The following is a 55878-nucleotide window of genomic DNA, read 5'->3' as shown; positions in this document are numbered from 1 at the left end:
AGAGCAGCGCTTCGGATGACGCTGAAGTTCGCACCGTGTCTGTTCCCGGGATGCAAGAACTGAAGCGTGGAAGCAACTGATTTTTCTACGCTTTTTGTCGGGTTTAAGCGGAATTCGCCCGGTTAAGTGAAACTATTCGAAGTTGCTATTTGCTGAGGTGCATTAGTTTCAGATACGGGGCCCTTGTTGTGGTTTTGATTACGGGGACACTTACCTGCCGGCTGAGTCTTACCCAACAAGCCTAACCAGAATTAATGCTAAAGGGGGGCCCTGAATCTCTTTTCAGTGCCTCCATCCCTAATAACCGGTAACGGCACATTGGCGAAGGGGATGCAGGCTTGACGCCAATGTGGCGATCGAACATGGGTAAGCCTGCGGGGGAACAAATGGATTTAAGAAAACTACAGTGCGGCCACAATTTTGTTTGGCTCGCAGATCGCGATGATCCGCTGGACTAGCTCATCGACCGAAGTACACCGGTAAGGCGCAAAGCGGTCCGCGCTACTTTCCGACTTGTTGGGCCGGATGACCCACTTGGATGCACTATTGCGAGCGAGTTCCGGCAAAATCGACATCGGCACGAACCATGTCACGACAAAACCTGTCAGCTCCTCGTTGCAGAGCCCTGCGACCAGATACGCACGACGCATCTCGTTGAAGGTCGTCTTCCTGACTTCAAAGTGGGCTTGATTTCCTCGCTCCTTGGTGCCGGGCTTATATAGGGTGACGGTCCGGCACTTCAGTTGGATGGCGACTGATTGGCCGGTCGCCTTGTCCCAGAACAAGCAATCAATGCCGTCGTCATCGGCCAGAGGCTGAAACGGTGAAAGCCGGCCGCAGCTACCCTTCATAACGGCATTGACCAGCAAGTTCTCGCCAATTGCGCCGATTTGTGTGGAGGACAGCGGCATAACGTTCACCCCGGAAATTGAACCCGCTGATTATCTCGGTAGTGTCTGCAGCTGCCAAGCGGCACATCGCGATGGCATTGCGGCCGCCGCGCTTCTTCATCAACTTGCAGCCAATCGCCTGCGGGCCGCCACGGTAAGCGCAAAGGTACCGTCCTCGTACCGCTTCACGAGTCCACACTGGGCCAGCAGTACGCGCATGTACGAGGCGGTCGACCATCAGCCCAACGCCGCCGATGCCGTCACGACGTGCCGGACACAGCCGCCCCCGCTCGAACAAAATGATGCTCGATCCTCGTACGAAGCACGCCATCGAGCGCCGCAAGCCGGTCACGCAGTCGAACCGCCTGCCTTTCCGTCATTTCCGCGAGAACGATCTTCTGGTCGAGCACGTCGCCGCAGCGGGCGATGGCCCAACGGTCGACCGTCGCCGTTTCACCTTCGAGCACGGCGGCCGCCGTCGAGACGATGCCCGGATTCAATCCCGATACGAGATGAACCGTATGCGTCAGCGTGAAACCGGGAAGAAAATGCGACCAGTCTTCACAGACCGCGGCGCAGGAGGTAGAGGTAGCTTGATGCATGGTAGCTCCGGATGAGTGGTTATCGAACCGGTGCCAGCCATGCTGCTCCCGCTTCGTTGCCGTAAATCGGCCGCATCGCCTGAAGGCGTCCACCTTGCCCGGGAGGGCAGGTTGGCGTCGGATAGTCCGACTCTGGATGCTTGATTCCTCACGTTCGACATTCCGAACGTGGGTTCATTATACTGAAAATCGGATAGCGGGCAAGAAGTGCCGGAGGAGTCGTACGTTGGTCGGGTGGCGCCCCCGATCCGGCCTGCGCGCAGGCGATTCCGGACGCCCGGGCCAGCGATGCACACTCACTTGGATCGGGGCCCTATTTTTGCAACGTCACCGAGAACCTTCTCCAGCTTCCTGCCAGCGTGAAGCATTCCCGCGATGTCACGATCGGGCTCGATCTTGTCCAGCACCTTGAAATCGATTTCGAGAATCTCTGCAATCTTCGTTGCGAGCGCCTTCGAAATCGGCCGATGCCCTTTCTGCCCCTTCGGCGCAAGTATGTGACTTACGCGGGACATCGACCGCCAGCCAAGCCCCACAGCCAGCTTCTTTTTAGTCCCGGTCGGCATGTTATTCAGCTGCTTGATCAGATTTTGCCGCCAACGCTCCTCGGGATGCAGTTGAAAATCCTCGATGGGCTCACCCGTGCCAAATATGAAATTTTGCTGAACCCTCGCCGCCTCGTCCCTGGCTGCTTGCTCCTGCAACAACGCGCGCTTTCGCGCTTCAATTCTCGAGTCGATCCCCGCACGTCCACGTCGGCGATGGCGTTGAGCCGCACGAACTGCACTGCCGAGCTTGACGAGCGCCGCAATATCGCCGCGTTGCGCGGCTTTTACACATTCCAGCAAATGCTCTTCAAGAAACGCCTGATTATTCTCCAGCCAAACTGCTCGCTCGGCACCTTGGGCGCGCCGAAATTCGTCGAACTGGCGCTGTAAAGATGCCGACAACCCCGAATCGAAGCGCTCCTCGAGAAGACGCGCGAGTTCCCGTCCGACGCTCGTCCCCTGCGCCTTCGCCGAGGCGACCAGACGCCTCTTGAGACTCACCGGAATACGAGCAAACAGCGGCTCCGTGGGTTCTTTTAGTTTATCAACCATGCAATCACTTTAGCATGGCTATTCGAGCCTCAAGCCATGCCCTAAAGTCACTCACGTCACACTCCGTGACTCACCTTCTCTAGAAAAAGAGGCAGATATGAGCAAACTTGGCATCGCGGAAGGCATTAAATTGCGCGGAAACGTCAACCGCATTACCGAAATCCTGGAACGCGGTACGGTGCAGGATGCCGTCGCCTGTTTCGCCCGGTGCGGCGTGACGTTGCATGCAAGCGGTGGCGATGTCCCGCTGATGCGCAATCTTCCGGAACTGACCCGTACGGCCGTGCCGAAGCGGGTGGTCAAGGATTACTTCGGCGCAAGCGGCGGCGCCGTCATGAATCCCGCGTAAGCGCGTATGGCAACCACCAAGGCAGTAATAGTGGAAAAGAAAACGGGCCGTCCGGCCCGTTTTCCGATTGATGCGCTCGACGATGCGGTCTCGTATGTGCCGACGGACGACCTGCAGACCCTATGAAGCGCGGCACCGCGACGCCGTCAAAACACCGTATGCACCCCCACCCGCGCCACCGCCTGGCTCGCGGAACTCGACGCTCCGTTCGGATCCAGCACGCCGTTGACCTGCGCATTCGCGCCGCTGTTCGCCCGCTGATAATCCGCTGACACATAAACCATCGTCCGCTTCGAGAACAGGTACTGAAGCGCAACGCTGACCTGATGCGCGTGGTTGTCGTTCACCGCTTCGTTGCCCTTCATGTACATGTACTTCGCGCCCAGCACGACATCCGGCCTGACGTGCCACAGTCCGCCCGCCTCGGCCATCCACACGCCGGCGTCGTTGAACGCATTGCGCACGGTCGTCACCAGCGCATTCGCGGTAACGACACCGAAGTCGTAATGCATCCCGACGCCCCAGTTGCGCACGCTGGTGGACGGCACGCCGGGCGCGGGCCCGTATTTCTCGTTCGTATACGCCGCTCCCACGCCGAACGCCCCTGCTTCATAGTTCACCCCGGCACTGACGGCGTTGTCGGCGCCCACCGACCCGGCCACCCCGCCGAACGCATACATCACGCCACCCGAAAACCCCGCGATCGTCGGCGAGCTGTACTTGACGGAATTCGCGATCGGCTTGCTGCCTGCCGTGCGGTCCCAGTCGAACGCACCGGTCGGGTTGTCCGGAAGCGCGAGACGCTGGAACGGGCCATTGCGGAAACCGTACAACCCCGAGATATCCCGTGAAATCGCGTTGTTCCTTGAAAACAGCGCATCCACCATGAAGTCGTACTGGTTACCCAGCGTGATGCTGCCGAGCCGATTGCTTTCGAGGCCGACGTACGCGTTGCGCCCGAAAATCCCCGTCCCGACGATGCTGCCGTTCGCCATCGAGAACTGGTTCACGAGCGCGAACGTCGCGCGATATCCGCCACCCAGATCTTCCGTGCCGCGCAAGCCGAACAGATTCGGCGCGAATATGCCGTCGTCGAATTTGACGTTCTTTCCGCCGCTCTCGTTGCTGACATAGGAAATGCCCGCGTCGATCAGCCCGAACATCGTCACGCTGCTCTGCGCCCATGCGCCCTGCGCCACCGCGAGAATCGCCAGTGCTCCAAACCCGAGTTTCATTTCGTCTCCGTCTTTTTTATGAAAATGCGAGGCCGCCACGCGCTGCGTGGCAGGTGCTCGCTCGATGCTGCACAAGAAATCGCGCTCGCTCAGGTGTCTAACAACCGACACCGTTAAAATGATTAGTTTTACTGATTTAAAAATACGAAAGTCATCGCATCAACCGCCTCCGCGCGCATCCTCTTAAGTCACCCCCGAATCAGGCACCCCGACAGACGATCCACGCAGCGGCATCCACCTCGACGGCCACCGCCTCCAGCGCCGCCCCCGAGCAAGGCCCATCGATACACACGCCGTCATCGAACCGGAACAGCGCGCTATGATGCGCGCACATCAGCACCTGCGACCGGTAACAGGAAACGCTGCCCGGTACGAAATCGAGCGGCACCGAGAAGTGCGGGCAACGATTCACATACGCCCATACCTGCTCGCCGCGCCTGACGACGATCACCGGGCGCCCGATGCATGCGTCGTCGACGACCCGCGCGCCGCCGTCGGGCACTTCGGAGAAGCGGCAGAGTTGTCGCGCTTCCATGCCTCACACCCGCTGCTCGGGGTTGCCGAGGCTCCAGTCCCACGGCCGCACTTCCACGCGCGAGAACAGCCCTTCCTTCACATACGGATCGTTCCCGACGAACCGCATCACCGCGTGAATGTCGTCCGCCTCCACGACGAGCAGCGTGCCGTTCATCGCGTCGCCGTGCGGGTCGAGCGTCGGGCCGCCGAGCCGCACCACCACGCCGTGCTGATCGGCCGAGCGCAGGTACGTCCGGTGAATCGGCCGCATGCGATCGCGCACGTCGCGCATGCCCGGCTGGTCCGTCGCAAACACCGCAAAAAATCGCGCCATGACGGTCAGCTCCGGTCGAGAACGAAGTCGTACGTCACTTCGCGATACGGGCCGCTCAGGCCGAACTGACGGGCGAGCGCATCGTCCGCATCGCGCCGGCGATACGCAACCATCAGCGACGGCTTCACGCCGAACACCGCATCCGACGTCAGATATGGATCGTCTTCGTCGAACAGGTGCGTGACGAGCGTCCGGCATCCCGGCGCATCGATCATGAAGTGCAGATGCGCGGGCCGCCACGGATGTCGCCCCGTGGCGTCGAGCATCTTCCCGACCGGGCCGTCGGTCGGAATCGGATAGCTGACGGGCAGTATCGTCGCGATCGCGTAGCGGCCCTCGGCGTCGGTCCGGTAGCGGCCGCGCAGGTTGCCGTGCGGCTGCGCGGTGTCCTGCCCGGAATACATGCCGTTGTCCGCCGTCTGCCACACGTCGAGCACGGCGTTCGCCACCGGCTCGCCGTCGGTGGTCAGCACCCGGCCACGCACGATCGCCGGCACGCCCGGCGTGAGCGCCATGTTCTCGCCATACGCGCGCTCGGGCATCCCCTCGATGTAGAACGGACCGAACACGGTCGTCTCCGTCGCGCCGGTCGCGAAACGATGGTTGATCGCATCGACCAGCATCGAGACGCCGAGCGTGTCCGACAGCAGAATGAATTCCTGTCGCACCGCGCCGTCGCACATCTTCCCCGTGTCGGTCAGGAAGCGGATCGCGGCCATCCACTCCGCCTCGGTCAGCGCCGTTTCGCTGACGAACGCATGCAGATGCCGCACGAGGCTCTGCATCAACGCACGCAGTCGCGGGTTCGGCGTACCGTCGAAGCTGGCGACGACCTGCTCGGTCAGCGCGGCGTCGCCGTCTTGGGGGTCGTGGTGCATGTCTGTCTCCTTTGACGCATCGTGGCGTTCATTGCGGCGCGCGCCCTTCCCATGCGTGCTGCAGCAATGCGCGAATCGCCGCGCGTTCGACCGGCCGCGGATTCGCGTACGGGTTGCGGCACGCAAGATCGGCCGCTTCGTCGAGGCCCGCCTGCGGCATCCCGAGGTCGGCGAGCGCTGGCGCAATGCCGAGCCGCGCGTTCAGCGCGAACAGCAGCGGGCCGGCTTCGGCCGCGTCGCTGCCACCCAGCGCGCGCGCCACGCGGCGCAGCGCATCGGGCGCGGCAGCGTGGTTGTAGTGCGCGGTATGCGGCAGCATCGCCGCATGCGTCTGCGCGTGCGGCAGGTTGAATGTGCCGCCGAGCGTATGGCACAGCTTGTGGTGCAGCGCCATCCCCACCGCGCCGAGGCAGGTTCCCGCGAGCCATGCGCCGTACAACGCGCGGCTGCGCATCGCGCGGTGCGCCGGATCGCGCACGATCACCGGCAGCGCTTCGCCGAGCGCGCGGATCGATTCTTCCGCCATCAGGCTGATCACCGGGTTCGCGTCCTGCGCATAGAGCGCCTCGACCGCATGCGCGATCGCATTGATGCCCGAAGCCGCCGAAATGTCCGGCGGCAGCGACACCGTCAGCGACGGGTCGTAGAGCACCGTACGCGGCAGCACGCGCGCATCTCGCCCGGTGCGCTTCAGCCGGCCTTCCGTGAGCCCGAAGATCGGCGTCATCTCCGAGCCGGCATACGTCGTCGGCACGGCCAGGATCGGCAGCACCGATTCGAGCGCAATGGCCTTGCCCAACCCGATCGTCGATCCGCCGCCGATCGCGACGCAGCAATCGGCGTCGCGTTCGCCGGCCATCTCGCGAGCGGCGCGCGCGACCTCGACCGGCACGTGCATGACCGCCTGCGCGCAGATGCCGGCCGCACGCTCGCCCAGGATCGCCGCCACGCGCTCGGCGAGCGGCCGCTGCTCGGGCGTAGACAGGATCAGCGCGCGGCGCGCGCCGAGCGTCGACAGCTCGTCCGGCAGCCGGGCGAGCGCCCCCCATTCGAATACCACGCGCGACGGCGTGCCCTGATAGACGAAGCGATCCATGGCAATCCTCAACGCTTGAAGTGCGGCGGCACGTTGCCGTCGACGTTGACCCACACCGATCGCGCCTCGGTGTAGTCGTGCATCGCCTCGAAGCCCATTTCCCGGCCGTAGCCCGACTTGCCCACGCCGCCGAACGGGCTGCCCGGATTGACGCGCTTGTAGCAGTTGATCCAGCACATGCCCGCGTCGATCCGCGACGCCGTCTTGTGGGCGCGGGACAGATCCCGCGTCCAGAGGCCGCTGCCGAGCCCGTACTCGGTCGCGTTGGCAATCGCGAGCGCTTCTTCATCGCTGCCGAAGCGCAGCACGGTGACGAACGGGCCGAACACTTCCTCCTGCGCAATGCGGTCCGTCGCGCGCTTGGCCTCGATGATCGTCGGGCGCACGTAGTAGCCGTCGGCGAGCGCCGGGTCCTGCGGCGCGCTGCCGCCGGCGAGCACGCGGCCGCCCTGCTCGCGCGCGACGTCGACGTACGACAGCACGCGATCGAGGTGCTGCTTCGACGTCAGCGGCCCCATCTCGGTATCGGGATCGAGCGGGTTGCCGAGGCGGATCGACGATGCGAGCGCGACGAAGCGTTCGAGGAACGCGTCCGCGATGCGTTCGTGCAGCACGAGACGCGAGCCGGCGATGCACGCCTGCCCCTGGTTGTGGAAGATCGCCCATGCGGCGCCGTTGATCGCCGCGTCGAGGTCGGCATCGTCGAACACGATGTTGGCGCCCTTGCCGCCCAGTTCGAGCTGCACGCGCTTCAGGTTGCCCTGCGACGCTTCGACGATCCGCCGGCCCGTCGCCGTCGACCCGGTGAACGCGATCTTGCCGACGCCCGGATGCTCGGCGAGCCGCTGGCCGGCCGTGTGCCCGTAGCCCGGCACGATGTTGACGACACCCGCGGGAAACCCGACTTCGGCCATCAGCTCGACGATGCGCAGCGTCGACAGCGGCGTGATTTCCGAAGGCTTCAGCACCACGGTATTGCCGGCGGCGAGCGCGGGGCCCATCTTCCAGCTCGTGAACATCAGCGGAAAATTCCACGGCACGATCTGGCCGACGACACCGATCGGCGCGCGCTGCACGTAGTTCAGGAAGCCCGTTTCGACGGGAATCACCGACCCTTGCAGCTTGTCGGCCATGCCGCCGAAATAACGGAAGCACGCAGCCGTGCGCGGCACGTCGAGCGAGCGCGAATCGCGGATCGGGTGGCCGGTGTCCAGCGATTCGAGCTGCGCCAGTTCCTCCGCGTTGGCCTCAATCGCGTCGGCGAGGCGCAGCAGCAGGCGGCCGCGTTCGGCGGCCGGCAGCGCCGACCACGCGGGGAACGCGCGGGTCGCGGCTGCGACGGCCAGGTCGACGTCGGCCGCGGTGGCGGCCGCGATCTTCGTGATGACGGTGCCGTCGTGCGGATTCAGCACGTCGATCGTGCCGCGGTCGACGGCGTCGACGAAGCGTCCGTCGATGAAGAGTTGGGTTTGCATGAATCGTCCTCGGTGTATCGCTTGAAGCGAAAGCGGAAGCGAAAGCGGAAGCGAAAGCGGAAACGGAAGCGCCGGTCAGAACGCGATCGGATACGGCGCGAGCTCGCCGCTCTCGTAGCGCTGCGGCAGGTCGGGCGTCGCGTTCTCCCACACCAGCAGCATCGAGCGCTTCGTCGAATAGCCCTGATGCCGGATGTCGGCGGGCATCGCGCAGATGTCGCCGGCGCGCATCGTCACGCGTGCGCGCGGCGCGCCGGTGTTCTTGTCGCCGATGTCCCACACGATTTCGTCGGACAGTTGCAGGAACCATTCGACGCGGTCGTTTCCATGGAACACCGGCAGGATGAATTCCTCGGTGGTCGGGCAGAACAGGCTGCGCCCGCACACCGACGTGACCGACGGATTCCACGTCACGTCCGAGCGCGACAGGTACTTGAACAGGTTGAACGCGTGCAGTTCGCCTTCGAAGCCCGGCTCGACGTGCACTTCCGGTTCGTCCTGCGCGACGTCGAGAAACGCGCGGTTGACCGGCAGATCGTCGCGCAGCGGCGAATCGCCTTCGAGGCCCGGCATGCGGCGCGTCGCGATCCGCGTGCGCTCGATCGCCGAACCGTTGTCGCCGTGCTTGCGTCCGAACGCCGTCCCGGTTTCCTCCGGCGCCGCGAACGGATCGAAGCCCGCGTTCGTCCAGTCGTGCAGCATCGCCTTGAAGGTCGCCATGATCGTGGGCGTTTCGAAGGTCTCCGTGTAGTCGACCCCGGCGTCCTTCAGGATGCCGTTGAAGGTGCCCGCATACATGTCGACCTTGCCGTAGTGATTGCGCGTGCCGAACACGTGGTCGAAGTTCACCCAGCCGTAGAAGAAGCCCCACGCGACGTCGCGCATCATCGCGCGCAGGAACGCGTCCGCGGGAATCGCGTGCGTGCGCGTCTGGCCTTTCGCGGGCCAGCTGATCTTCACGAAATATTCGTCGCGCTGGAATGCGAACGCGCCGAGCTGGAAGCGGCGGTAGCCGGTAACGGCATCGGCTTCGCTGGCCTGCACCAGATCGGCGGCGAAGCCCGTGGAAAGGTCGAGGGTGTCGAGGGTGGCCATGACGTGTCTCCTGGAAATGTCGAATGAGGTCGGACGGATCAGTGCAGGCAGATGTCGGCCCACTTCTCGACGGACAGCTCGCCCAGGACGGTCTGCACGAGTGCGACGCCCGGCTGGCTCGCGGTGAAGCGGTACGCGCAGCCGGCCGGCAGCAGCGCCTGATGGCCCTGGCGCAGCACGACGTAGCCCATCTTCCGGCCGGCCGGCTCCGCGCCGGCGCGCACGGTGCCGCGCGCCGACTGCGGCGGCGTATCGAGCTTGATGAAATCGATCCGGACTTCGCCATCCATCTGGATCGCGAACTCGTCGTGCGCGCAGGCGAACCACGGCGACTGGCCGTCGGTCCTCAGCACTTCGATCACGTATTCGAGGTTCTTGCCGGCGACGACCTTTTCGTAAGGGGCCGACTTCGACGCGATCTCGAACACATTCGAGAACGCGTAGTGCTGGGCGCTGCCGCTGGTGATTTCGATCTCGCCCTTCCGGTAGCCGGCGAGCGAGCCAAAGACGGTATGGAATGCCGTGTCGGTCATTTCTGTCTCCTGAGTTGAACCGCTTGTTGGATTCCACTCTAGGGGCAAGGCCCCGCCGCAACAAGGCACGGGACGGCGACTACGGCATTTGCGTTTCGCGAATAATCCGCGCGGTTCAACGCACCCAGCCGCGCTCCAGAAGCGGCCGGTCCCACGGCGATTCGTCGCCGATCGTTTCCGCGAGGAACTCGACCAGCGCCTTCACCTTCAATGCCTGTCGCTGCGTTGCGGGATACACCGCGGCGAAGCTGAGCGGCGCGAGCTGGAAGTCGGTCAGGATCGGCACCAGCCGGCCGGCGACGAGCGCGTCGCTCGCCACGAGCGTGGGCAGACACACGACGCCGCCGCCCGACAGCGCGTACTCGCGCAGCAGGTGCACGGAGTTCGAGCGGATCATGCCGGGCAGCTCCATTTCGACGACCTCGTCGCCGCGCGTCATCGTCCAGCGATTGCGCGACGGATAGCCCGAATAGAGCGCGGTGGTGTGCTGCAGCAGGTCGCGCGGATGTTGTGGCGCACCATGCGCTTCAAGGTAGGCGGGCGACGCGCAAAAGAGGCGCCTGACCGTGAACAGCCGCCGTTCGATCAGCGACTCGGAGATCGGCGGGAAGATCTGGAACGCGATGTCGAACCCTTCTTCGACGGGGTCCACGACACGGTCGTTGACGATGACGTCGAGCTGAATGCCCGGGTAGCGCCGGTTGAATGCCATCAGCGGCGCGCCGAAGTGATCGAGCGCGAAACCGGGCAGCATCTGGATGCGCAGCCGCCCGGTCGGCGTCGCGCGAAGTTCGCGCATCTGGTCCGTCAACTCGTTGACGCGCCCCACCACCTCCGCGCACTCGCGATAGAACGCCTCGCCCGTTTCGGACAGGCGCACGTGGCGCGTGCTGCGATGAAACAGCGGCGCGTTGACGAACTTCTCGAGCTGCTGGATGCGGTTCGTCACGACCGAGCTGGTCACGCCGAGCTGCCGCGCCGCCTCGGCGAAGCTGCTCGCCTCCGCTACCCTGACGAATGCCTCGATGCTCAGAAACCGGTCCATGCCGCGCCCTTTTTCGACAGCGAAACCGGCAGTCTAACCGCGCGGATAACGGGCTGGGTCATGCGAAAGGCGTCACTGTGTCACGCAATGGATGTCAATCGGTGGCGGCGCCGGCCCACGCCTGCGCCCGCCGCCCCGCGCGGGCCTTACTGCGACTGCTCGCCGGCCGCCAGCGCCGGCTGCACGGCCGCGCGGCGCTGCAGCACGGCCGGCGCGGTTTCCTTCAGCAGCAGGCTGACCACGATGCCCAGCAGCACCGCGACCATCGGCAGCCACAGAATGTTCTGGATGCCAAAGTGTGCGGCGACGTAGCCGCCCATCGCCGGCGCGATGCCGCCGCCGAAGATCTCGCCGACGCCGACCACCACGCCGATCGACGTCGACACGAGCCCGACGGGCGCGGCCTCGGTCGCCACCGGGCCGGACAGCAGCGACACCAGCCCGAGCGTGAAGAACGACGCGACGAACAGCACGCCGAACAGCGCGAGCGGCTGCGGGCCGAGGCCGCGGAAGAGGTAGAGCATCACGGCCGTCCCCGCGAAGCCGACGATGCTCGCGAGGCGGCGGCCGACCAGGTCGGACAGGCCCGGCAGCCCGAACTGCCCGAGAAACCCGCCGAAGCCGATCGCCGACACGACGAGGCCCATCTTCTGCGTGCCGAGCGCGAGGTAGTCGGTCAGGTACAGCGGCAGCAGCGCGCCGAGCACGAACACACCCGTCATCGCGCAGCACAGGGCGGCCATCGCGACCAGGATGTTGCGGCTGCCGAGCACATGGCGGAGAGACGCCGGCGCATGCTCCGACGCGGTTTCCTTCGCGACCTTCGGCTCGCGGATCACGAAGAACATGATCGCGCCGAGGATCAGGCCGGGAACGGCGACGAGCGCGAAGACCCAGCGCCACGACACGAACCCGAGCAACTGCGTCGCGATGATCGGCGACAACGCGAGCCCGAACAGCGCGAAGCCGCTTTGCTGCAGGCCGAGGTTCAGCCCGCGCCGCCGCGGATGCGACGCGTCGGCCGTCGCCGCGAAGCTGGTCGGGCAGAACGAGCCTTCCGCGACGCCCATCAGGCCGCGAATCGCCATCAGCCCGAGCAGCCCGCCCGCGAGGCCCGAGAAACCCGACAGCAGCGAGAACGCGACGATGGCCGGAATCAGCACCTTCCTGCGGCCGATCCTGTCGGACATGCCGCCCATCAGCGCCGCGAAGATGCCCCACGACAGGCCGAGCACGCCGATGCAGTTGCCCACATCCTGCGCGTTCAGGTTGAGGTCCTTCATGATCGACGGGAACAGTGGCGCGATCAGCCAGCGGTCGAGGCCGACCAGCCCGAAGCCGAGCGCCAGCAGCGTGACCGCCTTCCACTCGTATGAGGTATCCCACTCGTTTGCTTTCATGTCCGTCTCCGTGGACACAGGTTCGCCTGCGCGCGCTGCGGCGCCTGCGCATGAGCTAGGTCCGATGTCTTTTGTGTGCGACGCGAGTCGCGGGGAAGTGCCGGCCGCGGTGCGGGTGCGACGTGTTGCGTTGCGATGCATTGCGTTCATGCGGCCGACGTCACCACGATAGGTGCAAGGGCGCGAATCGGGTATCGAACAACCGGCGAACGCGCCATTCGCGAAACGCAAATAATCGGGGGCGACGGGCGGGAAGCGCCTGCGGGGAAGCGCGACGCCGTGGCTACGGCACCGGCGGGACGCCGGCTCGCGCGTGACAGGGGGAATCCCTCATGGACATCGGGCAGCCGCGGATCGCTTCGCGGGCAAGGACGACGCAGCCGCTTCGATCCACGCAGCGGCCCGACGGTTTTTACGTAGCCCGCCCCCGGGCGGCTGAAGGAGCGCCCCGTCGAGATGATCCGGCGCTTGCCGTGGCACGGTTCGGTCGCGACGGCGACGCGGCGAGCCACCGGCTTTCGCTTCAGGGACGATTCCTATCGGATCTACCGCGTTTCACTGTGAGCAACGTAGCCGTCGCCCCAGTCTTTCATCGCGTCGAGCACGGGCGCGAGCGTGCGCCCCACCTCCGTCAACGAATATTCGACACGGGGCGGAACCTCGGCGAATACTTCCCGGGCAATGATGCCGTGCGCCTCGAGCTCCCGAAGCTGCAACGTCAGCGAGCGCTGCGTGACACCACCAATGGCGGTGCGCAGCTCGCCGAATCGCTTCGTACCCCTGAGCAGATAGTAAATGATCAACGGCTTCCACTTTCCGCCGATGACATCGACGGTCGCCTCCACCGTGCATCGGTACCCGTGTGTATTCGTCTTTTCCATGCGCCAATAGTATAAATATTTACCCTATATATCAAACTCGTACTTACTTGCGATCCGTATCCCTGCGACCCAGAATTTTCCCGTCCGGCAGTCCAGTCCACATGGCCTGCCACCTTGGTGAAAACAATTGGAGTGCAACAGATGCAGGCAGCCTTCTACGAGCGTCACGGTGCAGCCCGGGATGTATTGACCGTCGGTGAATGGCCGATGCCCGAACCGGGGCCCGACGAGGTACGCGTCCGTATCCACGTGTCGGGGCTGAATCCGACCGACGTGAAAGCGCGGACCGGGTTCTCGTCCGCGCTGCAATACCCGCGCATCGTTCCGCATCAGGACGGCGCGGGCGTCATCGACGCCGTCGGCATCCACGTGTCGCCGAAGCGCATCGGCGAGCGCGTCTGGGTTTACGAGGCGCAATACGGCCGAGCAACGGGCACGGCTGCGGAATACGTCGTGGTCCCGTCGCGCCAAGCGGTGCATCTGCCGGCTCACGCGTCGTTCGACGTGGGCGCCTCCCTCGGCATCCCGGCGTTGACCGCGCACCGCTGCCTGTTCGCCGACGGCAGCCTGACGGGACGACGTGTGCTGGTTCACGGTGGCGCGGGTGTCGTCGGCACCGCGGCCATCCTGCTGGCGAAATGGGCCGGCGCGTGGGTGGCGGCATCGGTCACGAACGCCGAACAGGCGATCGTCGCGCAGCAGAACGGCGCCGATCTGGTCGTCGACCGGCACGCGGCGGACGCGGCAACGCGCATTCTCGACGCAACCGGAGGAGCCGGCATCGACCGAATCGTCGACGTCGACCTGAAATCCAATCTCGAGATCGACCTGGCGTGCGTGTCGCAAGGCGGCGTGATCAGTTCCTATGCGATGACCCATGCAACGGACGAGCTGTCCGTTCCGTTGCTGAAGGCGATGATGCATGGCTGTGTCCTGCGCTTCGTCTACATCTACCACGTGCCCGACGACGTCAAGCAGCAGGCCGCCAGAGACGTCGTCGCGTGCGTGGCGGCAGGCGCGTACTCGCCGAGAATCGGCATGAAGGTTCCGCTGGAAAGCATCGTCGACGCGCACGAGGCGCTGGAGTCCGGCCGCGTCGTCGGCAAGGTGCTCGTGCACACCCGGTTCGATTCGGCCGGAAACGGCCGGCCTTGAAAGCCGGCGGCCTCGGCCCGGCCGCACCGCCGCCCGCATGCGGGCGACCGGGCCATGCGATAAAAAATTTCCCTCATTCCGTTAAACGAGAAAACGTTATTCCCTATCAAGCTGAATCGACAGCCCACTTTGGATCCTTTTTCCCTCCTGTCCCCCGTATCATTTCTCGCACTACGCAATGAGCAAGAGACGGACATGAGCGACACCACCACGCTGCACTACCTCGACTACGCCGCCACGACGCCCGCCGATCCGCGCGTGATCGACGCGATGACGGCCTGCCTCGGCTTCGACGGCATCTTCGGCAACCCCGCATCGAGCTCGCACGCCGCCGGCCGGCTGGCGAAAGACAAGGTCGAGCAGGCCCGCGCGCAAGTCGCCGCGCTGATCGGCGCGGATGCCGACGAAATCGTCTGGACGTCGGGCGCCACCGAATCGAACAACCTCGCGCTGAAGGGCTATGCGGAAAACGCGACCGGCAAGCGGCACCTGATCACGAGCCGCATCGAGCACAAGGCCATTCTCGACACGATGGCGAACCTGTCGAAGCATGGCGCGTCGGTCACGTTCGTCACACCCACGCGCGACGGCGAAATCACCGCCGACGCGGTCGCTGCCGCAATCGGCCCCGACACGGGCCTCGTGTCGCTGATGCTCGTGAACAACGAACTCGGCACGCTGACCGATATCGGCGCGATCTCGCGCATCGTGCATGCGGCGGGCGCGCTGCTCCACGTCGACGCCGCGCAGGCGCTCGGCAAGACGCCGATCGACGTGCGCGCGCTCGGCATCGACATGCTGTCGATGTCCGCGCACAAGGTGTACGGCCCGAAGGGCATCGGCGCGCTGTTCGTGCGCCGCGACATCGCGAACCGGATCGCGCCGCAGATCCACGGCGGCGGGCACGAACGCGGGTTGCGCTCGGGCACGCTCGCCACGCACCAGATCGTCGGCATGGGCGTGGCGTGCGAACTGGCCGCCGAAAAGCTCGACGGCGAAACCGCGCGGATCGCGGCGCTCGGCGCCCGCCTGACGGATGCGCTGGTCGCACTCGGCGACGTCACGCAGAACGCGGCCGCCGCGCGCCGCATCCCGCACACGCTGAGCCTCACCGTGAATGCGCCCGGCTTCTTCCCGTTCATGCTCGGCGAAGCGCTGGCCGTGTCGTCGACGTCCGCATGCAACTCGACCAGCGGCGCACCGTCGCACGTGCTGACCGCGATCGGCCTCGATGCGCAGACGGCAGGCCGCACCGTGCGCGTGAGCTTCGGCCGCTTCACGACGGAGCAGGACGTCGACTTCGCGATCGCCTGTTTCCGCAGCGCGATCGAACAGTGTCGCGCGACGGCGTCGAACGGCTTCTCCGCGTCGCGGCAGATCACGCCGGCCGACCTGAAGGCGATCCGCACTGCCGGCTTCCGCTCGATCATCTGCAACCGGCCGGACGGCGAAGGCGACGCACATCCGGCGTTCGACGAAATCGCCGCGGCGGCCCGCGAACTGGGCCTCGAAGCACGCTACCTGCCGGTCGAGCGCGACCGCATCGGCGACGCGGAGATCGACGCATTCGGTGAACTGGTCGACACGCTGCCGAAGCCGGTGCTCGCGTACTGCCGCAGCGGCAGCCGCTCCAGCATGCTGTGGAATCGCCTGTCCGCCCGACGCTCGGCGCTGGCCTCGGCGTGAACCCGTCGCGCGGGTGGTGTCGCCGCTCTGCTGCTCGCCGGTCGCGTTCGACACGCACCGGCTCGTAACGCTCAGCAACTTCACCGGCGTCGATGGCGGCGCTGCGCGCGCCAGGCCGTCTGGCGCCTGTCGTTCATCTTCCGGCGGCCGGTGCGAAGCATGTCGCACCGGCCGCCGCCCTGCCTGCTACGTCACTCGTCCTGCTGGTCCTGCTGCGCCTGCACCTGCCGCTGCCGGATGAACTGCCGCACGTCGTTCATCGTCACGCGGCCGGTGTGCTTCGCATCGATCTCGTCGAAGTGCTTCGACACGAAGCCGAGACCGTTGCTCTGCGCCTGCGCCTTCGTCACGGCCGCGCCGTTGCTCAGCACCGTATTGGCACCGAGCCGCGCATCGACACGCTGCTGCGCCTGCTGCTGCAGCGTCGCGCCGGTCGACGGCAACACCGGCGCCGCGCGCGTGGCAGGAAAGAACGGCCCGTCGACACCGTGCCCGCCGCGCGGCAGCTTCACCGGCGCCACCGCCTGCGGCGGCAACGCGTAGGCACTGCTCATCACGGCACCGAGCACGATCAACGGGGACATACGCCGCATCAATTTGATTAGGGACATGATCGCTCGCATTCAATGGATGAAGAGAGGGTTCCTTTGACAAGGAGTCCGTCGCTCGGGGCCGCTCACGGCGCCGCCGCCAGCGTCGTCCCGGCGGTCGCGCCGGGGACGCTGCCGGTCGGTACGCTCGGCGGGTTTTCATCCGGCCACGGCGGCGGCAGCGTATGCAGCGTCAGCGCCGTCGGAATCCGCGCGCCCTTGTAGAACGTCTTCAGGTCCCGCTTCATCTGCGGACGGGCGACGTCGTCCAGGTAGATCATGTGGCCGCCCTGGAAGAAGTTCACCTGCAGCTTCGGATTCAGGCCCTTCACCGTCTGCAGCCGCGCGAGTTGCTTCTCGGTGTTGAAGAACGGCGTCGCGAGATCGTGGAATCCGTTCTCCGCGAGCACACGAAGCTTCGGGTTGAGCTGCAGCGCACCGAGCAGATCTGGGATCGTGTCGGGCATCGGCTGGCCGTCGTGCGAGAAGTCCCAGACCTCGATGATGTTGTCGTTCAGCGGCAGGTAGGTCGCGTTCGGTGCGGTGTAGCCGAGGTAATCCGGCATCTGCGTCGCGAGCGCGTTCGTGAACGGCTGCGAAATCAGGATATCGGACGGATCGCCGTCGTCCTGCAGCCGCGGATCGGAGTTCGGCAACGACACGCGGCCGTCATACCGGCCGATCGTCGTGCCGGGCAGCAGGCTCGTGCCGAACGGATTCGCGTTGAAGTAGCCGCGCAGCGCCTGTTGCGTGAGGCTCGACGGGATCGACCACAGCTTCAGCGTCGCATCGCTCGGGAACACCGGCGTGCCGAGCGCATCCGGAATGCCGAGCTGGCTCAACACCCACGACTGCGAATACTTCTGCAGCTGGTTGTAGATCAGCGTCGTGAACAGTTCCGTCTGCAGTGCGTACAGATCCTGGTTCACCGGCGCCGGCGACACCTGGTTGAAGTACGCCGCGACCGCCGCATAGCCGGGCAGATAGCCGGCCACCGTATCGGTGTCGAGCAGCAGCCCTTCCGTCGACTGCGTGATCGCGACCGCCTCCACCGCATCCGCGAAGTAGTTCAGGATCGCCGACTGCAGCACGATGCCCGTCAGGTGCACGCCGGCCGATTCGAGCGCGAGCGCGAGCATGTCGGTACGCGGCGTGCCGTACGATTCGCCGTACAGGTAGATCGGCGACGTGCCGCGGCTGTTGACGTTCAGGTAGCGCTGGATGAAGTCGCGCATGATGTTCACGTCCGCATCGGAACCCCAGTACTTCTGGTTGGTGTTCGGCAACACGGCTTCCGACAGCCCGGTGCCGGGCGGGTCGATGAACACGAGGTCGGTGGTATCGATCAGGCTTTCGGCGTTGTCGACGAGCGGATAGTTCGGCCAGTTGCTGCCGAACAGCGGATCGGGCGTGGCGACGCGGGTCGGCGCGAACGAGCCGAGCCGCAGCCAGATCGACGACGAGCCGGGGCCGCCGTTGTAGACGAACGTGACGGGGCGCGGCTTGCCGTTCGTGCTCGGCGCGGTGTACGCGACATACGACATCGACGCTTCCGCATTGCCGTTCGCGTCCTGCGCGGTCAGGTGGCCGGTGGTCGTCGTGTAGTTGACGGTCGTGCCGCCGTTCTTCCACTGGTAATGCATGACGGCCGCTTTCTCGGACACCTGCGCGGGCGCGAGGCCGTCGGTCGCATTCATCGAATACGCGACCGGGTCGACGTACGGCTGGTTGGCCGGCGTCTGCGCGCCGGCCGCCTGTTGCGCGCCGGCCTGTGCGCTGGCGGTGGCTTGCGCGAGGCTCGACGCGCCGACGGACGACGAATCGTCGCCGCCGCACGCGGCGAGCGCCAAGGTCATGACGGTCAATGCACCTAGCCCGGCCAACCGGCCGTGACGGCCACGGCGGCTGCCGGTACAGCTCCTGTCTGGTTTCATCTCTGTCCTTTGGTTCGGATACCGCTTCACACAGGCCGCCAACGCCTGCGAAACGCGCAGACCGACCCGCCACTCGCGTTGCACGGTCGGCAGTCGGCGGTTGGGGATTGGACTTCTAAGAGACTGAACTTGATACAGACACAGCAAACTGCTGGCGAGATTGGTGCTCGGACGCCCCCTGCAGTTTGGACAACTTTTATATGACCCAAATTTATGACAACACAAAAATAGGCGGTGCTGCGCCGCGTTGTCAAAGATCATTCGGATATTAAAAATCCCGCGATAATGCTAACGGCGGACAGTGTCTGCCAATTGAAAGAAAGCGGGATTATTTGTGCGTTGCGGGCTTTATCGGCAATCATTCGCCGGAATCGGCGCTTTTGCCGTATGGAACGGAATCCTTTGCCGGCGTTGATGCAGCGCCTCGCAAGCCTTCAGATCGCCGGGATTATTCTTTCATTTTAATTATCAGCGACCGATTAATTCTGCATGACTGCAGAGATGGCCCGCCATTCAATGATTCGAGCGCTTCAATCGTTATTCGATCATTCGCGCGACGCCATCCATAAAATACCGATTTCTGCCATTCCGTAAAAATTCAGTGGCATTATTTACTCGCGACACGCGCGGCCGGCCGCGTTGCGACGACGCGCGGCATGCAAACCCGCCGCACCGCAGATCACGCGGTCGCGTACGCGCACGACCGAAGCATACGAAGTGCCGATCGGTTCGAACATCGAGGAGTGCGAACGGTTGGATGCTTCGCAGCAGATGATCGAAAACGACACGTACGTGACGTCGCCGCGCGCACGCCGCTTGCTACCCCGCATGTCGCAAGCATCCGCCGCGCCCGCGCGTTCCCCGCCCGACGAACGGAGACCGAAGCGCAAGCTTGCCGAAAGCGACCCGCTCGGCTAGACTGCTTTCCGTCTTTGGGGAGTAGCCAGCTTTCCGCCCCCGGAAAGCGAACGCGTCAACACACTCGGCCTGCGGCCGTGGCGCGTTCGGCCTGATCGGCTTGGCGAGACCATGGGCGCATCGCGTCGTTCCTGGTCGGACGTCGGCGGATGTGCCATGGTTCGTCAGCGTCCGACCACGGAGTCCCCATGTTCGTCCCCGCTCTCTCCTCACATGCCGCCGCTGCCTGCGGAGGTGCCGCATGACCTTGATGTTCGTCGAACTGGCGTTCATGCTGGTCGTCATCCTCGTCGCCGCCGAAGTCTTCACCAATGCGCTCGAACATCTCGGCGAACGTCTGAAGATTTCCGAAGGCGTCACCGGGTCGCTGTTCGCGGCCGTCGGCACCGCACTGCCCGAAACGATGGTGCCGCTGCTCGCGCTGGCGGGCGGCACCGCGAACCAGGCCGTGAACGAGGAGATCGGCGTCGGCGCGATTCTCGGCGCGCCGCTGATGCTCGCGACGCTCACCACGTTCCTGATGACGCTCGCGGTGATCCGCTCGCGCGGGCTGCGCGGCACGATCGCGCCCGAACGCACGGGCTTCGTGCGCGACATGAACACCTTCCTCGCCGCGTTCTCGCTCGCCACCGTCGCGATGTTCGTTCCGCATCACAACTGGGCCGTGCGCGGGCTGCTCGCGGTGATGCTGGTCGGCATCTACGTGATGTACGTGGCGATGACGTTCCGCGCGTCAAGCCAGCTCGTCGATGCCGGGCACGGCACCGAGGCGCCGCATGCGATGTTCCTGGCGCGTACGGGCCTGCCGACCAACCTGGCGACCATCGCGCTGCAATTGTTGCTCGGCGTCGCGCTGCTGGTCGGCGGTGCGAAGGGTTTCATTCACGGCGTGGAAGGCGTGTCGCACGCGCTCGGCGTGTCGGCACTGCTGCTGTCGCTGATCATCGTGCCGATCGCGACGGAATTGCCGGAAAAGATCAACAGCGTGCTGTGGATTCGCCGCGGGAAGGATACGCTCGCGTTCGGCAACATCACCGGCGCGATGGTGTTCCAGGGCACGCTGCTGCCGGCGATCGGCATCATGCTGACGCCGTGGGAGCCGCGCCCCGAAGTGCTGACCGGCGTGATCATCACGCTCGCGGCGGCCGTGTGGCTGCGCATCAATGCGCGCACGCGCGGGCTCGCGGTTTGGGCGTTGCTCGCGAACGGCGCGGGCTATGCGGCGTACCTGGTGCTGGCGCTGACGCGCTGAACGCGTCGGGCTGTGTCAGGCCGCGTTCGGCCGCGCGTCGCCCTGCAGCACCTGCTGCACCGCCGGCCGCGCCCGCACCCGCTCGTACCACGCGCGCAGATGCGCATACCGGGTGAGGTCGATATCCGCGTGGTACACGGAGCGCATCCATGCGGCCTTGCCCCAGCCTGTCAGCGCGAACAGGTACGCATCGGCGACCGTGAACGTGTCGCCCGTCAGGAACGCGTTGCCGTCAAGCTGGCGGTCGATCCACGCAAAGCGACTGTCGAGCTTCGTTCTCGCCGGGTCGACGTACTGCCCCGCCTGCACCGCATACAGCAGCGGAATGAAACCCTTGTGGATTTCCGCGGTGAGGAAGTTCAGCCACTCCATCAGCCGATAGCGGGCGAGCGTGCCGTACGCGGGCGCAAGTGCGGCGTGCGGACACAGATCCGCGAGATACTGCGCGATCGCCGGCCCTTCGCGCAGCAGCGTGCCGTCGTCGAGTTCGAGCAGCGGCACGTAGCCGAGTTCGGTCACGTCGTAGTAGTTGCGTCCGTCCTCGAGCACATGCTTGCGCGGGTCGACCTTGACGATCTCCGCGTCGAGGCCGCCTTCGCGCAGCACGATGCAGATGGCCTGCGAACAGCTGCCGGGAGCGTGATAGAGCTTCATGCGTGTCCTTCGTTTCGTTGTCCGTGTATCGATTCGCCGCGACGCGGGCGCTACTATCTCGCATCGGCGCAGCGCCGGGAAGACGGCAGTCGTTTGTGCCGTAGTCACAAAAAATTTACCGACCAGGGTTCAGCAGGATGAAAACGAGTGCGACAGGTTGTTCCGTTGAAGAAGCGATGCGCCTGCTCGGCGGCCGTTGGCGGCTGCTGCTGGTGTCGTACCTGCTCGACGGGCCGCGGCGCTTCAGCGACCTGCGGCGCGACATGCCCGGCATCTCGCAGCGGATGCTGACTCTCGACCTGCGCGCACTAGAGGACGCCGGGCTCGTGCGGCGCACCGTCTATCCGGAAGTGCCGGTGCGGGTCGAGTACGATCTGAGCGCGGACGGCGACCGGCTGCGGCCGGTGGTCGACGTGATGCGCGAATTCGGGCTGTGGCTGAAGGCGCGCGACGCCGATGCGCCGTGCGATGCCGCTTCGACGCCCGACGCCGCGACTGCGATCGAAACGGCAACCCGCTCCCCCCGATAACCCCGATAACCCCGATAACCCCGATAACCCATTACCCAGGAACCCCCGTTCATGGAACTCCATGCCACCATCGGCGCGGCAACGTCCGACCTCGACGACGACGACAGCTTCGCCAACATCTACTGCCACGATGCGGAGCAGGACTATTGCTTCGCGCTGTCGCGCTTTCCGGACGACGCGCTGATCGAGGTGATGGTGCGCGACCAGATCAACGCGCGCGTGAAGGATCTGTCGGTGCGCCTGACCGACACCGCGATCGTCGTCGAACTCGAACCCGCCGTCGCCGCACGGCTCGACGGCCACACGCGCTACGTGATCCATCTCGCGCCCGGCCAGTACGATCCGGTCGCACTGCGCGCCGCGCTGAAGGAAATCTTCGTCGGCAAGAGCGGTTACCAGGACGACAGCGCACCCAGCTAGGCATCGCCGGCCCGTTCATCCCCGCCGTCGCTCCCGCGCCTGCCCGTGACGCGCTCGTCGCCCTTTCCCACATAGTGAGCGCGTGACGTCCCATTAATAGGGATGCCTGTTCAAATGTTGACGCACCGCGCGCCACGGCTCTAACGTTCGCTCCAAAGCTATTCGATCCGGCCGCCCCGCTCGCGGGCGATGGCCGGGCACAGAACACAGGAGACGATCGTGGCCCCTTCCGCGTCACGCACCCATGCCAACCCGCCGGAACGACAGCCCGCCCACGCCGGCGCCGCATCCGACGCCGCCGCCCGCGCACCCGCGGCACAGACCGCGCAGCCGAGCCGCAAGCGCCTGCTGATCCTCGCGCTGCTGTTCGTCACCGTCGTGATCAACTATCTCGACCGCAGCAACCTGTCGATCGCCGCGCCCGCGCTGTTCAAGGAGCTGAATATCGATCCGGTGCGCGCGGGCCTCGTGTTCTCCGCGTTCGGCTGGACCTATGCGCTGATGCAGATTCCGGGCGGCTGGCTCGTCGACAAGGTGTCGCCGCGCATGCTGTATGCGGGCGCGCTCGCGCTGTGGTCGGCCGCGACGCTGCTGCTCGGTTTCGCGGGTTCGTTCGTCGGGCTGATCGTGCTGCGCCTCGCGGTCGGCGCGCTCGAAGCGCCGGCCTATCCGATCAACAATCGCGTGGTGACGACCTGGTTCCCGACCCGCGAACGCGCGAGCGCGATCGGCGGCTACACGTCGGGCCAGTTCGTCGGCCTCGCGTTCCTCACGCCGGTGCTCGCGTGGCTGCAGGTGCATCTCGGCTGGCACATGGTGTTCGTCGCGACCGGCCTTGCCGGCATCGCATGGGCCGCGATCTGGTATGCGGTGTATCGCGAGCCGCGCGCGTTCCGTGGCGTCAACGCGGCCGAGATCGCGCTGATCCGCGACGGCGGCGGGCTCGTCGATCTCGAGGACCGCGTCGCGGCGCGCAGCGAGCGCGCACCGTCGACGTGGCGCGACCTCGGCGTCGTGCTCGGCCGGCGCAAGCTGTGGGGCATCTACCTCGGCCAGTTCGCGCTGAACTCGACGCTGTGGTTCTTCCTCACGTGGTTCCCGACCTACCTCGTCAAGTATCGCGGCATGGACTTCATCAAGTCGGGCTTCCTCGCGTCGCTGCCGTTCCTCGCCGCGTTCGTCGGCGTGCTGTGCTCGGGCGTGCTGTCGGACTGGCTGATGCGCCGCGGCGCGTCGCAGGGCTTCGCGCGCAAGCTGCCGATCATCTCGGGGCTGCTGATCTCGACCTGCATCATCGGCGCGAACTACGTGACGTCGACGGGCTGGGTGATCGCGTTCATGACGATCGCGTTCTTCGGCAACGGCTTCGCGTCGATCACGTGGTCGCTCGTGTCGGGGCTCGCGCCCGCGCGGCTGCTCGGCCTCACGGGCGGCGTGTTCAACCTGATCGGCAACCTGTCGGCGATCGCCACGCCGATCGTGATCGGCCTGCTCGTGGACGGCGCGGACTTCTCGCGCGCGATCACCTACATCGCCGCAATGGCGCTTGCCGGCAGCCTGTCGTACGGGTTGCTGGTCGGCAAGGTCGAACGCATCGACGCATGAGCGTGCGCGCGGCACGGGCAACCCGCCCACGCCGCGCCACCGGCCCGCATCCGGCGGATCAGAACCGCTGAAACCCGTCGCGCGCGAGCGCGTACGGCGTGCCGGCCACGTAGTCGAGCGCGCACGCGTCGGTATCGATGCCGACGGTCAGCAGCGTTTCCCAGCGCTCGGTGTCGGGCATCGACAGGTCCGGATGGAAGCACACCACCGCCTGGTCGCCGGCCGCCCCGCACATCGCCGCCGCGCGCGCACGCACGTCGGCGCCCGTCATCCCGCTCACGACGTCGTTCAGGTGCGCGAAGCGTTCGCGCGTGGTCGAGCTGTCGGGCATGCACTCGCCGCCGCTCAACGCGCGATCTAGGAAGTGGTTCGTATGCAGCAGCCAGCCGTCCGGACGCGGCACCACGACGCCGACGCCCGACGGGCTCAGCTCGATGCTCGCCGCGCGCGGGTTCGCGTCGTGCCGCGTGAACGCGGTCAGCACCGTCGATGCGCTCACGCGCGCGGTGCGCGCGATGTCGATCGCTTCCTGCACCGTCGTCGCGTCTTCGAGCAGCCGTCGTGCGATCGCGTGCACGGGCACGCCCCCGCCGTCGTTGTCGCTCGCGTGATGCAGGATGTTGAAGTGCAGCCCGAGCCCCGCGTCGTTCACGCCGAGTTTCGCGAGCATCCCGCATTCGGTGAACAGCTTGACGGTGCGGCCGTGCGGCGTGGCGAACCGCATCAGCAGCCCCTGCGGCGCGAGGCTGTCGTGCCAGTCCCACGTCTGCAGCGTGCGTGGTGCGTGCGGGCCGGCCGGCGCGTAGACCGTCGTCGAGCACTCGCCTTCGGCCGACGCGGGCGCGGTGGCGAGAATCTCGGTGCGCGCGTTCAGGCACGCGAGCTGCCAGCGCGGCAGGTCGACGCCGTCGGCGATCGCGTCGACTTCGGCGGCCAGACGCGGGCACCACGCGCCGAGCGCGGCGACGCTCGCTTCGCCGATCTCCCGCGCCCGCTGCGGCGCGATGCCGAGCTTCGGGAAGAACGCGAGATACAGCGCGACCGTTTCGCGGATCGCCGGCGCGAAGCGCTCGCCGATCAGGCGGCCGCGCTCGCGCGGATCGGTGACGTCGGTCACGAAGGTGTGCAGCTTCAAGGTCGAATCTCCTGTGTGTGGGATGCGTTCCGGGCCCGCGCGGCCCGCAACGGGATGCGTCGTGCAACTGACCGACCGGCACACGCGCCGGCCGGAGCGGAAAAAGCGGTCAGAACGAATAGATGAACTGCATCCCGGCCAGGTCGTTGCTGCGCGAGTACGACCCGTCGTTCTTCACGAATACCGGATGGTTCGCCGCGTCGTGCCGGTATTCGAGCTTCACGGTGATCTGCTGCGTCGGATAGAACAGCAGGTCGGCCGTGATCGCATAGCGCTGCGCGCCCTTGCACTCGGTGCCGTTCGTCGACGAACCCTGGAAGCACGCCGGATCGATGCCGAAGCCGCTCGACCCGTTCACCGACGGATTGCCGCCCGCGAGCCCGTACTGGATGTTCGTGCCGCCGCCGCCGTTCGACGTGTTGTTCAGGTAGTCGAAGCGCAGCGTCGCACCCATGCGGCCGACCCACGACGTCGTCCACTTGGTATGGCCGAGCAGCGACATCCCGTACCAGCGCGCGGTGCCGCCGTTCCATGCGCCCTTCTGCAGTTCGCCGTAGTCCACCTGTGCGTTGACCTGCGTCTTGTCGTGCGTATAGGTGACGTCGGCTTCCACGTACTTGTAGAGGCCGGTCGGCGACGAACCGTTGCACTGGTAGCCGTAACCGCCCGCCTGCGCGCACGGCGAGAACAGCGACTGCCGGCCGAGCATCCCGGACACGCCGAAGTCGAACGCGGTCGACGTCGCGTTGTCGAAGCGCGCGGTGATCGTCGGCGTCCAGTTGGTTTTCGTCGTGTTGTTCGCCGCGTTCGCGATCGCGCCGGCGGTGCGCAGCACCTCGTTGCCGATCACGACCTGCCAGAAGCGCGTCATCGCCGCGTTGGAGCCCTTCAGCCCGACGCCGATCAGGTTGCCCGGCTCGCTGAAGTCGTACAGCAGTCCGTGCGTGAGCGTCAGCATCTGCGTCGACGGCTGCACCTCGTAGCCGGCGAGGCTCGGCATCATCCCGATCTCGAACGTGCGCGTCGTGCTGAGCGGCACGGTAACCACCGCCTGCGTGACGATGTTGTTGCCGACGCCGCCGTGCGAATTGCTGAACACGTTGCCGAAACCGCGGTTCGGCTGGATCACGACCTCCGCCGACGGCGCCATCGGGCCGACGCCGAAGGTCTTCTTGATGTCGAGGTAGACGTCGCCGATCGTGCTGTTGAAGTAGTCGTACGCGCCCGGGTCGTGATTCAGGAACTGGAAGCCGGACGTGCGCTGCGCGCGGTTGAACAGGTACACCGGATCGACGTAGCCGGTGATGCTCAGGCCCGCGAGCGGGCCGGTGGTCGCCGCTTCCTGCAGCGAGTCGACCTTCAGCGATGCGTTCGCGATCTGCTCGCGCATCTGCTGCAGGTCGTCGTTCGTGAAGGCCGGCGCTGCATCGGCGGCCGGTGCGGCAGCCGTTGCCGCGCCGGCGGGCTGCGCCGCCAGCATGCTCGCGCGCAGTTCGTTCACCTGCTGCTGCAGCGCGGTGACCTGCGCCTGCAGCGCCTGCATCCTGCTCGCGTCGGTTGCCCGCGGCGTGTGCGCGAATGCGCAAGCCGCTTCGAACGCAAGCACGCACAGCGCCGTCATGTGTGTGATTTTCATGGTGTGGGTGGTCGTCGGGACGCGCGCGCCCCCGCCCGCTGCGATCAGCGGCGGGGCGCACGAAAGGTACATGGGAGTGAAAAGACGCAGCGGCCGGCTTACTCGGTCTTCAGCTTCGTCCAGAGCCGGTTCTGCAGGCGCATCAGCTCGGGCGGCACCGGCTTGCTGAGGCTCAGCCTGCGGATCACGTCGGCGGGCGGGAACACGGCCGGATCGCTCGTCACTTCGGCGCGCACCAGATGCCGCGACGACGGCACGGCCGACGGATACGACGTGTCGTTCGTCAGGTTCGCGCTCTCCTTCTCCGACAGCACGAAGTTGACGAACTTCAGCGCGGCGTCGGGATGCGGCGCATCCTTCGGCACCGCCATCATGTCGAACCACATCGCGCTGCCTTCGGTCGGGATCACGTACTTGATGTGATACGGCTTCTTCGCGGCGGCGGCCGCGATCCGCGCGGAGTTCACGTCGCCTGACCAGCCCAGCGCGAGGCAGATGTCGCCGCCCGCGAGATCGTTGATGTAGCTGCTCGAATTGAACTGCGTGATGTACGGCCGCACCGTCTTCAGCAGCTCGTACGCGGCCTGGTAGTCGGCCGGGTTCGTCGTGTTCGGGTCCTTCTTCAGATAGACGAACGCCATCCCGAACGCATCGACCGGCGAATCGAGCACCGAGACGCCGCAGTGCTTCAGCTTCTGCGCGTATTTCGGATCGAACAGCAGCGCCCAGCTGTCGAGCGGCGCGTCGTTGCCGAGCGCGGCCTTCACCTTCTCGACGTTCATCCCGAGGCCATCCGTGCCCCACGTCCACGGAATGCCGAACTGGTTGCCCGGGTCGTCCTTCGCGAGCACCTTCATGATGTCCGGATCGAGCAGCCCGTAGTTCGGCACCTGGCTTTTGTCGATCTTGCGGTAGAGGCCGGCCTGCAGCTGCCGCGCCCAGAAGATGTCGGACGGCACGACGACGTCGTAGCCCGACGTGCCCGACAGCAGCTTCGCCTGCAGCGTCTCGTTCGAATCGAACTCCTGATAGACCACCTTGATGCCGGTCGCCTTCTCGAAGTTCGCGATGGTCGCCTTGCCGATCGAGTTGCCCCAGTTGTACACGTTGACGACGTCCGCCGCGTGCGCGGCCGGCATGCCGGCCCACAGGCAGCCGCCCAGCGCGAGCGCCGCGCATGCCGTTCCCAGATGCTTGCCCCAATCCCCTGCCATGGTTTCCTCCGTCGATGTCGTGATCCGCTCGTGACGAGCGGTGTGTGCTTCGGTCCGGGAAAATGTAGCCAGAGGAAATTGGCCGGTCTGCCCTGCCAATAGGGGGACACGCCGCACAATCGGCGCGTCCGGTTCCGGCCGGATGCGCGGGCCGACGAACGGCGCAAGCCGGTTGAAAGCCTCCGCCGTCGCTTCGTCAGGCCGGGCCGGGCCAGCCGGGCCGACGCTCAGGATGCCTGCACGCCGGTACGCACGCCGAAGTCGTCGCCCACGTGCGTGATGCGCCCGCCCATCATCGTCAGCGCGACGTCGATGCGGCCGATGTCGTACTGGCCGACTTCGAACAGGTCGTTTTCGAGCACGACGAGATCCGCGCGCTTGCCGCGCGTGAGCGAGCCGACTTCGTGCTCCATCCCGAGCTGGTACGCGCCGTGTATCGTGTACGCGGCGATCAGTTGCGGAATGCTCAGGCGCTCGGCGATGTCCGGGAACACCGGCGCATCGGGCTCGCCGGCAAGCTGGCGCGTATGGCCCGACTCGATGTGTTCGAGCGGCTTGTGCTGGCAGCGGCACTGGCACGCGAGGCCATCCATGCCGATCGACACCGTCACGCCTGCGTCGACGAACGTGCGGAACTTGTACATGTTGCTCCATCGCTCGTGGCCGTAGTGGTCGCGCAACTGCTCGGTGTACGCGTCGACCACGCCCCACTGCAGCTGCGTGTTCGCCATCACGCCGGCGCGGCGAAAGCGCGGGATGTCGTCCGGATGCGTGAGGAACGCATGCGTGATCACGTGGCGGCGATCGCGCGGCGGGTTCGTGCGGTTGACCGCGTCGAAGCCGTCGAGCGCCATCCGCACGGCCGCGTCGCCCACGCAATGCACCATCACGTTCGCGTTCGCACGATCGGCTTCGACCAGGTAGCGGTTGAACGTCTCGGCCGGCATCGTCGGCGCGCCGCGGGTGTCCGGGCGGTCCGCGTACGGTTCGAGCAGGTACGCGGTGTGGTTCGCCTCGGTGCCGTCGAGGAACAGCTTCAGCGCGCGCGCCTTCACGAGCGGCGAATCGTACCGCTCGCGGTATTCGACGAGCGTGCCGACGGGGTCGTCAGCCTCGCCGATCACCGCGACGCTGCCCACCACGCGCAGCTTCAGGTCGCCCGCGCGCTCCATCGTCTGCAGCGTCTCGTACAGCAGCGACTGGTCGCCGCTCGCGTCGAAGAAGCCCGCGTCGAACACGGTCGTCACGCCGGCCGCGCACAGCTTCTTCTGCCACGGCGGGATCGATTTCAGGTACAGGTCGATGCCGGTCGGCAGCAGGCCGGCCGCGCTGATCCGCTGCAACACCAGCGAATACGCGGCGCCGTCGACGATCAGGCCGGTCGGCTCTCCGGTCACCGCATCCTTCTCGAACCAGCTCGCGCCTTCCTGCACCGGCGGCGTCGCCGCATCGATGCCGGCGATCTCCAGCGCCTTCGAGTTCACCCACATCGAATGGAAGTCGGTCGACAGCAGGCACACCGGGCGATCCGCGCAGATCGCGTCGAGCGTCTGCCTGCGCAGCAGCGCGGGCGGAATCGTCGCCTGCACCCAGCCCATCCCGGTGATCGCCGGCTCGTCCGGGTGCGAGTCGACGTACGCGCGCAGCGCGGCGAGCACCTTCTGCGGATCCTCGTAGTTCACGAACGCCTGGAACGCGAACGCGGTCGTCTCGAAGTGCCAGTGCGATTCGACGAAGCCCGGCAGCACGAGCCGGCCGGCCGCATCGACGACCTTCGTGTCCGCCCCGACGCAAGCCTGCACGGCCGCCGTATCGCCGACGAAAACGATCCGGCCGTCGCGCACGGCGACGGCCTGCGCCCACGGCCGGTGCGGATCGACGGTGTAGACCTTCGCGTTGGTCAGAACGAAATCCGCCGGCGTCGAATCCGTTGCGGCGGGCGTCGGTTGCATCTGCATGGCCTGTCCTTTCTGTTGATCAGGTTTTCGAAGTGCTTTCACTATAGGCAGACGATTCGCGGCGGTATGCCCCCCCGCCGCCGGGGCTTCGGCGAATTCCGGCCGCCGCGCGCGCAGGCTTGTCGTCGTTTTGGGGACAACGCTTGAAATTCGTGGGGCCGATCCGGTGAATTCCCGGCTGACGCGTGCACGGCGTTCGCGTAACGTCGCGCTGTCCCCTGACCGCCGATGCCCGACCATGCGACTTCTCCAGCCCGACCCGGCCGCCCGCGGCCACTACCTGATCGGCGTGCGCCCAGACACGCTCGGCGCGACGCTGCGCGCGGTCGGCACGCCGGATTTCGTCGGCGCGGTCACCGAGTTCGTCAACGACAGCATCGACGCCGACGCCGTGCACCTCGAACGCTGGCGCGCGGATGCGGGCAGCACGTCGGGCTTCGTCGTCGAATGGCTCGGCAGCGGCAGCCTGCGTTTCGCGGCCGATACGCTGCGCGTGATGGATGTCTACTATCAGGACTACTGCCTCGCCGACCCGCTGGTCGTGCCGCTGCGCGGCAAGCCCGGCACGCTGCTCGTGCAGCGCGACGTGGAAGGCATCGCGCAGGGCGAATTCCGCCGCCGGATCTTCGACGAACCGGGCATCGCGCAGGAATGCATGCTCGTGCACGGCAACGCGCACCTGCAATACGCGCTCGGGCTCGCGCGCACCGTCGGGCGGCCCGCGTTCACGAGGGACGAGCTGTTCCATTTCAGGCAGATGGTCGACCTGCTGTTCCCGATGTTCGAGCTGCATGCGCGCAGCTGCGCGGCGCGGCGCGTGGCGTCGGGCACGGTGAATACCGCGTCGCAGGCGCGCTTCGACGCGCGCCTCGAACGGCAGGACGTGCAACTGTCGCGCCGCGAGCACGAAATCTGCCGGCTGATGCTGTGCGGGCGCTCGGTGCCCGAGGCCGCGCAGCAGCTCGACGTGAAGTTGTCGACGGCCGAGTCGTACGTGAAGCGCGCGTTCGCGAAGCTCGGCGTGCGCACGCGCCGCGAGCTGTTCGACTGGGCGCTGGTCGATTGTTGAACGCGCGCCGTGCGTGGCCCTAAGCGGCCAGCGCGGCCGCCTTGATGTTGAACGCGCGCAGCAGATCCTCGCAGAACGCATCGACGATCGGCTTGTCGCTCGCGCTGCGCTTCATCGCGAGATGCAGCGGCACGTCGAAGCTGAACGTCGTGCGTCCGACGGCCTTCACGAGCCCGCGCTGCTCGAACGGCTCCGCGTAGTGCGCGGGCAGGTAGCCGAGATGGCCGCCCGACAGGATCAGGATCGTCGCGGCCTCGATGCTGTCCGCGCTCGCGGTCACGCGGCGCTCGGGCAGCGGATACTGCTCCTCCGGCACCGGATAGGTGCGCCATACCCAGTCGTGCTGTTGCAGATCGTCCGCCGTCACCGGCCGCGACGCATGGAACAGCGGATGCCCGCGCCCGCAGTAGATCACCTGCTGCTCGGTGAAGAGCGGCGTGTACAGCAGCCCCGGCACGCGATGCCAGAAATAGCCGATCGCGAGATCGAGCTGGTTGTTCACGAGGCTTTCCTCGAGTTCCTGCGGCGACGCGACCTTCATCGCGAACGTGACGGCCTGGTCGCGCTTGCGGAATGCGCCGATCGCATCGGCCACGCGCGCGTTCTCGACGAGCGGCGCCTGGCCGATCAGGCCGATCGACAGCGTGCCGACCAGCTTGCGGTCGATGTCGCGCACCCGCGCGACGAATTCGGAAGTGGCCGCGACGAGCGTGCGCGCGGTAGCCGCGAAGCGTTCGCCCTTCGACGTCAGGCGAAAGCCGCCGCGCCCGCGATCGCACAGCTTGAAGCCGACGCGTGCTTCGAGCGCCGACAGCTGCGTGCTGATGGTCGACTGCCGCACGCCGAGCGACGCCTCGGCGGCCGTGATGCCGCGTGCGTCGACGACGGCCAGAAAGACCCGGATGAGCCGGAGATCGAGATCGGAGGTATTCGAGAACATGCTTCAAGCCGCTGCGCGTGTGCGCGTTGCCGGGCCGGCGCGACACGCATCGCACGTCGCGCCGGGCGCCTTCGCCGATGAACCGAACCGGACGCGCGCCGCCATCGGCAGCGGCGCGCGTCGCAACCGTCACTCGGGCGCCGTCACCGCGAGCGCGCGCTCGATGCCGAACACGGCCGGCCGCAGCCGCCGGTAGCAGAGGAACGCCGCCGCGCACAGCACGATCGCCGCGATCAGCGCCGACTGCGTGCCCGCGCGCTCGATCAGCGAGCCGCCCGCGACCGAGCCGACGCCATAGCCGAGCGCGACGCAGCCCGGCGACAGCGCGGCCGATTTGCCGACCAGGTCGTACTGCGGAATCGTCGCGTAGATCAGCAGCGCGCCGCCCGTCCAGCAGCCGATGAAGACGATCGCGCCGAGCGTGAACGTCACCGGCGATGCCGGCATCGCGAGCAGCACGGCCGCGACCGCGCAGCCGCCGAGGTTCACGAGCGCCCAGCGGCGCAGGCCGGCGCCCGCGCCGAGCTTCGGCATCGCCGCGCAGATCGCGAGGCTCGCGACGTTCGCGATGCCGAGCACGAGCGACACCGACTTGCCGCTCAGGCCCGCATCGGTGCCGATCTTCTCGAGGAAGGTCCACACGACGCCGACGCCGCCGTACAGCGCGAGCTGCGCGCACAGCACGAGCATCGCGCCCCGGCGGTCGATCCGGCCGGCGACGCCGTCCGGCGACGGAGCGGCCAGCGTCTCGCCGCGGCGAAACAGCGGCGCCGCGAGCGCGAACATGCCGAGCACGCCGGCGACGAAGCCGAACACGCCGTGCGCGCCCCATGCGTCGCTCAACAGCGGAAAGACGTACGCGAGCAGCACCATGCTCCACGTCACCTGCCCCATCAGCATGATCCCGAGATTGCGCTCCGGCGCGCGCGAATACGACAGGTAGCGCAGCGCGATGCCGTTCAGCCCGCCCGAGCCGACGCCCGCGATGAACTGCAGCGCCGAATACGCGGCGAGCCCGTGCGTCGCGAGCGTGCCGAGGTTCGCGCCGGCCGCGAGCGTCACCGCGCCCGCGAGCACCCAGCGCACCGGCTGGCGGCCGAGCACGAACGCGACGAGCAGCGTGCCCGTCGATTCGCCGAGCACCTCGATGAAGCTCGACAGGCCGAGCGCCGCTTCGCCGAAGCCCCAATGACGTTCGACCTGCCCGACGATCGCGGGCAGGCCGAGGAAGACCGTCGGCCCGAGCATGCCGAGCAGCAGCATCACGACGACGAACAGCGCGCTTTCCTGCCGCGCTTCATCCCGCAGGTTGACTACATTCATCTGGTGTCTCTCTCCATGCCCGCGATGCGGGCCGTCCCCTCCGGGGATCGTTTTAACGTGTCGCCACGCGGTGACGGCGGCCCGGCGCGGGGCCGCCGCGCGGGCGCTCACATCGGGAAGCCCATCGCCTTGAGGCCGCTGATCCACGCGCGCTTCCAGCCGCCTTCGGCATCCGCGCCGTCGAACGCATGGAACGTGATCTTCGCGGCGAGCCAGCGCATCGGCTCCGGCGGGATGTAGCTCGGGCTCTGGTTCGCGATGTCGAGCTTGCGCTCGGGGCTGTCGCGATCGAACAGGATGTTCAGCCCCATGAACGCGCCGAACCGGCTCGCCGCGACGCCGAAGCCCGTATAGCCGGCGACGAACACGGCCTTGTCGCCGAGATAGCGCTTCGCGAACACCGAGCCGCGCGAGCAATAGTCGATCGGGCCGCCCCATGCGTGCGAGAAACGCACGTCGCTCAGTTGCGGGAACGTGCGGTAGAACGCTTGCGCGAGCCGGTAGTAGGTTTCGCGCCGGCCGTCCTGGTGCGGCTCGGGATCGCCGTCGAAGTGATAGCTGACCAGCCCGCCGAAGATGATGTTGTTGTCCTTCGTCAGCCGGAAATAGTTGAGCTGCGTGCGCGTGTCGTACACGCCCTGACGGTTCTTCCAGCCGATCCGCGCGAGCTGTTCGTCGGTGAGCGGCTCGGTCGCGAGCACGTGGTCGCGCACCTGCATCACGCGGCGGTTGATGTCGGGAATCCCGACCTTCGCGGTGCCGCTGCCGAACACGACGCGCGGCGCGCGCACGCTGCCCTTCGGCGTCTTCACGAATACCGTGCTGCCTTCGTCGGTCACGGTCACGAGCGGCGTGTGCTCGTACAGCTTCACGCCGAGCGTCAGCGCCGCGCGCTTGAGCCCCCATGCGAGCTTCGCCGGATGCACGATGCCGCTGCGGTTGCGCGACCACAGCGCGCCCGCGAACAGCGGCGAATTCAGTTGCTCGAGCGTTTCGTCGCGATTCAGCAGCACGACGTCGTGGCCGTATTCGCGATGCAGGTCGTAGTCGCCCTTCAGATGCGCGAGGTGCTCGGGGTCGACCGCGACCGTCATCTCGCCGTTCCACTCGATGTCGGCGTCGATGCCGTAGCGCTTCAGCGTGTCCTCGAAACCGTCGAGGTTGCGATGGCCGAAGGCCTCGAGCTGCGCGATGTCGTTCGGGAACACGCGCACCGCGTTCGGCAGCCCGTGCATCACCGACGTCGAGATGATCCCGCCCGCGCGGCCCGATGCGCCGTGCGCGACCTTGCCGGCCTCGATCAGCACCACGTTCAGGTGCGGCATCTGCTCCTTCGCCTGCACGGCCGACCACAGCCCGGTGAAGCCGCCGCCGACGATCAGCAGGTCGGCCGTCACGTCGCCCGCGAGTTCCGGCTCGGCGGCCGGCGCGGCGGGGTTGTCGAGCCAGTACGGGAACAGCTTCGTATTCGCGAGCGCCGCCTCGACGCCCAATGCGACCGGCGCGCCACGCGTTGCGTGCGCCTGCACCGGTGCGCTCTCTCTTGCCTTGACTTCCATTTCCATGATCCCAGCCATTCCACGCGAAAAACGAAACCGCCGCCGGGCGCGCGTCACACGGACGACGACACCGCGGCGGCGGCTTCCGACATCACGACTTCTCGAGCAGCACGTAGAACTTCTTCGCGTCCTCGATCGTCTCCCAGCGGCCCGCGAAGCCGGCCGGCAGCAGGTAGCCCTGGCCCGGCACGAATTCCTTGCGGTTGCCTTCGACGTCGGTCAGCGCGATCCGGCCCTCGACGAGCCACACCGCTTCGTCGGCCGCGGTTTCAGGAAACTCCACCGAGCCGACCTTGCCTTCCCACCAGCCGATGAGGTAGCTGCCGCTCTTGCCTTCCGCTGCGCGCCAGTCGCTCTCGTCCATGCCGAAGTCGAGCTTCGTGAATTCGCCGATGCCTGCGCCGAGTGGCAGGATGTCCTTGATCAGTTTGGTCATCTGAATCTTTCGTCTCTTGAATGAAAAAAGCAGAGACAAAGTTACTCATTTACACTGCCCCGGTATGCCCCCCTCCGGGGGGGACAAGCCGTGTTTTCCGGGGCGAACGGATCGACAGGACACCCGACGGTGTTTCCCCCTAATGACGTCTGCGCCGCCGAACGCTACAATCGCGCCGCCTTTCACCCGGGGAACCGCATGCTGCTCAACGTGAACCCCTTCCACCGCGACAACGACCGCTTCAACGTATCGTTCAAGGCGCTGGGCGAGCTGATCGAGACGGTCGGCACGCCGCACTTCGTGCCGCGCCTCACGCAACTGCTCAACGAAGTGGTGCCGCTCGACGTCGCGCACGTCGAACGCTCGCGCGTCGACGGCTCGATGCCCACCGGCTATCGCTGCGAATGGATCGGCAGCAGCGGCATCGATACCGAATCCACCGAAATCTCCGACGTGATGACGCTCTACTACGAGCGCTTTCTCGACAGCGACCCGCTGTTCGCGGGGCTGCGCGGCAAGACGGGCACGATGCTCGTCGTGCGCGACATCGCGGCGATCCCGCCCGGCGAATTCCGCCAGCGGCTGTTCGACGACGTGCGGATCGGCCACGAATGCGTGCTCGCGCGCGGCACGCGCTATTCGCAGCATTCGATCGCGCTGGAGCGCGGCCGCGACCGGCCGCCGTTCACGCTCGACGAGATGAACCGCTTTCGCAGCATCAGCGACGTGCTGTTCCCGCTGCTCGAACTGCACGCGTCGACCACCGCCGTGCGGCGCATCGCGCACCCGACGCCCGACGTCCATCCGCTCGCGCAGTTCGACGCGCGCATCGCGGCCGACCGCGTGAAGCTGTCGAAGCGCGAATACGAAACCTGCAAGCACCTGCTGTCCGGCAAGACCGTGCCGGAGACGGCCGAAATCCTCGGCGTGCGCGTCGCGTCGGCCGAGTCGTACGTGAAGCGCGCGTTCGCGAAGCTCGGCGTGCGCACGAAGCGTGAACTCGCCGCGTGGGGATCGGCTGCCGCCGCGCGCCCTTTCTCCGGCCCGCACGACGGCGGCGCGCCGCCGGCCTTCCCGCGCTGATCGTTCCTCGCCGATGCGGCCCTGAGTCGCGGCGCGGCCGCGATCGGTGGCGCCGCGGTCGATGCAGCGGCGCCGTTCGCATTGAGCGTCGTCGATGTAAACGTTGCGACTTCAGGATCTTCGCGCGCGGGTTCTCCTCTACCATCGGCCGATCGCTTGACCTCAAAACAAGGAGACGGCCCCATGCCCCGCGAATTCAATCAGCCGATGGGCGGCAACGAGATGCCGCGCTTCGGCGGCATCGCCACGATGATGCGGCTGCCGCAAGCCGCGACGACCGACGGCCTCGACGTGTGCTTCGTCGGCGTACCGCTCGATCTCGGCACGTCGAACCGCTCGGGTTCGCGCTTCGGCCCGCGCCAGATCCGTACCGAATCCGTGCTGCTGCGCCCGTACAACATGGCCACGCGCGCGGCCCCGTTCGATTCGCTGCAGGTCGCCGACATCGGCGACGTCGCGACCAACCCGTACGACCTGAAGGATTCGGTGCGCCGTATCGAAGAGGCGTACGACGAGATCGTCGCGAACGGCTGCCGGCCGATCACGCTCGGCGGCGACCATACGATCGCATGGCCGATCCTGCGCGCGCTGCACCGCAAATACGGCAAGGTCGCCGTCGTGCACGTCGATGCGCACGCGGACGTGAACGACACGATGTTCGGCGAGAAGATCGCGCACGGCACGCCGTTTCGCCGCGCGGTGGAAGACGGGCTGCTGCAATGCGACAAGGTCACGCAGATCGGCCTGCGCGGCACCGGCTACCACGCGGACGATTTCGACTGGTGCCGCCAGCAGGGCTTCACCGTCGTGCAGGCCGAGGAATGCTGGAACAGGTCGCTCGCGCCGCTGATGGCGCAGGTGCGCGAACGCGTGGGTGACACGCCGGTCTACCTGAGCTTCGACATCGACGGCCTCGATCCGTCGTTCGCGCCCGGCACCGGCACGCCGGAAATCGGCGGCCTCACCGTACAGCAGGGGCTGGAAATCGTGCGCGGCATGAAAGGCCTGAACCTCGTCGGCGCGGATCTCGTCGAAGTCGCGCCGCCGTACGATCCGACCGGCACCACCGCGCTCACCGGCGCGAACCTCGCGTTCGAGATGCTCTGCGTGATGCCGGGCGTCGCCTACCGCTAACCCGATCGACAGGATGCCCTTCATGTCCACCGCCGAGCTTTCCCGTTCCCCCGCCACCTTCGTGCTGCCCGCGGCGCACATCGCCGGCCGGCCCGTGCACGCGCCGGCCGACGCGCCCGGCGCGCCGATCTTCGACGCATCGACCGGTGCGGCGATCGGCTGGCAGGCATTCGCGACGGCCGCGCACGTCGACGCCGCGGTGCGCGCCGCGCGCGACGCATTCGCCGGCTGGCGCGACACGCCGCCCGTCGAACGCGGCCGCATCCTCGCGCAGATCGCGGCGCGCGTCGAAGCGTCGCGCGAGCGTCTTGCCGCGCTGCAGATGCAGGTGAGCGGCAAGCCGCCGTTCGAGGCCGACGCCGATGTCGGCGACGTCGTCGCGACGTTCACGTATTACGCTGCGCTGTGCGAAGACCCGGCGCTGTTCGCGGCCGAGCCGGTCGCGCTGCCGAGCGACGCCGTCACGGCCGAGCGCTTTTACGACGCCGTCGGCGTCGCGGCGCTCGTGATGCCGTGGAATTTTCCGATGGTCACGACCGCGTGGAAGCTCGCGCCCGCGCTCGCGGCCGGCTGCGCGGTCGTGCTGAAGCCGTCCGAGCTCACGTCGCCCGCCGAGCACGCGCTGCTCGACATCGTCGCCGAAGCCGGCGTGCCGGCCGGCGTCGTCAACGTCGTGAACGGCGGTGCCGACGTCGGGGCGGCGCTGACCGCGCATCCGCTGATCGACAAGATCTCGTTTACCGGCAGCACGGCCGCCGGCCGCAAGGTGATGCAGACGGCCGCCGTCGACATGAAACGCGTGACGCTCGAACTCGGCGGCAAGTCGTCGCTGATCGTGCGCGACGACGCCGATCTCGACGTCGCGGTGTCGCTCGCGGTCGCGGGTGCCTTCACGAACGGGGGCCAGATGTGCTCGGCCACCGCGCGCATCCTCGTGCACGACAGCGTGTACCGCCGCTTCATGGCCGCGTTCGAGACGGCCGTGCGTGCGCTCGTCGTCGCACCGCCCGCCGCGGAACAGGTCGCGATGGGGCCGCTGATCTCGGCCGCGCAGCGTGCCCGCGTCGAGGCGATGCTCCAGCACGGCATCGATGCGGGCGCACGCGTCGCGTTCAGCGGCCGGGTCGCGGATACGGGCGGTGCGGGCTTCTTCATGGCGCCCGTCGTGATCGCCGAGCCGGCGGCCGACAACCCGCTGTGGACCGACGAAGTGTTCGGCCCCGTCGCGTGCGTGAAGTCGTTCCGCACCGACGACGAAGCGATCGCGCTCGCGAACGACACGCGCTACGGGCTCGTCGCGACCGTCGTCACGCGCGATGCGGCCGCCGCGAAGCAGTTCCGCCAGCGCGTGCGCGCGGGGCTCGTGTGGATCAACGCGCCGCAGCTCATCTATCCGCACGTGTGCTGGGGCGGCTTCGGGCTCAGCGGAATCGGCCGCGAACTCGGTGTCGCGGGGCTGCGCAGCTATCAGGAACTGCGTCACGCGATGTACGCGATCGACTGACCAGTGCGGCCGTTCAGGCCGTTGGCGGCACCGTGTCTCGCGGCACGGTGCCGTTTTTTTTCGCTTCATGGATTTCCGGAGCGCGGCCCGACAACCGGCGTTCGTCGGTCATGCGTCCGCAGGCGCGAGCCCCTCAATGCGACAGCGCCGCGGCATGATCGTGCTCGCGCAGCGGGCCGGGAATCTCACACGCCGCGAGCCCGCCCTCGCCGATCCACGCGCGCGTGCGTTCCGCGGCCTTGTCGATCAGTTGCGCGCATTGCGAGTAGTCATAGGACGACACCTCGAGCGGGCAGAGCGGCGGCACGACATGGATTTGCGCGCGGGCCCCGTACAGCTCCAGATCGCGCACCAGTTGCCGTGCAATCACGAGCGTCAGCGCGTGCGTCGCATGCGCGATCGCACTGCGCGGCGGCACCCGCAACGCGCACGCGAACCCGGCCGGCAGCACGACGATCCGCTTGACGCCGAGCGCAATCGCCACGGAGATCGGCGTATTGTTCGCGACGCCGCCGTCGACGAGATCCACGCCGCCGATGCTGACCGACGGAAACACGCCGGGAATCGCCGCGCTCGCCAGCACGGCATCCACGACCGGGCCGGCGGACAACACGACTTCGTCGCCGGTCAGCACGTCGGTCGCGACGATGTGAAGCGGCAACGCGGCCTGCTCGATCCGCCGGTACGGCAGGTTTCTTTCCAGCAGCAGGCGCAGCGCGTCGGCCTCGACCAGATGCGGCCGGTTGCGCAGCAGCATCGCGAGGAGGCTGCGCATCGAGAACGGCATGACGTCCTGGCGGCGGATCCGGCACCACAGCGCTTCAAGCATCGCGACGCCGTCCGCGTCCGGCCGCCCGGCGAAATAGGCGGCATTGATCGCGCCCGCCGACGCACCGATCACGCAATCGGGCCGTTCGCCGCTCGCGACCAGCTCGCGGAGCATGCCGACCTCGATCGCGCCAAGACTGCCGCCGCCGGCGAACACGAAGGCGGTCGAGGAAGTGGAATCGGAAGCCACGGTGTTGCCCTCCTGCGGTTGGCGGTGACGGTGCTTTCGCCATGATGGATCGTGCGGCGCCGCGGATGTCCTGATGAAAACCCTGCCGGCACACGGTCCCGGCCGGCCGACGATGCGCACCGCGGTGCCCGATTAACCCGACAGAGCGCTTTCGAGGAGCGTCATGTCATTCACGCCCCTTTTTCGGTGCGCATGACCCGTCGGCCGCTCCGGCCGTTCAGCAACGATCCGGCCGCGCCGCGCGACCCAACTGCGTGATTCCTCCGGAATTTCACCCGTTATATTCCGTGGTATATTTCGCGAATCTTTCGCGCATCCGTCTCCGGCCCGCGCTTGCCGGACAGAGGTCAACATGCACGCTCCGCCCTTTCGCCTCGCCCGCACGGTGGATCTTTCGTCGCCGAACGGTCATCTGCCCGCGGCAACCGGCTCGCGGATCGACGCATGCTGCGCGCCGTCGCGCGCGCAACTGGCCGAGCTGAAGCGCCGCACGCGCCTGTCCGAACTCGACGCCACCCTGCACTGCTCGATCATCGGCACCTGCCTGACCACGCACGAACTGCGCAAGCTCGTGCCGAAGTTCGCCGACGTCGATCGCCAGCATGCAACCGACCTCGACATCCATCACGCGGCCGTCGAACTCGCGATCGACGGCACGGCCGGCGCGAAGGCATTGCACAAGGCGCTCGACGAACGCTACGCGGGCGCGATCCGCGCATTCGACAGCGCGAAGGATGCCGATGAACTCCTCGCACGCTGGAAGGACGCGCTCAAGCGCGGCGACATTCCGCCCGCGTACTGGGCGCTGATGACGCATCCGCGCGCGACGATGAGCGTGCGCCAGACCGCGTTCGGCGACCTGCACATGCTGTCGCACCTGGTCGGTGCGGCCAATCGCGCCGATATCCGGCGGCTGGTCGCGCTGGAGGAGGAGAATGCCGCGCTGCTCGCGAAGCTCGAACGGCAGCAGGCGCGCCTGCACGAAATGAGCATGCAGCGCGACGCGGCGTTGCACGAACGCGATGCCCTCGCCACGCGCGTGAACGCGCAGCCGCTGGCGGCGGAAAACGTGTTGCGCGACGAAGTGCATGCACTGCGTGAAGCGCTGGCCGCGCGCGATGAACGGCTCGCGCTGCACACGAGCCGCCGCGAGGCGGCCGAACAGCGGATCGCCGCGGAACAGGCGAGCGCCCGCGCGATGCGCGCGCGGCTCGACGAACTGATGGCGATGGTGAAGACGTTGCGCGCCGAAGCGAGCGCGATCGAACTGGCGGTGCAGGCGTCGGCGGACGATCCGGCCGAACGCGCGGACGATCCGCCGTCGATCCTTCAGGGCATGCGCGTGGTGTACGTCGGCGGGCGCCCGGGCTCGAACCGCGCGATCAAGCGGATCGTCGAAGCGGCGGGCGGCGACGTGACGCTGCACGACGGCGGCATCGAGGATCGCAAGGGCCTGCTGGCCGCGGCGCTGCCGGGCGCGCACATGGTCGTGTTTCCGGTCGACTGTATCGACCACGATTCGATGAACCTGCTCAAGCGCATCTGCGAGCGCCAGCACGTCGCGTACTACCCGCTGCGCACGGCCAGCGTCGCCAGCTTCGTCGAACTGATCGGGCGGCTCGATGCGCAGGCGCGCGACGGGATCGCGCCGGATGCCGCCACGGGCGACACGCCGCGCTTCTGCCTGCGGCACGGATAGGGGCGGATTCGCTTCGCCGCGTTCGTCATGCGCGGCTCTTCATTGCAGCGGGGCCGGTGACAGCCCGTCGTCAGCGTGAACGGGTGCCGGGCCAGCGTTCGTGCGGCGCGCGTCAGCGCCGCACCATTTTCGTGAGCGCGGCGATTTCGTCGGCACACGCCGCGTAGGCCCGTTCCTCGATCCCGCGATAGAGCCGGATGATTTCCTCGCCGACCGGCGTGAGCACGCTGCCGCCGCCGCTCTGCCCGCCATGCTCGGACACCGTCGCGGGCGACTTCAGCGAACGGTTCAGCTCGTCCATCAGCAACCACGCCCGCCGGTACGACATGTTCAGGCTGCGTGCGGCCGCCGAAATCGAACCGTGCTCGCGCACGGCCTCGAGCAGCGCGACCTTGCCCGGGCCGACCGCGATCGTGTCGGCCTGCTGGATACGCATCCTGAACCGCACCTCTGGCTTGGGGTGTGCCGATGTCTTCATGGTGTCCTGCCCTGTAAGCGATGCGGGCAAGCATACACGATGGCCGGCGCGGCGCTACGACAGCACGATGTTCCTGACGACTTTCTTCAGGCTCTTGAAGCTGTCGACCGATTCCGCCTTCGAGTCCGTCACCAGTGCGCCGATCCGCGCCGGCTCGCAGAAGCTGATCCGGCTGTTCGTGCCGAGCTTGCTGAAATCGGCGAGGATCGCGACGTCCGCCGCGTTGCTCACCATCGCGCGCGCCACCTCGGTTTCCATCCGGTCGTAGTTGGTCGCGCCGCGAACCGCATCGACGCCCACCGGCGACAGCAGCGCGAGGTCGGCGCGATAGCGGAAGATTTCCGCGACCGTGCCGTCGCCGACGGTCGCGGCCGCGCGGCTGCCGATCATCCCGCCGAGCAGGATCGTTTCGTTCTTCGTCTGCCCGGGGTCGCCCGAGCGCATCTTCAGCGCGACGTCGATCGAGTTCGTGATGATCGTCAGGCCCGACAGCTTCGCCAGTTCCTCGGCCAGCAGCGTCGTGGTCGTGCCCGCGTCGATGAACAGCGTCTGCGAGCCCGTGACGAGCCGCGCCGCCGCGCGGGCGATCGCCAGCTTCGCCTTCACGTGCGTCTGCGCGCGCTCGGCGATCGGCGCTTCGTCGCCCACCTGCACGGCGCCGCCGTGGACACGCTTCAGTTCGCCGAGCGCTTCGAGGTCGACGAGATCGCGGCGCACGGTTTCCCGCGACACGTTCAGCTCGGCCATGATCCGGTCGGTGGAAACGCGCTGCATCTTCGATAACAGAAGCCGGATCCTCTGGTATCGCTCTTCTTGCCACATGGAATGTCCTCGGAATGAACGTCAATGTTATGCGAACGGCGGACTACGCAGCGCTCTCCTCCATCTTTTTGATCCCCACGAGGGTCTGCAGGGATTGACGGACCGCCTGGACCTCGCTGCTCGTCATCTTCGAAAACACCACGTGGATGCGGTCGTCGTCCGGCTCGGCGTCGTCCTGTTCGATGACGAACTGGACGATGCGCGCGTGGTCGATGCCGGGCATCGCCTGGAGCGACGTCAGCTTCACCGCGCCCCGGCTCGCGAGGATGCGCACGCCCCAGCGCTGCCGCGCAGCGAAGAAGCGCTTCTCGATCGGCTTCAGGCCGGCCAGGATCGCGAGCACGATCGCCGTCGCGGCGATCGCGGCCACGTACATGCCGCCGCCCACGGCCAGCCCGACCGCCGCCACGACCCACAGGCTCGCGGCGGTCGTCAGGCCGCGGATGATCTCGCCGCGCAGCATGATCGAACCGGCGCCGAGGAAGCCGATGCCCGACACGACCTGCGCGGCGACGCGCGACGGGTCCAGCGACACGTTCTTCGCGTTCTGGATATCGGCGAAACCGAACGCCGACACGACCATCACGAGCGCGGCGCCCACGGCCACCAGCATGTGCGTGCGCAATCCGGCCGCCCACGACAGGCGTTCGCGCTCGATGCCGACGATGCTGCCGAGCAATGCCGCCAGCAACAGGCGGGACACGATTTCCAGCTGACTGATCATTTGCGTTTTCCTTGCGTTGCGTTGTCGATCCGTTGATGCGCGGCCGCCCGGGCCGCCGCCCGATTGCTCGCGCCTTCGCCCGCCCGTCGCCCGCGCGGCAACCGGCAGGTTGTATTTTTGTGCGATCTTGCGATTTTGTGCGTTCTAATATACGGTACGCAAAACGACAAAGCCAGACCCAGGTTCGCTTGTTTCATCCGCTCGGCACGCTCAATCGTCAGACCATTCAGGCAACACGATCCGGAACACTTGCTTAGGAGACCAACATGATGAAGAACGCATGGATGCTGGCTGCAACCCTGCTGACAGCGCTGGCCACGGCGCCCGCTCACGCGTCGGACGGCGACGTCTGCAAGAAGGTGACGCTCGGCGATGTCGGCTGGAGCGACATCGCGGCCACCACCGGCGTCGCGATGATGCTGCTGGATGGTCTCGGCTACGAGGCGACCAAGACGATCGCGTCGCCGCCGATCGTGCTGGCCGGCGTGAAGAAGGCGCAGATCGACGCGTTCCTCGGCTACTGGGACCCGAGCATGACGCCCACGGTGAAGCCGTTCGTCGATGCCGGCGCCGTCCATCAGTTGCCGCAGCCGAACCTGGTCGGCGCGCGCTACACGCTGGCCGTGCCGCAGTACGCGTCGGACAAGGGCCTCAAGAGCTTCGCCGACATCGCCCGATTCCGCGACCAGCTCGACGGCAAGATCTACGGGATCGGCGCCGGCAACAACGGCAATGCGCTGATCCAGCGGATGATCGACAGGAACGAGTTCGGGCTCGGCGGCTTCAAGCTGGTCGAATCGAGCGAGGCCGGGATGCTCGTGCAGGTCACGCGCGCCGTGCAGGAGCACCGGATGATCGTGTTCCTCGCGTGGGAGCCGCATCCGATGAACCTCGACTACAAGATCACCTATCTCGACGGCGGCGACAGCGTGTTCGGGCCGAACTACGGCTCGGCGAAGGTCTATACGCTCGTGACGCCCGGCTACCTCGAACGCTGCCCGAACGTCGGCCGGCTGCTGACCAACCTGAAATTCACGACCGACGAAGAGAACCAGCTGATGGTGCCGATCATGAATCACGCCGATCCCGTCGCCGTCGCGAAGGAATGGGTGAAGAAGCACCCCGGCGTGCTGTCGAAGTGGCTCGACGGCGTCACGACCCTCGACGGCAGGAGCGCGAAGGACGCGATCGGGAAACTCGTCGGCGCATGAGCACGCACCCCAAGGAATCCCCCATGTACCCGAATCTCGCGCTGTTCGACCTCGACCACACGCTGCTGCCGCTCGACAGCGACCAGGCGTGGAGCCGCTTCATCACGCGGGTCGGGTGGCGGGAAGACGACGCGCACGTGGCGCTGATCGACGAGCACTACGGCCACTATGCGGCCGGCACGCTCGACATGGACGCGTATCTCGCCGTGACGCTCGCGCCGCTCGCCCGCTATCCGCGCAACGTGCTCGAGCGCTGGCATGCACAGTTCATGGACGAAGTGATCCGCCCGGCGATCACGCAGCAGGCGCGCGACCTGGTCGACCGGCATCGCGAGAACGGCGATCTCTGCTGCATCGTGACGGCCACCAACGTGTTCGTCACCGGGCCGATCGCGGCCGAATTCGGCATCGATCACCTGCTCGGTATCGAGCTCGATACCGACGACGGCACGCCGGACGGTGCGTTCACCGGACGCAGCACGGGCGTGCCGAGCTTCCGCGAAGGGAAGATCGTGCGCACGACCGCGTGGCTCGCGTCGCTCGGCTACGCCCCGTCCGATTTCGAACGCACCTACTTCTACAGCGATTCGATCAACGACGTGCCGCTGCTCGACTACGTCACGCATCCGGTCGCCACCAATCCCGACGCGAAACTTTTGCAGGTGGCGGGTACGCGCGGGTGGCCTGTCATGAAGTTGTTCTGATTCGGGCGATATTCTCTGCTGTCCATTTTCATGTCTGGAGGGGTAATGAAATACGGAGCAAGCAGCAATCATTCCAATCATTCAGGAATCCGACTCGAATCGGATAGAAAGCCAATCGTCAGTCCGCGCCGGTCGGAAAGCCGCTTTCCGCACTGGCGCGGCGTTTTCATGATCGCGCTCCTGTGCACGCTGGCCGCTTGCGGCGACGGCGATTCGGGCACCCCGGCCAGCGTGGCGGCCGCGCGCGCAGCCGCACCGGGTTCGGCGTCCACGCCCGTCCTGCACTGCGCGAGCGCGTGCCACTGACCGACGCAGGCCGCGAAGCCCGCCATCCAAGACAGAGAGCGATCATGCAAAACAAACCCACGACACGACGTCAATTCATTGCCGATGCGTTGAAGCTCGCCGGCGCCACCGCGATCACGGGCATGCTGCCCGAAAGCATCGCGCGCGCGCAGGCCATTCCGGCGGCCACCGTGACCGGTACGATCCAGGACGTGAAGCACGTGGTAATCCTGATGCAGGAGAACCGTTCGTTCGACCACTACCTCGGCACGCTGGGCGGCACGCGCGGCTTCGGCGATCCGCGGCCCGTCGTGATTTCGAGCGGGTATCCGGTGTGGCGCCAGCCGTGGCTCATGTCCTACGTGTTCCCGTTCAACCCGTCCCCGCCCTCCGGCACCGCGAACGGCGACACCTACTACGGCGACCTCCCTCACGACTGGGGCACCACGCACAGCGCGTGGAACAACGGCCGCTACGACAACTGGACCAGCGCGAAGACGAGCGGCACGATGTACTACTTCACGCAGAACGACATTCCGTTCTACTACGCGCTGGCGAGCGCATTCACGGTGTGCGACGCGTACCACTGCTCGATGCTCGGCCCGACCGATCCGAACCGCCTGTATCTGTGGACCGGATGCTGCGGCAACGTCGCCGGCTATTCGCCGTACACGACGAACACGATGACGGGCACCGGCTGGACCACGATGCCGGAGCGCCTGAACACGGCCGGCGTCACGTGGAAGTTCTACCAGGACAAGGGCAACGGCCTCGACGCCGGCCACGGCTATGGCGAATACAACGGCTCCAGCAGCGATCTCTGGTGGAACGGCAACTACGGCGACAACGTCATCCTGAACTTCAGGCAATACCAGAACCTCGGCGCAACCGATCCGCTCGCGCCGGCGCTCAACGGCACGCAGATCGATCCGACGGGCGGCGGCAAGGAATACGACACGAACCTCTTCAGCCAGTTGCGGGCCGACGTCGCGAACGGCACGCTGCCGCAGGTGTCGTGGATCGCCGCGCCCTACGCGTACTGCGAACATCCGTCGTGGGCCGCGAGCGGCGGCGAATGGTACGTGAGCAACGTCCTCAATGCGCTGACGTCGAATCCGGCGGTATGGGCCAGCACGGTGCTGCTCGTGATGTACGACGAGAACGACGGCCTGTTCGATCACGTGCCGCCGGCCGTGCCGCCGAGCGCGTCCGCCGGCACCGGCCAGTCGACCGTCTCGACGGCCGCCGAATTCGTCGCGAGCGGCGGCGCCGCATCGGACGGCTCGGCCAGCGGCGACGTGCCGATCGGGCTCGGCCCGCGCGTGCCAATGTTCGTGATCTCGCCGTGGTCGAAAGGCGGCAAGGTCAACTCGCAGGTCTTCGATCACACGTCGGTGATCCGCTTTCTGGAGGCGCGCTTCGGGCTGCAGGAAACCAACATCACGCCGTGGCGGCGCACGGTGTGCGGCGACCTGACGTCGGCGTTCGATTTCTCGAACGCCGACCAGACCGTGCCCGCGATCCAGCCGCCCGCGAGCAACATGAATCCGAACGGCCCGGCCGTGCTGATCCCGTACCCGACCACCACCGCGGTGCCGGCGCAGACGGCCGGCCGCCGCACTGCCTGCCGCCTGCCCTACGAGTTCTTCGTGCAAGGCAAGGTCAACCGCGCCGGTCGCACGCTGTCGCTGACGATGACCAACACCGGCACCGCGGGCGTGCACCTGCAGGCATGGGTCGACGGCACGAGCACGATCCCCCGGCATTACACGATCGCGGCCGGCGCGAACCGGTGCGCGACGCTGTCGGATTCGCTCGCGCTGAATGCCGGCGGCGGCTACGACTATTCGGTCTACGGCCCGAACGGCTTCCTGCAGACGTTGCGCGGCAGCATCGGATCGTCCGGCAACACGGGTTCCAGTGCGGAAATCAGCCTCTGCTACGACGTGGCGAACGGCAACGTGCAGATCACGCTCGACAACTCCGCCGGGGCCGCCGCGACGACGTTCCAGCTCACCGACAACGCCTACGGGATGAACACGAAGCAGTCGGTCACCGTGGCCGCCGGCGCGACGCAGGCCGTCACATGGTACGGCGACGGCGGCTGGTACGACGCCAGCATCCGCGACGCGAACGATCCGAACTTCCTGCGCCGGGTAGCCGGCTGCGTGCAGCCGCAATCCGGCGCGCTGCTGACGGATTCGGCGATCGGCAACACCGGCAAGCAGTTCGTCGCGGCGCTCGCGGCGCAGGGGTCAACGTTCGGCACGCTGCGGTTCGATTACGTCGCGCCGCCGTGGAGCCACAGCCCGAAGAACTGGGTGGGCATCTTCGCGCATGGCGCGCAGCCGACCAAGGGCAGCTACAAGTCGTGGGCGTACCTGCCGAAGAGCACCGGCTCGCTGCTGTTCTCGTCCACGGCCAACACGACGCTGGCGTCCGGGCAATACGATGCGTGGTACCTGTTCGACGACGGCTACACGCCGCTCGCGGGCCCTGTCACGATCACGATCTGACCGCAGGGCCGACCGTGCCGGCCGCCCGCACGGGGCCGGCTCGCATTCGGGCGCGATGTACCGCGTCGCGCCCGAATGCTTCTTCCGTCGCGCGGCGCGCCAGACGAGCAGAGCCTCGCGAGCAAAACGCTTTCCGGCCGCGCTTCGTCGCACGACACAGTAAAACGGGCGCTCCCATGGGAGCGCCCGCTCGCGTGCAGGGTCGATCAGAACTTGTGACGCAGGCCGATGCGCGTGACGAACTGCGTGTTCGCGCCCGCGTTGCCGATGAACGACCCCGACGAGCCGATCTCGGCCTGCACCGGCGTCACGCGGCCGTTGATCGTGTTGCTGCCCGACGCCTTCTGGTAGGCCGCGCTCACGTACACGTCGGTGCGCTTCGACAGCGCGTAGTCGACCGCGGCGTTGACCTGGTGCCACTTGCCGTCGAAGCGGCCGTCGAGCTTCGAGAACGTATAGCCGAGGCCACCGCTCAGCGCCGGCGTGAACGCATAGCGGCCACCGATTTCGTAGTTGTTCAGCTTCGACGTTTCGCCCGACAGCGGCACGAACTTCGTGTGCGTCCAGTTCGCCCACACGAGCGCCGCCGCGATCGCATAGCGTGCGCCGACGCCGACCGTCTCGAGATCGCGCAGCCCTTGCGTGTTGACGTTCGCGATGCTCACGCCGAACGCGGGCGTCGCGCCGTTCGGAAAGCGGATGTTCGTGTACGCGGCGCCGATGCCGAACGGTCCCTGCGCGTAGTTCGCGCCGAAGCTGTACGCGCTCGACGAACCCTGCGAACCGGTCGCGCCGGTCGTGGTCGGCGTGCCCGCGAACTGCGTCGAGTTCGAGAAGCCGTACATCGCGCCGAACGTGAGGCCCGCGAAGTTCGCGCTCTGGAACTTCACCGCATTGTTGATGCGGCTCGACGTCAGCTGGTCGAGATCGTTGATGTGATACGCGTAGTTGCCGGCCGGCGTCTGGCTGCCCATCGCATAGTTCGCGCCGATGTAGTCGGTCGAGAACGAGTACTGGCGGCCGAACGTCAGCGAGCCGATCCCGTTCTTCGACAGGCCGACGAACGCCTGCCGGCCGAAAATCGCGCCGCCCTGGCCGATCGAGCCGTCGCCGCTGCCGAAGCCGTTTTCCAGCACGAACAGCGCCTTCAGCCCGCCGCCGAGATCCTCGGTGCCGCGGATGCCCCAGCGGCTGCCCGACGCGACGCCATCGCCGTACTTGACGAGCTTGCCGTGGCCGCCCGACGTCGCGACCTTGTTCGAATACGTGATACCCGCATCGATCAACCCGTACAGCGTGACGCTGCTTTGCGCATGCGCGACGGCGCCGAACGTCCCGAGTGCGGCCGCGGCCACGATGGTCTTTTTCATGTTCACTTCCTTTTGTTGTTGACGCGCGCGACTGCGTCGCAGCATGACGCGCGGCGTGTTGACGAAGAACCGACTGATGAACGAGCGCAAGCCACCGGAATCGCCGCGCGCGCATGGGCGTCATGCGCGTGCACGATGTTTCGTTTCGATGCCTGTGTGGGCTTGCTGAAGCGGCATGCCGCGCGGCGGCCGCTCGTGTTGCAGCGTCGTGAAGCATGCGCACCGGTTGCGCATGCCGCGACGACGCGTTGCTCCGGCGATGCAGGTCAGACTCTCTTCCGGCTTTCGTGGAGCGGGTGGACGACGCGGCGCCTGACGGCGCCGCGTCTTCGATATATTTTTCGGAATATATCGAGTCGTCACGAAACGGTAAACAACTATTCGGGTTCCTGTCGCCTTTCATCCACATGCAGCCGATGGCCATCCGGATCGACGACACGCCGCACGACAGCCGGCATCGCACCGAAATCCAGCATAATCGGGCGGTTGAACGAGCGCCTCGGCCGGCGCATACGCGCCGCACACGTTTGCGCGGCCGGCCGGCTCGTGGCTTGCCCGCGTTTCACCGTCACGGAAGCCGCCGGTCTGTGCCGGCTTCGTGCGCGGCGAATCGTGCGCTCACAAAAAAACGAAACAGAAACACACTCGATACGACGCACGCCACGACAGCGGCGACGCGCATCGCAAACCACCACGCCACCTCGCAGCCGACAGGACACCGACACATGGACCGAGCCGAGCACATCAGCATCGAACAGACGAGCGGGTTGGCCGCCGACGAACTGGACCGATGCGACTTCTCGTTCGACATCGCCTGGGAATTGAATGCGCCGTATCAGGACTTGCTCGATCTGCGCGCACTGCCGGCGCGCCGCAAGCAATACGGTTTCGATCCGGCCGGCTGGGCGGACGAGGCGACCGGCCACGCGGCGCTCTTTCGCGCGACGGCCGGCGGCAGGCTCGCCGGGTTCGTGGCCATCGGCCAGAGCTGGAACGGGATGGCCGAGATCGCGGAACTGGCCGTTGACCGCCATTACCGGCGGCAAGGCATCGCGCTGTTGCTGCTCGCGGCCGCCGAATCGTGGGCGCGCAGCCACGGCTTCGGCTTCATGCGGCTGGAAACGCAGTCGAACAACGTCGCCGCGTGCAGCACGTATGCCCGCTCGGGCTTCGTGCTCGGCGGGCACGATCGCCTGCTGTATGCGGACGACGAGAACGACGGCGAAGTGGCGCTGTTCTGGTACAAGGACCTGCGCGACGGGCAGACCGCACGCATCCGCACGGTCGACCCGGAATCGATGCGGCCGCCGCGCTGACGCACGGCGGCCCGCGCGTCGGTCATTGCCGCGTCACGTGCGCGTCGCGACGATGAACAGGCGCGGGAACGGCAGCAGCACGGTGCCGTCGGCGAGTGCCGGATAGCCGCCCGGGCCCGCGATCGCGTCGCGATAGCGCGCGAGAAACGCCGCGCGCTCGTCGTCGTCGAGCGCCGCGAGGAACGGCCGCAGCGCGCTGCCCTTGAACCATTCGACGACCGCGTCGGCCCCGCCGCGCAGCGGGTGGTAGTAGGTCGTGCGCCACACGTCCACGCGCGAGCACAGCGGCGACAGCAGCGCGTGGTAGTACCGCGCGTCGAACCGCTCGGTGCGCGCCGCGCCGCCCAGCTTGCCCGCCCACGGGCCGGCCGCGGCGACTTCGCGCATCAGCCGGTGCGCGGGTTCGTCGAGGTTGTCGGGCATCTGCACCGCAAGATGGCCGCCCGGCGCGAGCCGGCCGACGAGCGCCGGAAACAGCGTGTCGTGCGCGGGCACCCATTGCAGCACCGCATTCGCGAGAATCAGGTCGTACCCGCCCGGGTCGTCCCACGCGGAAATATCCACGACGTCGAAGCGCAGGTCCGGCAGACGCTTGCGCGCGGCGTCGATCATGTCCGCCGACGCATCGATGCCGTGGACCGTCGCGTCCGGCGCACGCGCGAGCAGCGCTTGCGTCGAATTGCCGGGCCCGCAGCCGATGTCGATCGCGGTACGGATCGGCGTGTTCGGCACGGCGGCCAGCAGATCGCGGATCGGCCGCGTGCGTTCGTCCTCGAATTGCACGTACTGGGCCGCGTATCGATCGAGTGGGGTCGTCATGTCGTTTCTCCTGGTCGGCGTGAACGGCCCGCCCTGCTCCACGCGCGGGATGCCGGCAGCCGTCGATGCACCGCATTCTGCGATCGTCGCGAAGTTCAGTAAAATGAATTTAATATCGTGATTGATTCATAATTCTGATGAAAATCGATACGCTCGGTGTCCAGGCTTTCGTCGCCATCGCCGACGGCGGCAGCTTCCGGCAGGCGGCCGATACGCTGCACGTCACGCAGACGGCCATCACGCAGCGGCTGCGCAAGCTCGAAACCTTTCTCGGCGTCGCGCTCGTCGAGCGCACCACACGCCGCACCACCCTCACCGAAATCGGCCGGCGGTTCCTGCCGCAAGCGCGCCGGCTGCTGAACGAGCTGTCCGACGCGCTCACCGAAATCCGCGAAACCGGCCTGAGCCAGCGCGGCGACGTCACGATCGCGTGCGTGCCGACGGTCGGCGTGCAATACCTGCCCCGTATCCTGCGCGCGTTCTCCGCGCACCGGCCGCACGATCGCGTGAAGATTCTCGACCACGCGTCGGCGTCGGTGCTGCAGGCCGTGCTGCATCGCGAGGCCGAGTTCGGCATCGGCATCGCCGGCGATCAGCATCCCGAACTGGTCAACGTGCCGCTGACGAGCGATCCGTACGTGCTGGTGTGCCGCGACGATCATCCGCTCGCGAAGCGACGCCGCATTCGCTGGGCGGCCCTGCAGCCGCATGCGCTGATCTTCGCCGGCGAAGTGAGCGGCAATCGCGGGCTGCTCGACGGCGCGCTGAAGACGGGCGGCGTGTCGCCGCATTCGTTCTACGAGGTGCAGCGCAGCTCGACGGCGCTCGGGCTCGTCGCGGAAGGGCTCGGCGCGGCCGTGGTGCCGAAGCTCGCGATCCAGAAGAACGCGTATCCGATGATCCGCACGATCGAGCTCGTCGAGCCGGCAGTGTCCCGCACACTCGTGCTCGTCACGCGCAAGAGCGCGCAATTGTCGCCGGCCGCCCGCGCACTGTACGACATGATCGTCGAACAGGCGACACCCTCTCGATAGGTCGGTTCCGTGTCGTGAGCGCAGTGCGCAACGACTGCAAGCGCAAGATCGCGGACCGTCGATGTCATTCCGAAACCGGGCGATGTCGTACGGCTAGGACCCGTTCCCGTCGGCAGGATTGACGCGCGTGTCGGTCGGGCTCGAACCTCCGGACGCCCCGTCGTACGCGCCTGAGCATTGCCGATTCGGCATGCGTGCGTGTCCAGATACCGGCGTTCGCACTGCGCGATCATGCTCGCCGCGCGACGCGAACCGGTCGAACCCGCTCAAAGCACCTTCACCATGAACACGCGCGACGCCCCTTCCGGCTCGCACGGCACTTCCCCGAACGCTTCGTAGCCCTGCTTCCGGTAAAACTCCGGCGCCTGGAACGAGATCGTGTAGAGCACCGCACGCGCGCATCCGCGCCGTTTCGCTTCCGCTTCGGCCTCGCTCAGCAGCCGGCTGCCGAATCCGCCGCCGCGCAGCGATTCGGGCAGGTAGAACAGGTCGATGAAGAAAAGGCCGAGCGACGTACGCCCGGTCAGGCCGCCGACGATCTCGCCGGTCGCGGAGTCGGTGACGTACACGTCGAGCGTGGCCGCATCGGCGCGCCCCGTCATCGCGTGATTGAATTCGCCGAGCTTGCGGCTGATGAAGTCGCGTGCGCCCGGCTGCTCGCGGTCGGTGAGCCGGATCGAAACGTCGGGTTGCGTGGTCATGGGGCGAAGGCAAACGGGAAGAAGGAATGCCCGGGGCGGGCGTCGCACCACTATAGCGTGTCGCCCCGATCGCCGTACGGGCACGCCCGCCGTCACGCCACCGCGAACGCCGCCTTCATGTCGGCGATGCGGCGCCGCTCGCGCATGATCATCATCCGGTTCACGACGATCACGCCGATCGTCACCGCCGTGATGAACAGCGTCGCCAGCGCATTCATCTCCGGGTTCAGCCCGAGCCGCACGCGCGAGAACACCACCAGCGGCAGCGTCGTCGAGCCCGGCCCCGACAGGAACGCCGACAGCACCAGGTCGTCGATCGACAGCGTGAACGACAGCAGCCACCCCGACAGCAGCGCCTGCGAGATCAGCGGCAGCGTCACCACGAAGAACACCTTCAGCGGCGTCGCGCCCAGATCCAGCGCCGCCTCCTCCAGCGACTTGTTCATCTCCTTCACCCGCGACTGCACGATGATCGCCACGTACGACACGCACAGCATCACGTGACCGATCCAGATCGTCACCATCCCGCGCCCCTTCGGCCAGCCGAACATCTGCTCCAGCGCAACGAACAGCAGCAGCAGCGAGATACCCTGGATCACCTCCGGAATCACCAGCGGCGCGTTGATCATCCCCGTGTACAGCGTGAAGCCCTTGAAGCGGCCGAAGCGTGCGAGCACGAAGCCCGCCCAAGTGCCGATCACGACCGACGCGGTGGCCGTCATCAGCCCGATCTTCAACGACAGCCACGCGGCGTTCAGCAGCTCGTCGTCGTCCAGCAGCGCCGCGTACCACTTCAGCGAGAAGCCCGACCACACCGTCACCAGCTTCGACTCGTTGAACGAGTACACGACCAGGCTGATGATCGGGATGTACAGGAACAGGAAGCCGAAGGCGAGGACGCCCGTCGACAGCGGTTTGCTCGGCTTGATCATTTCGCGTCCTCCAGTTCCTTGACCTGGTAGTACTGGAACAGCGCCATCGGCACCAGCAGCAGCATCACCATCGCGACCGTCACCGCGGACGCCATCGGCCAGTCCATGTTGTTGAAGAATTCATCCCACATCACGCGGCCGATCATCAGCGTGTCGGCGCCGCCCAGCAGCTCCGGAATCACGTACTCGCCCACCGCCGGGATGAACACCAGCAGGCTGCCGGCGATGATCCCGTTCTTCGACAGCGGCAGCGTGATCCGCGTGAACGCGACCCACGGCTTCGCGCCCAGGTCGTACGCGGCTTCGAGCAGCGTCAGGTCCATCTTCACCAGGTGCGCGTACAGCGGCATCACCATGAACGGCAGGTACGAATAGACCATCCCGATGTAGACGCCCGCGTCGCTGTGGTATAGGCGCAGCGGCGTGTGGATGATGCCCAGCGCGATCAGCGTGTGGTTCAGCAGCCCGTCGTCCTTCAGGATGCCGATCCATGCGTACACGCGGATCAGGAACGACGTCCAGAACGGCAGCATCACGGCCATCATCAGCACGTTGCGGCGGTTCGGTTCCGAGCGCGCGATGTAGTACGCCATCGGATAGCCGATCAGCAGGCACAGCACCGTCGACACCGCGGCCATCTTCAGCGAGCTGAGGTAGGTCGCGATGTACAGGTCGTCCTGCAGCAGGAACGCGTAGTGCGACAGCTGCAGCGCGAAGTGCACGACGCCGTCCTTGAACTCGACGAGCGACGTGTAGGGCGGAATCCCCATCACCTGGTCGGCGAAGCTGATCTTCAGCACCAGCACGAAGGGCAGCGCGAAGAACACGGCGAGCCACAGGAACGGCACGCCGATCGCGACGCTGCGGCCCGACGGCAACAAGCGCGACAGCGCGGCGAAGCGGCCCGGGCGGGCGCGGCCGGCGCCGGCGCCCGCGGCGCTCGTCGACACCGGCGCGGAAGGTGTGGAAGCGGAGGTTCTCATCATCGCGTCCTCACTGCGTCAGCACGACGCCGCTGGCCGGCGACCACGACACGAACACGTCGTCGTTCCACGCCGGCGCACCGTCGTTCATCAGGTGCGAGC

The 55878-nt window shown here is 66.8% G+C and carries 52 protein-coding genes and 2 riboswitches; of the genes, 18 read left to right on the top strand and 34 right to left on the bottom strand.

The genetic code is table 11. The annotated features are described in order from the left end of the window. Nucleotides 1-401: 401 nt before the first annotated feature. From HWX08_RS21875 to HWX08_RS21865, 3 genes are all read right to left on the bottom strand, one after another. Nucleotides 402-911 (bottom strand): DUF4365 domain-containing protein, encoded by a 510-nt coding sequence (locus HWX08_RS21875; protein ID WP_174921545.1) that lies wholly within the window; start codon nt 909-911, stop codon nt 402-404. A gap of 239 nt (nt 912-1150) precedes the next feature. Continuing rightward, on the bottom strand, nt 1151-1492 hold the full coding sequence (locus tag HWX08_RS21870) for a hypothetical protein (RefSeq protein WP_174921544.1): 342 nt from the start codon (nt 1490-1492) through the stop codon (nt 1151-1153). 42 nt (nt 1493-1534) lie between these two features. Beyond that, a riboswitch (SAM-I-IV-variant riboswitch) is annotated at nt 1535-1637 on the bottom strand. 151 nt (nt 1638-1788) lie between these two features. Continuing rightward, nucleotides 1789-2592: a hypothetical protein gene (locus HWX08_RS21865; RefSeq protein ID WP_174921543.1), complete on the bottom strand. Its 804-nt coding sequence runs from the start codon at nt 2590-2592 to the stop codon at nt 1789-1791. 97 nt (nt 2593-2689) lie between these two features. Between HWX08_RS21865 and HWX08_RS21860 the strand changes: the two genes are divergently transcribed. Beyond that, nucleotides 2690-2941 (top strand): hypothetical protein, encoded by a 252-nt coding sequence (locus HWX08_RS21860; RefSeq protein WP_069259093.1) that lies wholly within the window; start codon nt 2690-2692, stop codon nt 2939-2941. A 146-nt stretch (nt 2942-3087) separates the two neighbouring features. Here the strand turns inward: HWX08_RS21860 and HWX08_RS21855 are convergent, their stop codons facing one another. The 11 genes from HWX08_RS21855 to HWX08_RS21805 all read right to left on the bottom strand — a co-directional run bounded on the left by HWX08_RS21855 (nt 3088) and on the right by HWX08_RS21805 (nt 13429). Continuing rightward, nucleotides 3088-4176, bottom strand: a complete 1089-nt coding sequence (locus tag HWX08_RS21855; protein WP_174921542.1) for a porin — start codon at nt 4174-4176, stop codon at nt 3088-3090. Between the two features lie 199 nt (nt 4177-4375). After that, complete coding sequence (locus HWX08_RS21850; protein WP_069259091.1) at nt 4376-4711, bottom strand: Rieske (2Fe-2S) protein; 336 nt, start codon at nt 4709-4711, stop codon at nt 4376-4378. A 3-nt stretch (nt 4712-4714) separates the two neighbouring features. Beyond that, nucleotides 4715-5026, bottom strand: a complete 312-nt coding sequence (locus HWX08_RS21845; RefSeq protein WP_069259090.1) for a YciI family protein — start codon at nt 5024-5026, stop codon at nt 4715-4717. Between the two features lie 5 nt (nt 5027-5031). Further along, nucleotides 5032-5904 (bottom strand): intradiol ring-cleavage dioxygenase, encoded by an 873-nt coding sequence (locus tag HWX08_RS21840; RefSeq protein WP_174921541.1) that lies wholly within the window; start codon nt 5902-5904, stop codon nt 5032-5034. A gap of 28 nt (nt 5905-5932) precedes the next feature. Next, nucleotides 5933-7000, bottom strand: a complete 1068-nt coding sequence (locus HWX08_RS21835) for a maleylacetate reductase (protein WP_174921540.1) — start codon at nt 6998-7000, stop codon at nt 5933-5935. An 8-nt stretch (nt 7001-7008) separates the two neighbouring features. Continuing rightward, nucleotides 7009-8475, bottom strand: a complete 1467-nt coding sequence (locus HWX08_RS21830) for an aldehyde dehydrogenase family protein (protein WP_174921539.1) — start codon at nt 8473-8475, stop codon at nt 7009-7011. A gap of 75 nt (nt 8476-8550) precedes the next feature. Continuing rightward, nucleotides 8551-9570: a hydroxyquinol 1,2-dioxygenase gene (locus tag HWX08_RS21825; RefSeq protein ID WP_174921538.1), complete on the bottom strand. Its 1020-nt coding sequence runs from the start codon at nt 9568-9570 to the stop codon at nt 8551-8553. A gap of 38 nt (nt 9571-9608) precedes the next feature. Next, nucleotides 9609-10103 carry a cupin domain-containing protein gene (locus HWX08_RS21820; protein WP_174921537.1) on the bottom strand — a complete coding sequence of 165 codons (495 nt, stop codon included), beginning with the start codon at nt 10101-10103 and terminating at the stop codon, nt 9609-9611. A 115-nt stretch (nt 10104-10218) separates the two neighbouring features. After that, nucleotides 10219-11148 carry a LysR family transcriptional regulator gene (locus HWX08_RS21815; protein WP_069259084.1) on the bottom strand — a complete coding sequence of 310 codons (930 nt, stop codon included), beginning with the start codon at nt 11146-11148 and terminating at the stop codon, nt 10219-10221. A gap of 146 nt (nt 11149-11294) precedes the next feature. Further along, complete coding sequence (locus HWX08_RS21810) at nt 11295-12548, bottom strand: MFS transporter (protein ID WP_174921536.1); 1254 nt, start codon at nt 12546-12548, stop codon at nt 11295-11297. Between the two features lie 545 nt (nt 12549-13093). Continuing rightward, on the bottom strand, nt 13094-13429 hold the full coding sequence (locus tag HWX08_RS21805; RefSeq protein WP_107311764.1) for a winged helix-turn-helix transcriptional regulator: 336 nt from the start codon (nt 13427-13429) through the stop codon (nt 13094-13096). Nucleotides 13430-13570: 141 nt separating this feature from the next. Between HWX08_RS21805 and HWX08_RS21800 the strand changes: the two genes are divergently transcribed. Continuing rightward, the gene (locus tag HWX08_RS21800; protein WP_174921535.1) at nt 13571-14584 is read left to right on the top strand and encodes an NADPH:quinone reductase; all 1014 of its coding nucleotides are present in this window, start codon (nt 13571-13573) and stop codon (nt 14582-14584) included. Between the two features lie 195 nt (nt 14585-14779). Next, complete coding sequence (locus HWX08_RS21795; protein WP_174921534.1) at nt 14780-16270, top strand: aminotransferase class V-fold PLP-dependent enzyme; 1491 nt, start codon at nt 14780-14782, stop codon at nt 16268-16270. 191 nt (nt 16271-16461) lie between these two features. Here the strand turns inward: HWX08_RS21795 and HWX08_RS21790 are convergent, their stop codons facing one another. Together HWX08_RS21790 and HWX08_RS21785 are read right to left on the bottom strand one after the other, a co-directional pair. After that, a complete protein-coding gene (locus HWX08_RS21790; RefSeq protein WP_069259080.1) occupies nt 16462-16893 on the bottom strand; it encodes a 2-oxoglutarate dehydrogenase in 432 nt (143 codons plus the stop codon). A gap of 53 nt (nt 16894-16946) precedes the next feature. Next, the gene (locus HWX08_RS21785) at nt 16947-18794 is read right to left on the bottom strand and encodes a S10 family serine carboxypeptidase-like protein (protein ID WP_069259079.1); all 1848 of its coding nucleotides are present in this window, start codon (nt 18792-18794) and stop codon (nt 16947-16949) included. Between the two features lie 922 nt (nt 18795-19716). After that, nucleotides 19717-19885: riboswitch (yybP-ykoY riboswitch) on the top strand. A 68-nt stretch (nt 19886-19953) separates the two neighbouring features. On the opposite strand from HWX08_RS21785, the gene HWX08_RS21780 reads away from it, so the two are divergent. Beyond that, entirely contained in the window at nt 19954-20964 is a 1011-nt protein-coding gene (locus HWX08_RS21780; RefSeq protein ID WP_174921533.1) for a sodium:calcium antiporter, read from the top strand. 15 nt (nt 20965-20979) lie between these two features. Here HWX08_RS21780 and HWX08_RS21775 read toward each other — a convergent pair whose 3' ends face one another. After that, entirely contained in the window at nt 20980-21618 is a 639-nt protein-coding gene (locus HWX08_RS21775) for a glutathione S-transferase C-terminal domain-containing protein (protein ID WP_174921532.1), read from the bottom strand. Between the two features lie 137 nt (nt 21619-21755). Here HWX08_RS21775 and HWX08_RS21770 point away from each other — a divergent pair, with 137 nt between their 5' ends. From HWX08_RS21770 to HWX08_RS21760, 3 genes are all read left to right on the top strand, one after another. Further along, the gene (locus tag HWX08_RS21770) at nt 21756-22148 is read left to right on the top strand and encodes a winged helix-turn-helix transcriptional regulator (protein WP_069259075.1); all 393 of its coding nucleotides are present in this window, start codon (nt 21756-21758) and stop codon (nt 22146-22148) included. 51 nt (nt 22149-22199) lie between these two features. Further along, nucleotides 22200-22568: a hypothetical protein gene (locus HWX08_RS21765; RefSeq protein ID WP_174921531.1), complete on the top strand. Its 369-nt coding sequence runs from the start codon at nt 22200-22202 to the stop codon at nt 22566-22568. A gap of 219 nt (nt 22569-22787) precedes the next feature. Continuing rightward, nucleotides 22788-24173, top strand: coding sequence for an MFS transporter (locus HWX08_RS21760; RefSeq protein ID WP_069259073.1), 1386 nt, complete (start codon nt 22788-22790; stop codon nt 24171-24173). A gap of 58 nt (nt 24174-24231) precedes the next feature. Here HWX08_RS21760 and HWX08_RS21755 read toward each other — a convergent pair whose 3' ends face one another. The 4 genes from HWX08_RS21755 to HWX08_RS21740 all read right to left on the bottom strand — a co-directional run bounded on the left by HWX08_RS21755 (nt 24232) and on the right by HWX08_RS21740 (nt 30116). Then, nucleotides 24232-25308, bottom strand: coding sequence for a C45 family autoproteolytic acyltransferase/hydrolase (locus HWX08_RS21755; protein ID WP_174921530.1), 1077 nt, complete (start codon nt 25306-25308; stop codon nt 24232-24234). A gap of 109 nt (nt 25309-25417) precedes the next feature. Next, nucleotides 25418-26944, bottom strand: a complete 1527-nt coding sequence (locus tag HWX08_RS21750) for a DUF3138 family protein (RefSeq protein WP_174921529.1) — start codon at nt 26942-26944, stop codon at nt 25418-25420. Nucleotides 26945-27042: 98 nt separating this feature from the next. Continuing rightward, nucleotides 27043-28158, bottom strand: coding sequence for a polyamine ABC transporter substrate-binding protein (locus tag HWX08_RS21745; RefSeq protein ID WP_069259071.1), 1116 nt, complete (start codon nt 28156-28158; stop codon nt 27043-27045). A 227-nt stretch (nt 28159-28385) separates the two neighbouring features. After that, nucleotides 28386-30116: an amidohydrolase gene (locus HWX08_RS21740; protein ID WP_174921528.1), complete on the bottom strand. Its 1731-nt coding sequence runs from the start codon at nt 30114-30116 to the stop codon at nt 28386-28388. 238 nt (nt 30117-30354) lie between these two features. On the opposite strand from HWX08_RS21740, the gene HWX08_RS21735 reads away from it, so the two are divergent. Then, complete coding sequence (locus tag HWX08_RS21735; RefSeq protein WP_069259069.1) at nt 30355-31185, top strand: helix-turn-helix transcriptional regulator; 831 nt, start codon at nt 30355-30357, stop codon at nt 31183-31185. Nucleotides 31186-31204: 19 nt separating this feature from the next. Here the strand turns inward: HWX08_RS21735 and HWX08_RS21730 are convergent, their stop codons facing one another. The 4 genes from HWX08_RS21730 to HWX08_RS21715 form a co-directional block, all read right to left on the bottom strand. Continuing rightward, on the bottom strand, nt 31205-32125 hold the full coding sequence (locus HWX08_RS21730) for a LysR family transcriptional regulator (protein WP_069259068.1): 921 nt from the start codon (nt 32123-32125) through the stop codon (nt 31205-31207). 129 nt (nt 32126-32254) lie between these two features. Then, nucleotides 32255-33448 carry an MFS transporter gene (locus tag HWX08_RS21725; RefSeq protein WP_174921527.1) on the bottom strand — a complete coding sequence of 398 codons (1194 nt, stop codon included), beginning with the start codon at nt 33446-33448 and terminating at the stop codon, nt 32255-32257. A 107-nt stretch (nt 33449-33555) separates the two neighbouring features. Then, on the bottom strand, nt 33556-35013 hold the full coding sequence (locus HWX08_RS21720; RefSeq protein WP_174921526.1) for an NAD(P)/FAD-dependent oxidoreductase: 1458 nt from the start codon (nt 35011-35013) through the stop codon (nt 33556-33558). 85 nt (nt 35014-35098) lie between these two features. Next, nucleotides 35099-35443 carry a cupin domain-containing protein gene (locus tag HWX08_RS21715; protein WP_069259064.1) on the bottom strand — a complete coding sequence of 115 codons (345 nt, stop codon included), beginning with the start codon at nt 35441-35443 and terminating at the stop codon, nt 35099-35101. Nucleotides 35444-35641: 198 nt separating this feature from the next. Between HWX08_RS21715 and HWX08_RS21710 the strand changes: the two genes are divergently transcribed. The 3 genes from HWX08_RS21710 to HWX08_RS21700 all read left to right on the top strand — a co-directional run bounded on the left by HWX08_RS21710 (nt 35642) and on the right by HWX08_RS21700 (nt 39164). After that, a complete protein-coding gene (locus HWX08_RS21710) occupies nt 35642-36526 on the top strand; it encodes a helix-turn-helix transcriptional regulator (RefSeq protein ID WP_069259063.1) in 885 nt (294 codons plus the stop codon). Nucleotides 36527-36709: 183 nt separating this feature from the next. Further along, on the top strand, nt 36710-37660 hold the full coding sequence (gene speB, locus HWX08_RS21705; RefSeq protein WP_069259062.1) for an agmatinase: 951 nt from the start codon (nt 36710-36712) through the stop codon (nt 37658-37660). A 22-nt stretch (nt 37661-37682) separates the two neighbouring features. Further along, nucleotides 37683-39164 (top strand): aldehyde dehydrogenase family protein, encoded by a 1482-nt coding sequence (locus tag HWX08_RS21700; RefSeq protein WP_174921525.1) that lies wholly within the window; start codon nt 37683-37685, stop codon nt 39162-39164. Nucleotides 39165-39297: 133 nt separating this feature from the next. Here HWX08_RS21700 and HWX08_RS21695 read toward each other — a convergent pair whose 3' ends face one another. Beyond that, nucleotides 39298-40182, bottom strand: coding sequence for a patatin-like phospholipase family protein (locus HWX08_RS21695; RefSeq protein WP_069259060.1), 885 nt, complete (start codon nt 40180-40182; stop codon nt 39298-39300). 352 nt (nt 40183-40534) lie between these two features. On the opposite strand from HWX08_RS21695, the gene HWX08_RS21690 reads away from it, so the two are divergent. Beyond that, nucleotides 40535-41881: a DUF2325 domain-containing protein gene (locus HWX08_RS21690; protein WP_174921524.1), complete on the top strand. Its 1347-nt coding sequence runs from the start codon at nt 40535-40537 to the stop codon at nt 41879-41881. A 112-nt stretch (nt 41882-41993) separates the two neighbouring features. On the opposite strand, the gene HWX08_RS21685 is transcribed toward HWX08_RS21690, so the two are convergent. The 3 genes from HWX08_RS21685 to HWX08_RS21675 all read right to left on the bottom strand — a co-directional run bounded on the left by HWX08_RS21685 (nt 41994) and on the right by HWX08_RS21675 (nt 43905). Continuing rightward, nucleotides 41994-42317, bottom strand: coding sequence for a winged helix-turn-helix domain-containing protein (locus HWX08_RS21685; protein ID WP_174921523.1), 324 nt, complete (start codon nt 42315-42317; stop codon nt 41994-41996). A 96-nt stretch (nt 42318-42413) separates the two neighbouring features. Continuing rightward, complete coding sequence (locus HWX08_RS21680; protein WP_107311738.1) at nt 42414-43181, bottom strand: DeoR/GlpR family DNA-binding transcription regulator; 768 nt, start codon at nt 43179-43181, stop codon at nt 42414-42416. Between the two features lie 43 nt (nt 43182-43224). Next, nucleotides 43225-43905, bottom strand: a complete 681-nt coding sequence (locus HWX08_RS21675) for an MgtC/SapB family protein (protein ID WP_069259055.1) — start codon at nt 43903-43905, stop codon at nt 43225-43227. A gap of 266 nt (nt 43906-44171) precedes the next feature. Here HWX08_RS21675 and HWX08_RS21670 point away from each other — a divergent pair, with 266 nt between their 5' ends. The 4 genes from HWX08_RS21670 to HWX08_RS21655 all read left to right on the top strand — a co-directional run bounded on the left by HWX08_RS21670 (nt 44172) and on the right by HWX08_RS21655 (nt 48621). Then, complete coding sequence (locus HWX08_RS21670; RefSeq protein WP_404822476.1) at nt 44172-45116, top strand: choline ABC transporter substrate-binding protein; 945 nt, start codon at nt 44172-44174, stop codon at nt 45114-45116. Between the two features lie 23 nt (nt 45117-45139). Continuing rightward, a complete protein-coding gene (locus HWX08_RS21665) occupies nt 45140-45820 on the top strand; it encodes an HAD family hydrolase (RefSeq protein ID WP_174921522.1) in 681 nt (226 codons plus the stop codon). Between the two features lie 168 nt (nt 45821-45988). Beyond that, complete coding sequence (locus tag HWX08_RS34425) at nt 45989-46126, top strand: hypothetical protein (protein WP_226239565.1); 138 nt, start codon at nt 45989-45991, stop codon at nt 46124-46126. 44 nt (nt 46127-46170) lie between these two features. Then, nucleotides 46171-48621, top strand: coding sequence for a phosphocholine-specific phospholipase C (locus HWX08_RS21655; RefSeq protein WP_174921520.1), 2451 nt, complete (start codon nt 46171-46173; stop codon nt 48619-48621). Between the two features lie 206 nt (nt 48622-48827). Here HWX08_RS21655 and HWX08_RS21650 read toward each other — a convergent pair whose 3' ends face one another. Further along, on the bottom strand, nt 48828-49991 hold the full coding sequence (locus HWX08_RS21650; RefSeq protein ID WP_174921519.1) for a porin: 1164 nt from the start codon (nt 49989-49991) through the stop codon (nt 48828-48830). A gap of 725 nt (nt 49992-50716) precedes the next feature. Here HWX08_RS21650 and HWX08_RS34720 point away from each other — a divergent pair. Beyond that, nucleotides 50717-51307, top strand: coding sequence for a GNAT family N-acetyltransferase (locus HWX08_RS34720; RefSeq protein WP_174921582.1), 591 nt, complete (start codon nt 50717-50719; stop codon nt 51305-51307). A gap of 33 nt (nt 51308-51340) precedes the next feature. Here HWX08_RS34720 and tam read toward each other — a convergent pair whose 3' ends face one another. Then, nucleotides 51341-52126, bottom strand: coding sequence for a trans-aconitate 2-methyltransferase (gene tam, locus HWX08_RS21640; RefSeq protein ID WP_069259050.1), 786 nt, complete (start codon nt 52124-52126; stop codon nt 51341-51343). Nucleotides 52127-52263: 137 nt separating this feature from the next. On the opposite strand from tam, the gene HWX08_RS21635 reads away from it, so the two are divergent. Continuing rightward, nucleotides 52264-53160, top strand: a complete 897-nt coding sequence (locus HWX08_RS21635) for a LysR family transcriptional regulator (RefSeq protein ID WP_107311730.1) — start codon at nt 52264-52266, stop codon at nt 53158-53160. Between the two features lie 266 nt (nt 53161-53426). Here the strand turns inward: HWX08_RS21635 and HWX08_RS21630 are convergent, their stop codons facing one another. From HWX08_RS21630 to HWX08_RS21620, 3 genes are all read right to left on the bottom strand, one after another. Continuing rightward, complete coding sequence (locus HWX08_RS21630) at nt 53427-53861, bottom strand: GNAT family N-acetyltransferase (RefSeq protein ID WP_174921518.1); 435 nt, start codon at nt 53859-53861, stop codon at nt 53427-53429. A gap of 92 nt (nt 53862-53953) precedes the next feature. After that, the gene (locus tag HWX08_RS21625; protein WP_069257757.1) at nt 53954-54793 is read right to left on the bottom strand and encodes an ABC transporter permease subunit; all 840 of its coding nucleotides are present in this window, start codon (nt 54791-54793) and stop codon (nt 53954-53956) included. Further along, entirely contained in the window at nt 54790-55776 is a 987-nt protein-coding gene (locus HWX08_RS21620) for an ABC transporter permease subunit (protein WP_175807017.1), read from the bottom strand. Before HWX08_RS21620 ends, HWX08_RS21625 begins: the two co-directional genes overlap by 4 nt. Nucleotides 55777-55878 lie beyond the last annotated feature (102 nt).

Source organism: Burkholderia metallica, from assembly GCF_902832845.1.
Classification (GTDB): domain Bacteria; phylum Pseudomonadota; class Gammaproteobacteria; order Burkholderiales; family Burkholderiaceae; genus Burkholderia; species Burkholderia metallica.
The sequence above is the reverse complement of the archived record's forward strand: the minus strand, read 5'-3'. Positions and strand labels throughout refer to the sequence as shown.

What these genes read in the sequence shown, in the direction of transcription:
- HWX08_RS21750 (WP_174921529.1), bottom strand. Translation starts at nt 26,944, where the DNA reads ATGAAAATCACACACATGACGGCGCTGTGCGTGCTTGCGTTCGAAGCG.
- HWX08_RS21870 (WP_174921544.1), bottom strand. Translation starts at nt 1,492, where the DNA reads ATGCATCAAGCTACCTCTACCTCCTGCGCCGCGGTCTGTGAAGACTGG.
- HWX08_RS21765 (WP_174921531.1), top strand. Translation starts at nt 22,200, where the DNA reads ATGGAACTCCATGCCACCATCGGCGCGGCAACGTCCGACCTCGACGAC.
- HWX08_RS21740 (WP_174921528.1), bottom strand. Translation starts at nt 30,116, where the DNA reads ATGCAGATGCAACCGACGCCCGCCGCAACGGATTCGACGCCGGCGGAT.
- HWX08_RS21845 (WP_069259090.1), bottom strand. Translation starts at nt 5,026, where the DNA reads ATGGCGCGATTTTTTGCGGTGTTTGCGACGGACCAGCCGGGCATGCGC.
- HWX08_RS21785 (WP_069259079.1), bottom strand. Translation starts at nt 18,794, where the DNA reads ATGAAACCAGACAGGAGCTGTACCGGCAGCCGCCGTGGCCGTCACGGC.
- HWX08_RS21775 (WP_174921532.1), bottom strand. Translation starts at nt 21,618, where the DNA reads ATGAAGCTCTATCACGCTCCCGGCAGCTGTTCGCAGGCCATCTGCATC.
- HWX08_RS21855 (WP_174921542.1), bottom strand. Translation starts at nt 4,176, where the DNA reads ATGAAACTCGGGTTTGGAGCACTGGCGATTCTCGCGGTGGCGCAGGGC.
- HWX08_RS21720 (WP_174921526.1), bottom strand. Translation starts at nt 35,013, where the DNA reads ATGGAAATGGAAGTCAAGGCAAGAGAGAGCGCACCGGTGCAGGCGCAC.
- HWX08_RS21670 (WP_404822476.1), top strand. Translation starts at nt 44,172, where the DNA reads ATGATGAAGAACGCATGGATGCTGGCTGCAACCCTGCTGACAGCGCTG.
- HWX08_RS21715 (WP_069259064.1), bottom strand. Translation starts at nt 35,443, where the DNA reads ATGACCAAACTGATCAAGGACATCCTGCCACTCGGCGCAGGCATCGGC.
- HWX08_RS21795 (WP_174921534.1), top strand. Translation starts at nt 14,780, where the DNA reads ATGAGCGACACCACCACGCTGCACTACCTCGACTACGCCGCCACGACG.
- HWX08_RS21665 (WP_174921522.1), top strand. Translation starts at nt 45,140, where the DNA reads ATGTACCCGAATCTCGCGCTGTTCGACCTCGACCACACGCTGCTGCCG.
- HWX08_RS21725 (WP_174921527.1), bottom strand. Translation starts at nt 33,448, where the DNA reads ATGAATGTAGTCAACCTGCGGGATGAAGCGCGGCAGGAAAGCGCGCTG.
- HWX08_RS21710 (WP_069259063.1), top strand. Translation starts at nt 35,642, where the DNA reads ATGCTGCTCAACGTGAACCCCTTCCACCGCGACAACGACCGCTTCAAC.
- HWX08_RS21625 (WP_069257757.1), bottom strand. Translation starts at nt 54,793, where the DNA reads ATGATCAAGCCGAGCAAACCGCTGTCGACGGGCGTCCTCGCCTTCGGC.
- HWX08_RS21780 (WP_174921533.1), top strand. Translation starts at nt 19,954, where the DNA reads ATGACCTTGATGTTCGTCGAACTGGCGTTCATGCTGGTCGTCATCCTC.
- tam (WP_069259050.1), bottom strand. Translation starts at nt 52,126, where the DNA reads ATGACGACCCCACTCGATCGATACGCGGCCCAGTACGTGCAATTCGAG.
- HWX08_RS21635 (WP_107311730.1), top strand. Translation starts at nt 52,264, where the DNA reads ATGAAAATCGATACGCTCGGTGTCCAGGCTTTCGTCGCCATCGCCGAC.
- HWX08_RS21685 (WP_174921523.1), bottom strand. Translation starts at nt 42,317, where the DNA reads ATGCGTATCCAGCAGGCCGACACGATCGCGGTCGGCCCGGGCAAGGTC.
- HWX08_RS21835 (WP_174921540.1), bottom strand. Translation starts at nt 7,000, where the DNA reads ATGGATCGCTTCGTCTATCAGGGCACGCCGTCGCGCGTGGTATTCGAA.
- HWX08_RS34720 (WP_174921582.1), top strand. Translation starts at nt 50,717, where the DNA reads ATGGACCGAGCCGAGCACATCAGCATCGAACAGACGAGCGGGTTGGCC.
- HWX08_RS21620 (WP_175807017.1), bottom strand. Translation starts at nt 55,776, where the DNA reads ATGAGAACCTCCGCTTCCACACCTTCCGCGCCGGTGTCGACGAGCGCC.
- HWX08_RS21730 (WP_069259068.1), bottom strand. Translation starts at nt 32,125, where the DNA reads ATGTTCTCGAATACCTCCGATCTCGATCTCCGGCTCATCCGGGTCTTT.
- HWX08_RS21690 (WP_174921524.1), top strand. Translation starts at nt 40,535, where the DNA reads ATGCACGCTCCGCCCTTTCGCCTCGCCCGCACGGTGGATCTTTCGTCG.
- HWX08_RS21805 (WP_107311764.1), bottom strand. Translation starts at nt 13,429, where the DNA reads ATGGAAAAGACGAATACACACGGGTACCGATGCACGGTGGAGGCGACC.
- HWX08_RS21840 (WP_174921541.1), bottom strand. Translation starts at nt 5,904, where the DNA reads ATGCACCACGACCCCCAAGACGGCGACGCCGCGCTGACCGAGCAGGTC.
- HWX08_RS21675 (WP_069259055.1), bottom strand. Translation starts at nt 43,905, where the DNA reads ATGATCAGTCAGCTGGAAATCGTGTCCCGCCTGTTGCTGGCGGCATTG.
- HWX08_RS21850 (WP_069259091.1), bottom strand. Translation starts at nt 4,711, where the DNA reads ATGGAAGCGCGACAACTCTGCCGCTTCTCCGAAGTGCCCGACGGCGGC.
- HWX08_RS21770 (WP_069259075.1), top strand. Translation starts at nt 21,756, where the DNA reads ATGAAAACGAGTGCGACAGGTTGTTCCGTTGAAGAAGCGATGCGCCTG.
- HWX08_RS21630 (WP_174921518.1), bottom strand. Translation starts at nt 53,861, where the DNA reads ATGACCACGCAACCCGACGTTTCGATCCGGCTCACCGACCGCGAGCAG.
- HWX08_RS21810 (WP_174921536.1), bottom strand. Translation starts at nt 12,548, where the DNA reads ATGAAAGCAAACGAGTGGGATACCTCATACGAGTGGAAGGCGGTCACG.
- HWX08_RS21655 (WP_174921520.1), top strand. Translation starts at nt 46,171, where the DNA reads ATGCAAAACAAACCCACGACACGACGTCAATTCATTGCCGATGCGTTG.
- HWX08_RS21735 (WP_069259069.1), top strand. Translation starts at nt 30,355, where the DNA reads ATGCGACTTCTCCAGCCCGACCCGGCCGCCCGCGGCCACTACCTGATC.
- HWX08_RS21790 (WP_069259080.1), bottom strand. Translation starts at nt 16,893, where the DNA reads ATGCGAGCGATCATGTCCCTAATCAAATTGATGCGGCGTATGTCCCCG.
- HWX08_RS21800 (WP_174921535.1), top strand. Translation starts at nt 13,571, where the DNA reads ATGCAGGCAGCCTTCTACGAGCGTCACGGTGCAGCCCGGGATGTATTG.
- HWX08_RS21860 (WP_069259093.1), top strand. Translation starts at nt 2,690, where the DNA reads ATGAGCAAACTTGGCATCGCGGAAGGCATTAAATTGCGCGGAAACGTC.
- HWX08_RS21650 (WP_174921519.1), bottom strand. Translation starts at nt 49,991, where the DNA reads ATGAAAAAGACCATCGTGGCCGCGGCCGCACTCGGGACGTTCGGCGCC.
- HWX08_RS21700 (WP_174921525.1), top strand. Translation starts at nt 37,683, where the DNA reads ATGTCCACCGCCGAGCTTTCCCGTTCCCCCGCCACCTTCGTGCTGCCC.
- HWX08_RS34425 (WP_226239565.1), top strand. Translation starts at nt 45,989, where the DNA reads ATGATCGCGCTCCTGTGCACGCTGGCCGCTTGCGGCGACGGCGATTCG.
- HWX08_RS21825 (WP_174921538.1), bottom strand. Translation starts at nt 9,570, where the DNA reads ATGGCCACCCTCGACACCCTCGACCTTTCCACGGGCTTCGCCGCCGAT.
- HWX08_RS21680 (WP_107311738.1), bottom strand. Translation starts at nt 43,181, where the DNA reads ATGTGGCAAGAAGAGCGATACCAGAGGATCCGGCTTCTGTTATCGAAG.
- HWX08_RS21745 (WP_069259071.1), bottom strand. Translation starts at nt 28,158, where the DNA reads ATGGCAGGGGATTGGGGCAAGCATCTGGGAACGGCATGCGCGGCGCTC.
- HWX08_RS21815 (WP_069259084.1), bottom strand. Translation starts at nt 11,148, where the DNA reads ATGGACCGGTTTCTGAGCATCGAGGCATTCGTCAGGGTAGCGGAGGCG.
- speB (WP_069259062.1), top strand. Translation starts at nt 36,710, where the DNA reads ATGCCCCGCGAATTCAATCAGCCGATGGGCGGCAACGAGATGCCGCGC.
- HWX08_RS21830 (WP_174921539.1), bottom strand. Translation starts at nt 8,475, where the DNA reads ATGCAAACCCAACTCTTCATCGACGGACGCTTCGTCGACGCCGTCGAC.
- HWX08_RS21875 (WP_174921545.1), bottom strand. Translation starts at nt 911, where the DNA reads ATGCCGCTGTCCTCCACACAAATCGGCGCAATTGGCGAGAACTTGCTG.
- HWX08_RS21820 (WP_174921537.1), bottom strand. Translation starts at nt 10,103, where the DNA reads ATGACCGACACGGCATTCCATACCGTCTTTGGCTCGCTCGCCGGCTAC.
- HWX08_RS21865 (WP_174921543.1), bottom strand. Translation starts at nt 2,592, where the DNA reads ATGGTTGATAAACTAAAAGAACCCACGGAGCCGCTGTTTGCTCGTATT.